The sequence below is a fragment of the Candidatus Babeliales bacterium genome, assembly GCA_016929235.1.
GTDB lineage: Bacteria > Babelota > Babeliae > Babelales > JABCYS01 > JAFGJD01.
In genome coordinates, this window is sequence record JAFGJD010000002.1 from 1 (window position 1) to 55,103 (window position 55,103).

Sequence of the window (55,103 nt, forward strand, 5' to 3'; positions counted from 1 at the left end):
AGTCTAAAATGGTCGCCGCTCTGATAATGCTTTATACACAGTCACACGGTCCATGTATTCCAATGATGATCCAACTGGGACGCCACGCGCTAAACACGTTATCTTCAATCCCTCCGCCCCTTTAAGTTTGTGCGCAATGTACGCAGATGTTGCTTCACCCTCTGGCGTTTGGTTCATTGCTAAAATGATTTCTTTCACATCAGAGGCAATGCGCTTCAGTAACAGATCCACTGTAAGATCATCAACGTCAATACCGTCAAGCGGCGATAGTGCACCACCAAGAATGTGATACATCCCTTTGTATCCACCCGTCTTTTCAATCGCAAGTAATTCTTGCCACGATTCAACAACACAAATCACGGAATGATCCCGTTTGGGCGAAGAACAAAAATAACACGCGTGATTTTGCTCAACCCACGTACAACAGATCGGACAACGACTAATATTTTTCTGTGCCTCACGAATACGATCACAAAACAATTCTATCTGCTGTTCATCCATAGAAAGAAAATGTGTTGCAACACGATACAGGTTCTTAGAAGCAAGATAGGGAACCTGTTGTAGCGTTTTTAGGAGTCGAGAAAGCGATGGAAGATGATCAACCATACGATATCCCTGTTACAAAAATTTTAGTTTCTTAAGTGCGAGCGTACTCACCACCCCAACAAAGGTGCTCAATGCGAGGTATAACACTAAACCCGATGAAAGACTGACCGAAAACGCACCGAATACTAATCCCATCACCAACGCTGAAATACGCGCTTGCCCCCCACCAGCAGGTGCTGGCATCAGCACCATGGAGAGACATGTTGCAATAGGTAGGATGTAATATGGATCAGGTGCAGATAAATCGGGGATCCATAAAAATGGAACTTTATATAAGGCTAATGACGAACGCAAAATAGACGCGAGTGCAAAAAAGATCGGCATCTGGAGTAATGACGGCAAGCAGCCGATCATTGCGCCGAATTGCTCCTGTGCAAGCTTCATTTGTTCTTGTTGAAGTTTTTCAGGATCATTCTTGTATTTGCGTTTAATATGTTCTTCTTTCTTTTTTAAGTTGCCTATTTTCGATGTCGTTTTTTGTTGACTAAAGCTCAACGGAATAAGCAAAAGCCTAAACAAAATGGTAAGTAGCACAATTGCCCAACCAAAGTTATGCGTTCGCGTGTTGAACCATCTCAAAAGCTTCAAAATCGGTTTGGCAATAAAACCAAGCCATCCATAATTCAAAAGAGATTCAAGCCGCTTATCGACGCCAGCAATAGCTTTCTGCTCCTTTGGCCCGAGGTAAAATGAAAGATTCCACGTTGTTTCTTTTGAAATCACTGGGCCTTCTAATATTGGAGCAATACGTTCCGGTTCAACTTTAAAATAACCGCGTTGAGCAAAATTATGAGCATCATGAATCATAGCTGTAGCGAAATATCTACTCGATGCACCAAACAACGTTGGCTGTTTCCATATTTCATCATCAAGCGTTCGCACTGACCGACTTCGTGCGTACTGCATAATCGGCTTATGTAGCTCTTGCACAATGCCACCAATCTGTTCATTACTAGAGTTTTCCGCAAGATAAGGCGAAACAAAGAATAGTCTCGCCTGAACCCCATCTCCATGCGGATCTATCGTTAAGGAAAGATCTAGCTGATGCTTATCTTTGTGGAGCGTAAAGAGCTTCGTAATAGCTCCTCGCTCACTGTGTCCGTGGTACTTGAGTACAACCTTCAGCTCATCTTCATCATGTGAGACAAGTTCATAGTAGAATGGTGTTTCTCTGTCGAGTGCAATTAAAAAAGGACTTTGTTCTTTCTCATAGAGTGTTAGGTCAGGAAGTGTTGCAAGCCATTGCGGATGCTGCGTATTGCCATGCCGAAAATCAGCTTTTCGTAGCGATGCGCCATAGGATGAAAATGTAAATCTTCCATAGCTGGTGATTACATCGGTAAGGGCTTCTTTTTGGGCCTTCCCGTCAGCAAAATCAATTTCCTTATTAACTGTAATTATCTCCTCCTGCTGCTCTGATTCAGGATTCGATGGGCCCATGAACATACTCAGCATCCAGTTAAGCGTGAATGCTGCCGCAGCAATAAATAAGATATCCTTTGTTTTTAAGGAAAAACGCTGAATCAACCATTGTCCTACAAAAAAAAGGCCGACCCACAATAAAATACTTGCTATATTCATTGATGAATACCCTTGCTAACGAGGATTATGAGGAAACTGTGCCCAATGATACCAAAGAAGCCCATAAGATACAATTTACAGAGCCAGTAAGTTTAGGTATAACTCACAAAGACGTTCGTGTTTTGCGTGCTTAGTTACCCATCTGTGCGTCCGGAGTATAAAGAAGAGTTTCAAGTAAAGAAGGGCTAGTATGAGAATGCAAAAACGGCAGTTCCGAATCGGAGAACTTGCAGAGTACTTGGGCGTGGAACGCTTCGTCATTCGTTTTTGGGAAAAAGAATTCAATCTACGGCCAACACGCTCAGAAGGCGGACAACGGTTTTACGAAGAAAGAGATCTCGAACGCATGCAAAAAATTAAGCAGCTTTTGTATGAAGAAGGATTTACCATCGCAGGCGCAAAAAAAGCTTTGAAATCAAAAAAAGACAAGCCTATTGTTGCATCCCAAAAAACAACATTTGATGAAACACTACCCGAAAACGTCACCCATAGACTTAAGACTATTAAGAAAAAATTACTCGCATTAAGACAGCAACTATAAACGGGACTCATGTATAATAAGAAAGCGCACCTTCATTTTGTTGGTATCGGTGGTATTGGTATGAGTGGTATTGCCAAGGTACTACGCTATCAAGGCTATACAATTTCAGGTTGCGACCTGGATATGAAACAAATGAGTATTACCGAACTAAAAGAACTCGGTTGCGCCATCAGCCATGGTCACAATACCGCTATCTGTCAAGATCAATCTATTGATATCTTAGTTTACTCGTCTGCAGTGAAGACAACCAATCCCGAACTTTTGGCAGCACAAACACGAGGCATTCCAACCATTCCTCGCGCACTAATGCTTGCAGAATTAATGAGAACAAAATATTCAGTTGCAATCGCAGGATCACACGGGAAAACCACAACAACATCCATGATCTCGCATGTGCTCATCGAAGCTGGGCTCGATCCTACCATTATTATTGGCGGTCATCTTAAAAACATCTCGGCTCATGCGCGCTTGGGTAAGGGAGATTTTCTTGTTGCCGAAGCAGATGAAAGTGATCGCTCATTACTCAATTTGCAAGCAACCATGGCGGTACTTACTAATATTGATCTAGAACATCTAGAAACGTACACAGATCTTGATGATGTTAAGGCAACATTTACACGTTTTTTAAATAATCTTCCATTTTATGGAAAAGCATTTCTATGCATTGATGACCCGAACATTCAATCAATTCTTCCAATCGCACACCTCAAAACAATCAAATATGGATTCTCTCAGGAACTTGCGGATCTCTTTGCAACTAATGTTATCTTGAATGTGGATCATTCAACGTGTGTAGTAGCTACAAAGCAAGGAGAGCTTGGGCCTATCATCATTCCAATGCCGGGACGTCATAACGTCTTGAATGCCTTAGCAACTTGCGCCTTAGCTCGAGAATTGGGCGTCACCTTCGATATGATCACGCAGGCTCTTGCATCGTTCAAGGGCGTAGAACGGCGATTCAGTTATAAGGGGACATTTGCAGGCGCAGAACTGTTTGATGACTATGGACATCATCCGGTCGAAATAAAAAACACGCTCGAAGTTGCACGAAAACGAACACAAGGAAATTTAACAGTCGTATTCCAACCGCATCGGTACTCACGAACACACAAGCTATGGGAACAGTTCATCGACATGTTCTTAGAAAGTAATATAGATCACCTCATCATCACCGATATTTATGCAGCAAGTGAAGCTCCTATTGCAGAAATTACTGGTGAAAATTTCGTCAAAGCAATACGCCAACGCAATCCAAGATTCACCATTCATTACGCTCCCTACGAAGAGACGTTCCACGAAATCAAAAAAATTCTCACTCAACTCGCTCGTCAAAACGACCTAATTCTGTTACAAGGTGCGGGCAAGATCAATCAACTCGCAGAGGACCTCGGAACCTAATTACGATTTTCCAGGAACTGCTGTAGTCGATGGAGGCGCAACCGATGTTGGAGGAACTGGCCCTTCATCAGATGAGAACGGCGTCGTTACTACTTCTTGCTGTCTTTCAAGTTCTGCATCTTTCGCAGCAAGGTCACGATCCGCAGTATCAAGATCGCTCACAATAGAATCGATAAGCGGTAATTGCCGCAATAATCCGGTATCAATAGACTGCAACTGCATCCTGCTTGAGGAGAGAAGAGCTCCTACATTTGCTAACAATCCAATAGCTAAATTGACAGCATCGATTGCCGGAGCAAGAAATGCACCTGCAACTAGATCACCAAGTGACCCTAAGCCATGTAGCAAATCATATAATGGCTTCACCGCCCATCCATAAATAACATTGTCTTTTGCTTTTTTGAGATCATCCATAAATTTCGCAATGCCAAGATTTCGAATCTGAGAACGCGTACTATCCATTGATTGTTTAACGCTTTGTACAAGAGTAAGCTGTGCGCCCTGCTGATCTTTCAGTAGCTGCAACTGCTGCATACCATCATTCTTTAAACCAGTCTCAGCTTCTTGCAAACCACTTTTTAGCTCCAACAAATTTTGTTTCACTATTGCTATCTGACTTCGCATCTGAGCAATGGCCTGTCTTTGTGTAGCGATGAGAGATGATGGCCCTTCCGATCCGCCAGGACTCATTGCTGCAAAAATCAAGCTTGCTGCTGCACCGCACACCACTATCCACAGTAGATATTTTTTCATCATGGTCACACATCTCCTCGTGCTATATATGAATACCAACAGTTGCTAATGCATCCGCATATGGTTTAATCGCATTTTTCCAACTATTCAGTGTGGATTTTGCTGTATTACAACCCAATACACCGCGATTTTTTGTCTGATCTAAATCTGATAGAATCCGATCCATCGAAGGGATCATGTCTGGGATATGCTTTGTAGTAATTGGATCGATTAGTGCCACGCCTTGATCAATAATAGTAGTTAAATTATCCGATAGCTCCACAATCTTCTCAAGGGTCCTGCTCAAATTAACAGATGTAAAATGCCACTCATACAACTGATGAGCCACATCGACCGTCTCTGGATCTTGCGCATTTGCCTTGACCTCAGCTAACTGAGGTTTTTTGTTTTGAAGAACTAGTAACTGTGCTTCAAGCTTCTCTTTAGCAGGATCAAGTTGAGCTTTCACATTAGAAATACCCGTCTTCGCTTGATCAACTTTCGTTTGAATAGCAGATTTTGTAGCGTTTACAGAAGTAACTGCACTTTCTATCCCTCCAATTATGCCCCCGTACGCAACACCTCCTGTATATGCGATGCTCACTATAAAAAAAAATTTCTTCACAATGTAACTCCCCATAAAAGACACTTCACTTTTCCCTTAGTAGCATATCTAATCAAGCCTAAAAAACACAAGGACCAACCCATATCCATTGCATCCAGATGCTTAGATTGTGTATAGTACAAGAGTAAGGGAAAATGATTGGTTAGGGGAGATTGTCATGAAACGTATAACCGGTATTTTAGCGCTCGTTTTAGCCGCCAACGGCATATACGCTGACCATGGTCACGCGACGGCGGCAGGCTTTGGTGGATTTGCAGCAGGAACTCTTGTAGGAACTGCTATTTCAAACAATCGAGGCTATAGAGACCCAGTTGCAGAGGCTGAAGCTGATGCTATTCGCGAAGAAACACGCCAAGCACGTAAAGAACGGCTCGCTGCAGAACGAGTAGATAAAGACGACAACAAAAGCAGTCTCAGAAAACAAAACGAAGAGTTAAAAGAACAAAATAAGCAACTGCAAGAACAAATCGCAGAACTCACTAAGACAATCCAGGAACTCAATGCTCGTCTAGGGCAAGCCCCAGCACAACAGGGTTCATGGTGGTGGTAAAAGACCATTAAAAATAACGTTCATCCGTAGCATGATGGGTACAATGCACCAGTATCCGTCATGCTTTTTTTGTACCAGAGATGATATGAATAGCCACCTTAGTTCGTAGCCGCTGAATCGTTACCACACACAAAGTATACGGCTTATCAAATACTAATAATGCCTGATCACCCACAAAGGAACCGAGCTCCAGCCATCCCGCACGCTCCATCTCCGACTGATAAAACTCAACCACATCCTGATATGGTAATTTACTTGTATATGATAACTCATGGGTATCAAGGATAGGATCATTGAGGCGTGAGGCCCCAACTAAGGCATCAATTAAGACCGGGACATCAGAAAGCTTTGCTTCCTGAACCGTCACATCACGAATAACAACAGTTTTTTTTTGAGAGCCACACGAACTGATGCTTGCCAGTATCCCTAGATACAACAGCATGCGCAGATACATGGACCCCTCCTTGGCTTGAATTATTCAGCAGCCTGTTCTATTGCCGCTTCAGGAGCCTCTTGTGCAACTTCTACTTGATCTCGTGCCACGATCTTTTCTTTCACACGACCTGCCTTACCAACGCGATCACGAAGGTAGTACAGTTTTGCTCTGCAGACATCACCCTTGCGTTTGAGAGTGATTGAATCGATGACAGGAGAATAAAAAGGATAGATACGCTCTACAGGAACACCGTTTGCTCCGATTTTTCGGACAGTAAACGTAGAGGATGCACCATTATGCTTAATACTGATGACATCGCCTTCAAAAGCCTGGAGTCGTTCTTTATTTCCTTCTTTGATGCGCTGCGATACAACAATGCGATCACCGGCAGCAAACTGAGGGAAATCTCGCTTGTATGCTCCGAGGTCACGAATAGTTTCTTTGGTAAAATGTCCTGCTTTCATGAAGCCTATCCTTTTGAGAATGTCTCTGAAATCTCTACGATTTGCTATCTTGCCTATTTACTATACTGAAAAATTGGTACTCTGCCAATCTCATATCCGCTTGCGATTCCACCCAAGCCAGCGGTCAAAAATAACCGCTACTGCCGAACGCACAGACAAATGATTAAATTCTGTAAAACCCGCTACCGGCAGCAATAGATAGTCACTTGAGGCAACAACCTCCGGTGCCAACCCCCTTCCAGTTCCAAATACAAGGAGAACTGGCCGCTCCTGAGACCAAACATCACCTTGGTCATAGTAGGTAATGAGCGATGGATGATCAACTTCTCGTGCCGATGTTGCTATGATCAGAGGCTTCTTTCCTTCTCTTGCCTCAATCTCCATAAGCACTTCTGATAGATTATTTTTAAGCGCAACCGATGCCAGAGCCTCTGCTCGTTGGGCATTGTAAGTTACTCCCTTACCCTCTTGCCAGAAGTCGAGCAGCGTCTGTGCTATCTGCTGCTGATCCTTTAATGGAGAAACTAAAAAGTATCCATCAAGACCGTATGTCCTTGCTGAACGAGCAATATCATGAATATCCAACGATGTAATCGAGGTTGTCCCCACCCGGTCCTGGTCAACAATCACATCACTATGCATTAATACAGCGTAGTGAGATGGAATGCATGATTTTCCTAAATTCTTTTGATGCTCGGTCATGGGACTAGTACGAAACCAGTCAAAGTGCTCCTTGATCGTCTTATAAGCTGCCTGACTTTCTCGCCATTTTTGAAGCTCAGCATGGTTACCTGAGAGCACCACATCCGGCACCTTTTTACCGCGCCATTCCACTGGTTCAGTGAATTCTGGATAATCAACAAATGGCCCAGAAAATGAATCCTGCTCAACCGATTCTTTACGACCGATTACACCCGGAATATGTCGTAGCAATCCTTCCAAGAACAACATAGCTGGGATATCTCCGCCCATAACCACAAAGTCACCAACCGATATAACTAAGTCGGCATACTCCTGTTCCACGCGAGCATCCATACCCTCATAACGGGAGCTTGCAAGGATAACGTGATCATAGGACTGGATCTTTTTAGCAGTTGCTTCAAGGAGAGGTTGGTCAAGTTTTTTACCCTGTGGCGAAAAGAAAATACGAAACGATTTGCCATGCTTCTTATCCTGTGACGCAATTGCATCCTCTACAACACGAGGCTTAATCAACATGCCTGACCCATGCCCACAGGTAGGAGCATCGATACGCTCCTTTGGCTTTACAAACGAAAAATAGCTCGTGACGTCAAACGAAACGAGCTTCTTTTCTTGAGCTTTTTTAACGAGACTTGTGGCAAGGAATGGACCGAATATCTCTGGGAAAACGGTCAGAATTGATATGTTCATGCACCCTTGGCATATTTCTTTTGGAGCTTCTTGACGGCATCGCTTGCCTGGGCGCCCTTAGCAATCCATTCCTGAATACGATCTTTTTCAAACTTCACAAATGTACCAGTCAACGCTTCATAGGTTCCAAGATTGTCAATGTATTTCCCGTCACGGCTTTGGCGCGAGTCCACAGCCACGATACGATACACAGGTGCCTTTTTCTTACCAAAGCGAGCAAGACGAATTTTTACTGCCATGCAGAGAGATCCTTATATTGATTCAAAAACTAAATTTTAGGGAATCCTTTGTTATTCCTGAAAAGTTTAGCATATTGCTGACTTTGTTCAAATCGAGCAAGCATACGGTCAATATCACTCACCGTCACCCCTGCCTGCCGGGCAACCTCACGCTTACGTGAATTGGTCAATTTTCTATGGTCCATTTGCTCGGCCGGGTCCATCGCTTCAATAATTGCCTTGAAGATCTTCATCTCCTCTTCACCCCGCTTGATGACCTCAGGCGACAATGCATCCTTGGGAAGCCCGGGCATATACTTAAGCACCTTGCTCAAAGAACCCATCTTGGAGATCATATTCATCTGATTTACAAAATCCTTAAGTGTCAGTTTTCCAGACGATGGCTGGTCCAAATGAGGCTGTGGCGGCGTCTCTTGTTTTTTTGTACGTGAAAAAATCTTAGAAAGCTTACTAAGCATTGCATATCCTTGTATCATTATATCGATTGAATCGTCCGTTCAGTATAAGGAACTTTCTATTCATCAGCAACGCGCTATTTTACAGATAAGCCGCAAATGAGTACATTTTCGTAGAAACGGAATAAGACCCCATCGCAAGGTTGATAACCCTATGAGTAAAAAAGCAGAACCGATCAACATTGATAAGCCCAAAGTTCTTCTTGTTGGAATACAAGCTCCTTATAATAAAACAAAGTATATAGATTCATACTTTGCTGAGTTTCTTAATCTTGCAAAAACCAATCAACTGGAATGGGTCGATGTTTATTTCACCAAAATCAGATCCATTGACGCAAGTACCTTCCTTACTAAAGGCAAATTAGAAGAGATCACTAAACTGTGTAATGAGCATAATATAGATCACGTCGTTATCTCAGAACCGCTTACAGCGCAACAGGCACGCAACCTCACAGAATTATTTAGCGCAAAGGTCTTTGATCGCACACAATTAATTCTCGAAATTTTTGAAAAGGCTGCGCTATCCGCCGAAGGGAAAATTCAGGTCGAGATCGCATTTCTCCAGTACCAAAAATCACGACTTGCAGGCCATGGAATCCATATGTCTCAACAGGCTGGTGGGATTGGAACGAGGGGTCTTGGTGAAACCGCTAAAGAGAAAGAATCACGTCATATTGAAGAACATATTTTAAAACTAAAAAAGAAATTGCATCAGCTCGAACTGACAAGAGAAACACAACGCAAACAAAGATTGGCAAACCGAATCCCAAACATCTGCCTAATCGGATATACCAACGCAGGCAAATCAACCATTCTGAATGCGCTCACCAAGAGCCATGTTCTAGCTGAAGACAAGCTCTTTGCAACTCTTGATACCACAACTCGTGAGCTCTTCATCAATGGTGTAAAAAAAGGTGTTATCTCAGATACCGTTGGTTTCATACAACAGCTTCCCACTCGATTGATCGAGGCATTTAAGTCAACGCTCTCAGAACTTCAATATGCAGATCTTCTTCTCCATGTCATTGATCTCTCAGATCTAAATTGGGAATCACATATCAAGATCGTACACGACATACTCAATGACCTTAATGTACATAAAGATATTCTGTACGTCTTTAATAAGGTAGATAAAACAGAAGATCTAGAAGCACTGAAACCGGCTCTCAATCCTTATCGTCCTCAGGTGCTTGTCTCCGCATCAAGCAAGGATGGGCTCGCGGCACTCAAAACATATCTTTCATTTTGGACGCCAGAGCGCTAGTACAACATATGCGACCCCCTTGTTAAAAAGCTGTTTTACTCATAGGCTAAGAGCAAAACAGACGCATCTTCAAGGAGCTTGTCATGCTACACCAAATCATCATTCTCCTCACACCTCTTAAAATATACGCATGGCTTATTACCGCGCTTGCGTTCATGGTTGCTGAGCTTACAACTCCAGGTCTCTTTTTCTTTCTCGCATTCGGCGCCGGATCATGCATTGGTGCACTCTTGACATGGCATGGATCCCCATTCACTACCCAAGCATCAGGTGCGCTCATCAGCTCACTGATCAGTGTATGGATCCTGCGAAAACTGTTTGCGCAACATATCAGTGCCAAGCAGCATGTGCGAACAAATTATGAGGCTCTATCCGGCCAAACTGGAATTGTTACCAAAACAATCCAACCGCATCAAAGTGGATTAGTTAAAACAAAAGGTGAAGTATGGCCAGCAAAATCAGAAACCAACGACTCCATTGCGTCGGAAACCATCGTCTCCGTTTCTCGTATTGTAGGAAATCATATTATTGTTAAGCCATTGCTACTTCTTTTTGCATGTTCTTCGCTAGGCTCATTACAAGGCGTCGTTACAGACTATTTTACTAAACCCGATGGTGAGATAATGACTGATGATGAAGTAATAGAAGCATGCTGCAATCCGTCCTATCACCTGCATCATCCAATAAGTCGCATAGAGCGCCTTGCTGAAGCAGATCGCAACTGGGCGAATCGCCACTACAACGGAGCCACATGCTACTTCTTTACAACTTCAGGTACAAGAGTAAGAGAAGGCGAATTTGATTTTCAAACAACAATGGAAGAAATAGATGCTCCTGGTATTGCTGATACATTATTTTTGAGACCTTTTGATGGATTGTCTAATACGCTATACAGGAATGAGGAGGTAGGCAATATGGTAGCTTCCCAGGATGCTGCGAACTGTATCCCATACATAAAAGCGATATGCGCCATGCGATCAAGAAGTGCAGTATCTCCTACTAATTCTGACGATAGAATTGCCAAAGTGAAGGGAAAGAGTGTCACATTAGCCAAAGATTGCCCAGCAGGGACAGATTACCAAGTAGATGCACATTTGGTAGATTTTTCAAACTGGATTGCGCTTTCTGAACGGTTTAAATTTGCTGCCGCACATGGTTGCATTACACAAAGATTCCAATTCTCCCCCCTGGAGCATAACTACGAGCTAATGAATCCAGAATTATACCCTCGCCTTTCTGCTGAAGACTTTAAGAAGGAAATCTATGCCAAAGTTCTTCATAGACGGATAAAAAGAATTGGAATTACAACTTTGATAGCACTAGCAGCCGCATATGGTTTTAAAAAATTATATACCGCTATATTCACACGCAAGCCAGGGGCTGCTCAAAAACTTGCCGAAAATAAGACTCAATCATCTCATGAACATAAATGTACTTCAGAGGAGCTATTATGATCGTCGAAGGATTCATCATCTTTTTTATATGCCTCGTATTGTTTGTTATGCTCACGATTTCGCGTGCAACCTATCTGGTCCAACAATCTGAGGTCATAGTCGTTGAGCGTCTCGGGAGATTTCATTCTCTATTAACGCCCGGGCTTCATTTTGTCGTACCATTCATTGATCTACCACGTTCAACAATGTGGACCATGATCAAGCCAACATCGGACAATCACTGGTACCGCTATTATAAAAACGTATCGCGCATTGATCTTCGTGAAGCTGTGTACGACTTTCCAAAACAAAACGTAATTACCAAAGATAACGTTACAATGGAAATCAACGCACTGCTCTACTATCAAATCACTGATCCCAAGTGTGCAATGTATGAAGTACAAGATCTTCCTCTTGCTATCGAACAACTTACACAAACAACCTTACGTGACGTGATTGGTTCAATGGACCTTGATGAGACACTATCATCACGGAGCCAAATCAATGAACGACTTCGCATCATCCTTGATGAAGCAACCGATAAATGGGGGGTACGGATCAACCGTGTTGAACTTAAAGATGTAAACCCACCACACGAGATCCGTATTGCGATGGAAAAGCAGATGAAAGCAGAACGCGATCGTCGTGCATTAATTCTTGAAGCTGAAGGCGCAAAGCGCGCCGCCATCCTGGAAGCAGAAGGCTACAAAGAAGCTAAGATCACACACGCCGAAGGTGACGCTCAGGCACGGCTCAATCAGGTCCATGCAGAATCGGAATCACTCAAGGTACTTCGCAATGTTCTTCCCGAAAATGCAGATCCAACTGCATACCTCATCGCATTGAATTATATCAAGGCGTTACCTGAAATGATGAAGGGGAAGGATGACAAGATGATCATTGTTCCGTATGAAGCAAGTTCTTTAGTAGGATCACTTGCAACCATCAAAGAGCTGTTTGATAAAACAAAAAAATAAACATACAGTCATGATATAATAGAGGCCGGAGTGAAACATCCGGCCTTCTTTTTGTACAACTTACGATTCTAATCTACTTTTGCTACAGTAGAAGCTCACATTCTACAAAGGTCTTGTATGTCAGTTTCATTTCACGAGTTTTTTCAAACGCAGCTTAATCAAGCACAACAGAAAGCTGTAAATCATACTAAAGGTTCGCTACTAGTGACTGCTGGAGCAGGCTCTGGGAAAACACGTATTATCACCGCACGTATCGTCAATCTCATTATGAACGAACACATACACCCAACAGCAATTGTTGCGCTAACATTCACTAATAAAGCTGCACGAGAAATGCAAGAACGAATCACTAACTTTCTTGGGAAGCTCCCATTTATGCCATTTATTGGCACGTTCCATTCATATTGTTTGTACCTACTCAAGCGCAATGCAAAGCTTCTTCCATACGAAACATTCTCAATTATGGACGCAGACGACCAACACAAATTGTTGAGCAAATTGATCAAACGATACTCGCTTGGAAAACAAACAACAGCAAGAAAACTCGCCTACCATATTTCAACATATAAAAATTCATCTCATTACGAAGGCAACGATCCACAAACAAAAATCGAACCCCTTGTCAGCCAGGTTTATCAAGCATATGAACACGAAAAAGAACTCAGTAAATGTTTTGACTTTGACGACTTATTACTAGAAACACTCAAACTATTTCGTAAAAATCCGGCACTGAAAAAAGAACATCATACATTCATACGACATATCCTGGTCGACGAATACCAAGACACAAATATTGTGCAACACCAATTGTTAAAACATATGGTCTTGCAAGGAACCAAAAAAATGGCAATCGATTCGTTGTGCGTTGTGGGCGATGAAGATCAATCTATTTATTCATGGCGAGGTGCTACCATAGCTAACATCATGAACTTCAAAATAGATTTTCCCGATGTAACCACAATCACAATTGAACAAAATTATCGCTCGGTACAATCAATTTTACATGTCGCGAATAAAGTTATTGAACATAACGAGCAACGCAATCCAAAAACGCTCTGGTCCGAACGAACTGGACGACAACGTGTATACCGCATTACCTGTGTTTCTGGTTATCAAGAAGCAGAAGCAATTGCACAATGCGCAAAAGCGTTAATAAGAGTCAATAAATTACGATCATCCGCTGTCCTCTATCGAGCGCACCATCAGTCGCGGATTATCGAAGAAGCATTATTGCGCCATACCATCCCATATAAGATCATTGGCGGCATTCAATTTTATGAACGTGCAGAAATCAAAGACTTACTTGCATACCTACGTTTAATCGTTAACCCGTTCGATCGTATTGCAGCATCACGCATTATCAACACACCAGCGCGGGGATTAGGCGATAAGTTTCAAGAACAATTGTTTCAACTATGGACAAAAGATCCATTCAGTACACTCACCGACATTTGTACAAAAATGTGCGAAGAAGATGTAGTAACCGGAATAAAACAACAGAGTGTAAAAGCATTCATACAATGCTTTACTAACATTCAATCGACCGACAGCCCAACCATTGCACTAGAACGAATCATAGAAAAAACTGAATACTTTGCATATCTCAAAAGAAGTTATGAGCCGCAAGATGCACAAGCAAAAAGCGACAACGTTAAGGAACTATTACAAGCAGTACAATATGCAGAAAAACAAGGCACCAAATCTCTGAGTGCATTCCTTGATGAAATCGCACTCATGCAAGAAAAGATGCATGACAAAGATACAGATCATGAGCATATACAACTCATGACACTGCATGCCGCCAAAGGCCTTGAGTTTGATACTGTTATACTCGTAGGCCTTGAAGAAGGACTCTTACCAAGCAGCCGCTCTTTGATGGAAGCACAGAATGCAGAAGAAGAATGTCGCTTGTTTTATGTTGGTATTACACGCGCACGTGAGCGATTATTACTCGCCAAGGCACGATTCCGACATACATTTGGCAGTATGGAACACCAATCTTCATCACGATTCTTAGATCATCTTTCTGATACCCTTGCACCACATGAAGATTTATCCTACGCAAAAGAACCACAAATCGAAGGATTCTTTGCTGAATGGTTGCATGCACCATTACCTGGACCAGAACGTTCCCCAGTAATCACCTTTACCAATACGTTTTCAGAATTCATTCCTGCACATCTCAAACAAGAGACACGCAAAAAAATACATACGACTGGTTGGAAAAAACATGCACCAGTCAAACATCCCAAGTTCGGAGTAGGCATCGTAAAAGAAGTTGAAAAAAAAGGAAACAACAAAACATATATCACTGCTAGCTTCAAAAGTGGTATTAAAAAGATCGACGCTAAATTCTTATTACCACTCTAGCGATGAAGCATTATGCAGCATTAAGCATTTCCAGGATATCGGTCTGGTTATATTCAAACGCATAATCTCTAGCTGTTTTGCCAGCATTATCCGTTGCATCAATATCCGCACCGTTTTCTAATAAAATCCTAACTATCGCTATATTTCCATATAACGATGCAATCATTAACGCAGTAATACCGTCTGCGCGGTCCTTCGTTTTTACATTAGCTCCATTGGCAATCAGTAGTATCGCAATATCATCAAATCCTCGCCAGGCTGCATACATAAGAGGCGTTAATCCCTTATCATTATCTTGTTCATTCAGACGAGCGCCCTTGCTAATAAGCTCTTGAGTAATATCAGCGTGACCTTCAGAACAGGCATACATCAACTGAGTGAGCCCAAATACTTGATCCTTGAACTGTATATCTGCACCCTGAGATAATGCTCCTTGAACCCCAGCAAGATCTCCGTTATAAGCTGCTTCAATGAGTTGAATATTTACATTCTCATCGGCATGCGCTGGCATCTTGTACCAGAACAATATACTCATCAACCCGATTATACTTGCTACCGTTACACTCAACACGGAGCGTTTCATATGCTTCATATCATCCTCTCTAGATCACGCTGCCAATGGGAGATGCACCTCATGCTTACGACCGTCCTTACTCCCTTGTACTGATATTTTCACGGCCAACGGCTTGCCTCTAAACATTAATTTATTTTGATCGGCTATCATAGCGTCGATATCTGCCTGTTCATCAAAAATGAGATCTCTATCAAGGACAATACCATTACTCAACTGCACGTTTCGACCTGGAACAAGATAATATCCCTTGCGTGTTTTGATAATGCGGTATACTTCACCCTGTACCGTTGGATTATCATCCACGTACGGACCTTCCCATTTATCTGGGTATGCCAAGTTCATGGATCCAACTTCCGAACTCACAAACATTTGTACCGTAAGAAAATCTACAAAATTTTCTTGGTGATCGAATCCAAGAATCTTACATGAGTCATCAATTCTTTTGAAAATGGTTTGAAGCTGTTGCATGTCACTAGCAACCAGCTCATCGCTGAAACTTTTTGCATTTGACAAAAGCACTTTTACCGATACCACAAGAATCATGCTAAATAAAACAATAATCAGCAATTGAAAAAGATGCTTGCGTAAAAATTCTAACACTCCGTTCATACTAACTCCCCTGTTTCGTATTACTTAATAAAAAGCTTAGCATGCTCCATAAACGAAAGAGAAGGTTTCACTGATTGCTAAAGCTATCTTTTTGAACATAAGCGCATCATAAGTAGCAACATTGATAAGAGCATATCCCCGTAAGATCCTAGTACAGTAATTTCATGGCATTTTTTACATCATTAAGAGTCGATTCTGCGACAGCTCCAGCCTTCTTGCTTCCATCCTTAATGATCTTCATAACCTGATCAGGATCCTTTGAGAACTCAGATCGTCTCTGACGAATCGGGGCCAAGAACGACTCTAGAACCTCGATAAGATATTTTTTGATCTTCACATCACCAAGGCCACCAGCTTGATACTGATCCTTTAATGCCTTAATTGTCTTCTTGTCTTGAGCAAAGATATCTAGATAGGTAAAAACCATGTTTCCCTCAATCTTTCCTGGATCACTTACTTTGACATGGCCCGGATCGGTGTACATACCCATTACCTTTTTAGCAAGGGCATCGGAACTATCTTTGAGAAAGATCGCATTGCCGAGCGATTTACCCATCTTCTCTTGACCATCAATGCCAGGAAGACGACCAACCTTTGGCACCACGGCTTTAGCCTCTACAAGAACATCTGTTTTATAAAGACGATTAAAGCTTCGAACAATTTCATTCGTTTGCTCAATCATAGGCTTTTGGTCTTCACCAACTGGAACAACGGTTGCTTTAAAAGCAGTAATGTCTGCTGCTTGGCTCACTGGATAGATAAAGAAACCAGCAGGAACACTCTGACCAAATCCTTTTTGCTTAATTTCAGTTTTCACTGTCGGGTTTCGCCCAAGTCGTGCAACGGTTACCAAATTGAGATAGTACATCGTCAATTCTGCAAGTTCTGGGATCTGTGATTGAATCAAAATAGTTGTTTTTGTAGGATCAATACCAACGGCAAGATAATCAAGGGCAACCTCTAGAACATTTTCTCGCACTTTTTCTGGATGTGCATAGTTATCGGTAAGGGCTTGCACGTCAGCAAGCATTACATATTGTTCATATGTATCTTGCATCTTAACACGATTTTCCAAAGATCCGACATAGTGACCTAAATGCAAAGGCCCCGATGGTCTGTCACCGGTAAGAATGATTTCTCTTATCTTCATGAATCTATCCTAGAAACAACTCTGTATCATCTCAAAATACTAGATCTACCATACCGAAATTGGCATAAGATGTCTTGACTTTTGAACGCACCCTACACCATGCTGGCAAAAAAAGGAGTCCTCTCTATGAATCTGATTACCTGGATCCAAAACGCATTTATCAAATACTGGTATCTGATCGGTTGGCGTCATACATTAGAGATCATCTTCTTTTCAGCGTTATTCTATTATCTCTCGGTATGGCTCAAACAAGATAAGAAGAACAACCTGCTTCCCGTGTTTTATGCATATTGCATACTTGCCTTTATTAGTTATGCTCTGGATCTTAGTTCCATATCACAGTTCTTGTTTATGTTTGCTCCCGTCACAATAATGCTATTTATTACGATGCATCAAAATACCTTACAAAAAAACTATGTTACCGCCCGCAATCAAAGTTATGATTTATCGTCTGATTGGGTTGACGAACTCCTTAGAGCAACTCTGAGTGCTGTCAACAATCACACTCCTATCACGTGTTTAATAGAATCTGAAGATGCGCTTGATTCGCTTGTAAATTCAAATATTCACTTTGCAGCACCACTACAAAAAGAACTACTTGATATTGTCATGACAAGCTCTTCTTTCGATTCTGAAAAGATGATCTGGGTAACCAATTTAGGAAATTTAAAAGCAATTAATACATCATGGACAGGAACATTTGATACGGTCTGGGTAGAGAAAGCACTACATACCGACGCCGCATGGAAACAAGATGCACTACTGCTGACAAGTAAAAGCGATGCAACAGTCTGGCATATCGATCCAAAATCGAGAACGTTTACCATTATACGAAACAGCACAGTCTATACTGATATTCCAATCCATGAATTTAAATCCCAGCTGGTCAAGCACTTATACGATAACTCTGTAAAAAAGAATGAAGGAGTCTACCATCATGAACCGGTACAAAAAAATCGCGAACAACAACCTTCCGCTTAAGATTGCATCGCTAACATGTGGTTTTATATTTTGGGTGATCTTTGGCGCACAGCACAATACCACCATGACATTAAATATTCCACTGTGTTTTTACGGGCAACCGGAGGAATATACCGTTGAAGCCCCAGAAAGCATACAGGTTACACTCAGAGGAAAGCGTGCTGATTTATACGATTTAGAAATCGACAATCTTGGATTGCATATCAACAGCGATGAGATGAAAATTGGAGATAATATCGTTATTCCTACCGCAGAAAAACTTTTTCTCCCCCCCCATGTCAAACTTGCACATTGGAATCCTACTAATCCAATAGTATCACTTCACACAACACAGATTTCCTGAAAACACACCTACTTTTCCGAATAAGATGTTGCTGCTACACTGTTCCCACACTTATTATATCTCATCATTTATAAGGAAAAAGTGAATACGTTATTTGGCACTGATGGAATTAGAAATAAAGTCGGATATCATCCATTCACCAGGGACGCACTTGCTGAATTTGGCAACGCCCTTGGTCTCTGGATTACACAAAAATACGGACCGCAAATACCAGTACTCCTAGGATACGACACTCGAAAATCATGTGCATGGGTTAAGGCAGCGCTTCAAAGTGGACTCTTACTCCATCAAATTTCACTCTATGATGCAGATATTCTCCCAACACCGGCAGTCTTTAAAAACTTACGAACAAGCAAAAAATTTAAACTCGGCATAGTCATTTCAGCCTCACATAATCCATATGATGATAACGGAATAAAGATTTTTGATCTCACAACAGGTAAGTTAACTCACGAAGACGAACAAACCATTACCGATCTATTTTATAATGCTATACCACCAGCGTATGATTCATTTGGTACAATAACCACATATCGTGGTGCACAAAAACAGTACATTGATGATATTCTGAAGTATTGCTCACCAACGCTCACAGGAAAAACAATTGTTCTTGATTGCGCCCATGGTGCAACATCGCTTATCGCACCGTATATCTTCACTGCATGCGGAGCTCGAGTCATTGCTCTCAACAATGAGCCAAACGGAACTAATATCAACGCAAACTGCGGAGCCGTACATCCACAAGGGCTACAACAAGCAGTTATTCGCAACAAGGCCGATGTAGGATTTGCATTTGATGGAGATGGCGATCGCGTCATTGCCATCGATCGTTTTGGCAACAAAAAAGATGGTGATGATATTCTTGCGCTTTTGGCAATGCATCCTACATATACTCAAGAAACCACAATTGTAGGAACAGTTATGACCAATCAGGGCCTCGAAGAACACCTAAAAAAACACAATACACAACTTGTTCGCGCAGCTGTTGGAGAAAAACATATCCTAGCCGAAATGCTTCCACATAAATATCTACTAGGTGGTGAACCCTCTGGCCATATTATTTTGCAAGACTATCTTGCAATGAGTGATGGCATTGCTGCAGCATTACGTATTCTGGATGCGATGCATCATACCAACAATTGGGATATGGTTACTTTCACAAAGTTCCCGCAAGTGCTTATCAACGTTCCCATTAAAACAAGACGCGATTTAACCAATCAACCACTTGCAGATCTTATTGCTACCAGTGAAACTGAACTTGGCACAGGCAGAATTCTTGTGCGCTACTCAGGTACAGAGCCTATTATTCGCGTTATGGCCGAAGCACCAAACGCAGAAAGGGCATCTACTATTGCAGAATTATTATCACAAAAACTGGCAAATGAACTTGGCTAAATTGGAACGGTCTGCACTTATGGATAATACAAAGATAAGCAGTTCTTTTATGATATTCAAAACAGAAGCTCCCGCCTACTCAGATGCATGGATGAAATTGGTCCAAGAACTAAGTCAAGCAAATGCCCTTGATCCTAAAACGACAGCTTTGGCATATGTGTCTCTTCTTGCTGTTTTGAACTTGGAAAGTGGTATACCATTTCATGTGGTTGAAGCAAAAAAAACTGGCGCTACGAGGGAAGAAATTATTAGTGCGATCCTTTTAGGTCTTCCTTTAGCTGGTAATCAAGTTATTAAGACTCTGCCAATTGCACTCAAAACATTTGACGAATCATAAATCTGTAATATGGCACGCACACATTCAGCATCACATTATGGTGGTATCATTGTGACATCTTAAAGAACTCAAGATAAAAACGATCCAGTTGCGCTGATGTACCACCGTATTTTAACTGAAAATCGGCATCAACTAATTGTGCATGCGCGTCTTTAAGATGTTCATAAGTATGACGACGCCAGTCCTTATTAATAAACGAGAAGGGTAAGCGATGGGCTATCTTTTTGGCGTCGGCATTATTCTTTTGTTGTTGGAGAAAGACATAGCATGATGCACGCCAGAGCTGCTCACTCCAGAATGCTATCCAAAACTGATCTGGAAACTCATGTGACACATCCTGCCACATCGCTAAAAATTGTTGCTTATTTTTCCCGAAGAAATATTCACTCAACCGAAATAATGAGTGATCTGGTATGAGAATTTTTTCGAGCCACTGTTCAAAAAAATCAGATGATTTTGAGCCTACCACCGCTTGATACTGCATCATGATACACGCCTGGTCAAGCACAAGTGTACCACTAATCCGAAACAACCGGCCTGTAAACGTCTTGTTTTCTCGAGAATTGGGATAGAGCCATGCCCGAAGCTGGTCATAATCTTGCATCGTAACTGATTCTGGAAACAAGAACGCTTCCACAGATTGGGATGCATTTAATTCCTGAGCATCCTTCGTAAAACATATCACAATATGCGGACCGGTATACAATGCAAAGTACTTCTGCCAAAACATTCTCTTTTTAGCATCAAGCGCATCCAGTGATCCACACCAGTAGACAATCGTTTGTCCCAGGAAACTCATATCCAATTTCGAAATGATAGAAGCCGTTTCGGCAGATTCAAGATCAAGACGTTGAACCTGATGCCCACTGATCCTTTTCCAATGTCTCAACATAAGACTAACAAAAACGGGGCAATATTGTTCAGAAGAAAGAACAAGGACCGATGCGTCACTCGCGGATGGTTGATTGAGTTTTTGTACCAGTACATTCATTGTGAACTTCTTTGATAGCGGATAATTCTTTAGCATCTGAATTCATATCGACGTATGCAAAGATATCACGTACGCCCTTAATGGCCAAAATACGCATGGCATCGAAGTGCTCCCAAGAGATTGGCTTTGACTCTGATGTTCCCTGAATCTCAATCACATCACCAGATCGCGTCAACACAAAATTAAAATCAGCGCTAAGCGCCATATCTTCACAACAATCTAAATCGAGATAACAAGTAGCACCTGATACTCCAACCGAGATTGCGGCGATATCATCCTTCAATACATTCTCTTCCAATGCACCCTTAGCAACCAAATTAGTGACAGCATGTCGCAGTGCTAGATATGCACCTGTAATGCTTGCTGTACGCGTACCACCATCAGCTTGCATCACATCACAATCAATAAAAAATGTCCGCTCTCCAAGAAGATCAAGTCTCACGACAGACCGTAATGCTCTCCCAATAATTCGCGAAATTTCCACAGAGCGGCCATTTCGCTTCATTGCACTAGAATCACGCTGTGTACGCACTGGCGTTGCTGCTGGCAGCATAGCATATTCAGCAGTTACCCATCCTTGATTTTTGCCTTTGAGAAACGGAGGAACGGATGTTTGGAGCTTAGCAGAACACAAAATTTTGGTACCCCCAAGCTGGTACAAAACGGAACCATCGGCATACGTATAGACACCGTACCTAATGGAAAGAGGTCGGAGCTGATCGCATGCTCTGCCATCAGCTCTCGCAACACTATGAAACATTATTCAACCAGTTTTAACCTGATACGTCCTGAAACTTCATCATAATCCAAGACCTCAACCGTCACAGCGTCTTCAGGTTGTAACGTCTTAAAGATATCTTGCTGCTTATGACGAGGAATCGTGGAAATATGTACTAAGCCATCTTGGCCAGGAGCTAACTCAACAAAGATACCAAAATCAGCAAATCGCTTAATGATACCAGGGTAATGCCGCCCAACCTCAATGATGCCACCAAGAATCTTAACCCAGCTGACTGCTTGATCAAGTTTTAGGCCTGGCTGACCAAAAATCTTCACCGTACCATCGTCTTCGATATCCACCGAACATGATGTCTTTTCGATGATGTCACGAATCACCGAACCGCCTTTACCAATCACAGCACCAATCTTATCAGTTGGAATCTTGAATGAAACCACCTTTGGCACCATGTCAGAAAGTTCCGGATTCGGCTTAGTCATGACCTTACGCATCTCACCAAGGATATGCTCACGGCCACGTTTTGCCTGTGCTAAAGCACGCTCAAAAACTTCACGGGGCAATCCACCTTTATACTTGATATCCATTTGGATAGCAGTAATACCAGCGTCGGTACCTGTTACCTTAAAATCCATCAATCCAAATGCATCTTCAATACCAGCAATATCAGTCAATGCTTGGAAATCACCCTTAGGGCTTCGAAGAAGTCCCATCGCTATCCCACTGACCATTGCCCTGATAGGAACACCGGCGTGCATTAACGCCATGGTAGAACCACAGGTGGTTGCCATGGATGTTGAGCCATCCGACTCCAACATATCGGCGACCAAGCGAATGGTATACGGGAATTCTTCTTCTGAAGGCAAAACTGCCTTGAGTGCAGACGCGGCCAAAAATCCGTGACCAATTTCACGACGGCCCGGACCACGTTGTGGGCGAACTTCTCCAACCGAAAAGGGAGGGAAATTGTAATGGAGCATAAAATTACGTTCCACCGTATCACCCATCAATTCTTCTACGCGCTGTTCATCTTGGCCACTACCAAGCGTAGCTGTTACTAATGCTTGGGTACGACCACGGGTAAACAATGCAGATCCATGGGTCGCTGGAAGTAATCCAACTTCTACAGAGATCTTACGAACCGCTTCAAAGTCACGACCATCAAGACGCTGCTTCTTTTCAAACATCGCATCTGTCAGGGCCTTACTTAGAGCTTTTTCGAACACATTTTCAAGCACTTTTTTGGATATTTCTGCACCCTCAACTGCTACTTTATGTTCTATTAAGAATTCATCTTTCAATTGAGAGATATACTCTCCACGTTCAATTTTGTCAGCAATAAACGCACCATGCGCTCGTGCTGGTGTAATAAAATCTTGTGCTTTCTTTGTCCACACATTCCAGTCGAAACCGTTCTCTGCTTGTTCTTTCTCAACACCAACAGCTTTCCTGATTTCTTCTTGCCATGAGATCTGTTTTTGTATTACCTCATGGGCTTCAAAGAAAAGATCCACAAGATCAGATTCTGAGATTTCGTGCATATTCCCTTCTACCATGCATAACCCATCTTTGGTTCCTGCAATCAAAATCTTGGAATCAGCAATCAAAGATTGGTCGTATGTTGGGCGTTGAACCCACTTACCATCAACCCGGGCCATTTCTACAAGACCAACCGGCTCCAAGAGAGGAATCTTAGAGATGGTCAATGCAATCGATGTAGCAAGAAATGCAAGGACTGTCGGTGGATTTTCTTTATCGGCTGAGTAGACCGTATTCAAAACCTGGACACTATTAAAGTAATCTTCCGGAAATAAAGGACGAATTGCACGATCAATCAAACGACCGGTCAAGACTTCTTTATCGGTAAATTTACCTTCACGTTTAAAATAACCTCCAGGTATTTTTCCTGCCGATGAAAAATACTCACGATAATCAACGGTAAGCGGTAAAAATCCTGGAAACTCTTGAGCTTTTGCAGAAGTTGCTGTTGCTAAAACAACCGTGCCACCTTGTTTTACCCAGGCAGCCCCATCAGCTTGATTGGCAAACTTACCAATCTCAACTTCAAGACCAAGCTCCTTTAATTCAAATTTTCTATCTTTCATTCTTATAAACCTATATAACGCTCAGAGCGAGTTACAGAGCTTTTTGTCTAATACCCAACTCTTGTACTAATTTATCAAATAACTTTCTATCCTTTTTTTGCAAGTAGCCGAGAAATCTCTTACGACGAGCAACTTTTTGGAGAAGACCACGCTTGGAATCGTAATCTTTAGGAAACAATTTAAAATGCTCCGTTAAGCGATCAATTTCATGGCTCAAACGAATCACTTGTACCTCGACTGAACCGGTGTCATCATCGTGCTTCTTTACTTTACCAAGAAGTGCATCCTGTGCGGTATTCTCTTTGCTTAACATGGCATTTCCATCCTATACAATTATCACCTAATTCCTTATCTTCCATTCTTCTGGTAGGCGCGAGCGGGATTGAACCGCTGACCCCTGCTACGTCAAAGCAGTGCTCTACCACTGAGCTACGCGCCTCCAATCATCTCTACGCTAATCAGATACTGACGGCTCTTGGCGATCTATGATCTCCCGCTCTCTAGCCTCAGCCTCAATGGCCTTCTGCTCGAGCTCAGGAGTATCGTCACCGAGAAACTTCTTCCTGAAGCTATCAATGCCGGTACCCGCTGGTATCATCTTACCAATAATAATGTTTTCTTTTAAGCCGTAGAGATAATCTACCTGCCCAGCTACTGCTGCCGAGGCCAAAATACGAGTAGTTTCCTGGAAGGATGCCGCTGAGAAGAAGCTTTCCGTACCCAAGGATGCCATCGTAATACCCATCAACATTGGTTTTGCCGTTGCAGGTCGTTTGCCCTCAGCCTTCAAGAGTGCATTTACAGTCTTAAAGTGAATCTTATCCACCCTATCACCGATCAAGAAGTCGGTATCACCTGCATCAACAACCCTGACCTTACGGAGCATCTGGCGAACAATCAACTCAACATGACGATCGTTAATATTGATGCCCTGGAGGCTGTAAATTGCCTGAATCTGGTTCACAAGATACTTCTGAACCTTATCTGGACCAAGAATACGCAATATATCATGAAGCACTGGCTGTCCAACCGTCAATTGGTCACCTGCACTTACGCGATCACCATTAACTACGTTTAGCTGCTTGCCACGAGGAATGAGATAGTCATAGGTTTCGGCACCGGAGACAACCGAGATCTTTCTCATGCCACGATGCATACCGCCAAAGACAACTTCACCATCAATATCAGAAAGCATTGCAGGTTCCTTCGGAACGCGAGCTTCAAAAAGCTCTGCAATACGAGGCAAACTACCGGTCACGTCCTTCGTTCTAGACTGTTCACGAGGCATCTTTACTAGGGTATCACCAACATGGACCTTGCTACCGTCTTCTGCAACGAGGTATGCACCCGTTGGGAGATAATAATGCGCAATCGTTTGGCCATATTCATCCAGAACGCTCAGTGCTGGCTGATAGGTATCACCCTTATGGTCAAGGACAATCTTGCTAATCGTTTTGGATCCCTCATCCTGTTTATCCTGAACAGTTACATTATCAACTAAATCAACGTATTTGATCGTTCCAGAATGTTCCGTGATAATCACCTTATTGTGAGCATCCCATTCTGCGATCTTGGTATTTTCCTTAACTTCTTGTTTATCATGTACAAACAAGGTGGAACCATATTCGACGCCGTATTCCTGTAATTCACGACCATCTTTAGAAATAATAGCAACACTTGCCTTACGGCTCATAATGACATTTTTGCCTTCACGATTTTTCACCGTACGTGCACGACGTAATTCGATGATTCCGGCCCCTTTGGCTTCGATCGATGAACGCTCAGCCATACCACTCGCAATACCACCAACGTGGAATGTTCTCATGGTTAACTGCGTTCCTGGCTCACCAATAGATTGTGCCGCAATAATACCAACCGTTGCACCAACATCCACGAGATCACCAGTTGACAAGTCCATACCATAACAATGCGCACATACACCACGCTTTGCCTGACAGCTAAGTACTGATCGTACCAGCACCTTAGATACTGAAGATTCCTTCATCACTTCAACATCTTCACGTGTCATCAGATGACCTTGTTTAAAGAGAAGATCTCCTGTGACAGAATCACGAACATCTGCCGCAAGCACACGACCATACAATCTCAATGCAAGAGGATAAAGGACCTCCCCTGATTCCTTGAGATCTTCAATTTCAACATATCCAAGCGTCTTACAATCCTTGGAGGTTATTACAACGTCCTGCGCAACATCCACCAAACGACGGGTCAGATATCCCGAGTTTGCAGTCTTCAATGCCGTATCAGCCTGACCCTTACGAGCACTGTGTGTCGAAATAAAGTATTCAAACACACTTAATCCGTCCTTGAAGTTGGAGAGAACAGGTGTTTCCATAATTTCACCGGATGGCTTTGCCATCAGACCACGCATACCAACCAGCTGTTTGATCTGGTCACGCGAACCACGAGCTCCAGATTCTAGAAACATGAAGATTGGATTAAATGGCTTCATCTTGCCATCTTTATTTGCAAATGCTATCTCATTCTGTCTGGAGAGATCGTCCATCATATCTTTAGCAACGTCGGCAGTAGCTTGGAACCATGTTCCAATCACCTTGTTGTAACGCTCACCGTTGGTAATCGCACCATCCATGTATAAACGTTCAACTTTATGGACTTCTTGCTCTGCCCGCTCAATAATCTCATTCTTGTGATCAGGAACGAGTAAATCTTCCATGTTAAATGAAATACCACCCTGGGTGGAGTAGAAGAATCCAAGCTTCTTTAACTTATCCAAGAAAACAATGGTCGCTTCACGTCCGAATTGGTAATAGGTATTTTCCACCAATTTAGCCAAGTCAGTCTTACGAACAACCTTATTAACCCATGAGAAGGGAGCCCCCTGTGGCAAAGTGTCATAGAGCAATGCACGACCAACCGTTGTATCAACCATACCTTGCTCTGAAACACGAACCTTGATTTTTGCATGCAATGCAACGGCACCACGCTGGAATGCCGCAATCAGTTCGTCAAGACTAGAGAAGACAAGCCCTTCACCTTTGGATCCATTACGGATCTTAGTTATATAGTGAAGCCCAAGCACCATGTCCTGAGATGGAACCATGACTGGTCGACCATGTGCAGGAGACAGAAGATTCTTAGCCGATAAAATAATCTTTTCAGATTCAAGCTGGGCCTGCTTACTTAGTGGTACATGTACAGCCATCTGATCACCGTCAAAGTCAGCATTGAATGCAGAGCAAACGAGAGGGTGAATCGTAATAGCCTTACCATCTACCAAAACTGGCCTAAATGCCTGAATACCCAAGCGGTGGAGCGTTGGGGCACGGTTAAGTAACACAGTTCGATCTCGAACTACATCCTCCAATACATCCCAGACAACTGGCTCACCATCTTGGACCATTTTCTTAGCAACACGCATATTCGGAGCAAGTTCACGAAGTAAGAGCTCGGCATAAATGTATGACTTAAAGAGCTCAAGCGCCATCAACTTGGGAACACCACACTGATCAATGTGAAGTTCTGGGTCAACCACAATGACAGAACGGCCAGAATAGTCGACACGCTTACCAAGCAAGTTCTGTCTAAAGCGACCCTGCTTACCACGAAGCATTTCACTCAAGGATTTGAGTGGACGACGATTCGTTCCTCGTACAGGCTGTCCACGTCTTCCATTATCAATTAACGCATCAACCGCTTCTTGCAGCATGCGCTTTTCATTTTTAATAATCACCGCCGGAGCTTCAATTTCATACAAACGTTGTAAACGAATGTTTCTATTGAGAACGCGACGATATAACTCGTTCAAGTCAGAGCTTGCAAAGCGCCCCCCTTCAAGTGGTACCAGTGGACGCAAATCTGGCGGCAAAACAGGAAGCACTGAAAGCACCATCCAGTCAGGACTCAAATTTGCTTGTGAAAGCTCTGAGAAAATTTTTATACGACGCATGATCTTGAGACGCGCAGCAACAGATGCTGTCTTCTTGTATTCTTCTTCAAGCATCGTCATCTCAAGATTTAAATCGATCATCGACAAAATTGACTTGATTGATTCCGCTCCACTGTCAGCCTTAAAATCAACATCATCTTCACGAGTCTCAACATAGGTTTCATACTCATTGTTGGTTAACAAGGTTTTACGTGGATATGGAGATTTACCTTGATGAATTACAATGTAACAATCAAAGTAAATCACACGTTCTATATCTTTTACAGGCATATCCAAGATCAAACTGAGATAACTTGGTATACCTTTCAAATACCAGATATGAGCAACGGGAGCAACAAGCTCTATGTGCCCCATACGTTCACGACGAACGCGAGATTGAATCACTTCAACACCGCACTTTTCACAGGTAACACCACGGTGCTTCATGCGTTTATACTTTCCGCAATTACACTCCCAGTCTTTCTGTGGACCAAAGATACGTGCACAGAATAGCCCGTCGCGTTCTGGTTTCAGCGTACGATAATTGATAGTTTCAATCTTCTTAACTTCACCATAGGAAAGCGACTTAATCTTTTCTGGAGAAGCTAAACCAATACGAATAGCGTTAAACTGCGATGCGCCAATATATTCTTTGAAGCGCTCTAGAAACTTATTCACTGATTTCCTCCTTGCCAGTCTTAAACAAGTCGACTTGCAGACCTAAACTTTGAAGCTCTTTAATCAACACATTGAATGATTCTGGCAATCCTGGATCAGGGATATCCTCACCGCGAATAATCGCTTCGTACACTTTATGACGACCACTAACGTCATCAGACTTGTAAGTAAGCATTTCACGAAGAGTATGTGCCGCACCATATGCTTCTAGTGCCCACACTTCCATTTCACCAAATCGCTGTCCACCCTTTTGCGCTTTACCACCAAGTGGCTGCTGAGTAACAAGCGAATATGGTCCATCGGAACGAGCGTGAAGTTTGTCATCAACCATGTGGCTCAATTTCATCATATAAATCGAACCAACCGTTACGGGCTGATCGAATGCCTCGCCGCTACGACCATCATAAATGATTTGTGCACCGGACTCAGGCAATGAAAGACTCTTGAGTAATGGCTGGATATCTCCTTTATATTGCGCACCATCAAAAATAGGTGTCACAAAACGTGCCCCGTCTTGTGCGGTTTGTCGCGCAAGATCCATAACCCCATCCTTACCTTGATCTTTCTCAATCTGGTCAATCAATGCCTGCCCAAAATACCGACCAAGATATGCCTTTACTGAATCATAGCTTGCATCAACAATCTGCTTTTTCATTTCTTCGCCGATGGTACGACCAGCAAATCCAAGTGCTGTTTCAAGGATTTGACCAACGTTCATACGTGATGGCACACCAAGAGGGTTGAGCACAATGTCAACATGAGTACCATCTGCCAAATACGGCATATCTTCACGAGGAACAATAGTTGAGACAACACCCTTGTTACCATGACGACCGGCCAACTTGTCACCGACAGAGATCGGACGCTTCATCGCAACATAAACTTTGACCATCTTGATAACACCTGATGGAAGTGGATCACCTTTTTTGAGATTATTGATGCGCTCTTCCTTCAAGCCATGCAAAATACGGAGTTGGTTATTAAAGGTATCCACAATATGATCAACCTGTTCACCAATCTCCTTAGAACTCGGCTTACATTTTGTAAGTTCATCGAATACACACTGTTCCAGGGCAGTCTTATTAAATACTCCATCTTTGATCAGCTTCTTAGATGATCGCGCTGAAGCTTTTTGACCTACAAGCTCTTGCACAAGTTGGTCGCGCACCATGTTTTCCAAGAAAGTGCAATGATCCTGAAAATCACCTTCTATCTTCTTGGTTTGTTCTGCGACAACTTCACGGTAGCGCTTATCTTTTCGGATACCACTACGAGAGAAGATCTTCACGTCGATCACAGTACCTTCAACCCCAGGCGGCACACGCAATGAAGTATCTCGCACTTCACGAGATTTTTCACCAAAAATAGCACGAAGTAATTTCTCTTCAGGAGAATATTGAATATCGCCCTTGAGAGTTACCTTTCCAACAAGAATATCACCAGGAGCAACACGCGTACCAATGCGTACGATACCGTCTTCATCAAGACCAGCTAATGCTGTCTCACTGACGTTTGGAATATCACGAGTAATTTCTTCAGGGCCAAGCTTAGTATCCCGCGCCTGTACTTCATATTCATCAATATGAACAGAGGTAAGACGATCATGAGCGACAAGGCTCTTACTCAATACGATAGCATCCTCAAAGTTGTACCCATGCCATGGCATGAATGCAACCAGAAGATTGGTACCGAGAGCGAGCTCTCCACGATCCAACGAAGAACCATTGGTCAACACATCTCCTGCTTTGACCACGTCACCTACCTGAATAAGCGGTGTTTGATGAATCCACGTATCGTAGGAAGAACGTTCAAATTTTCTGAGATGATAAATATCAACGCCGTATGCAATCCAGTCATCAACATTATCAAATTCTTTTACATCAGCACGTATAATAATCTTGTTAGCAGATACGTACTCAACAACCCCTGCTCGACGAGCTGTTTGAACAGCACCTGATGCCTTACAAATTTCTGATTCCATACCAGTACCAACAATAGGCACTTCACACTTGATAAGCGGAACCGCCTGACGCTGCATGTTCGAACCCATGAGCGCACGCGATGCGTCATCATGTTCAAGGAATGGAATCAATGCGGTTGCAACAGACACTAATTGTTTTGGCGACAGATCGATATAGTCGACCATATCAGCATCAACCTGCATAAAGTTTCCGTCATGACGAGCAAATACTTTTTTATCACGAATATGCTTTACTTCGTTGTCAGCAGCATCACTTTGTGTGATGTACTTATCTGATTCTTGGAATGCATCCAAAAATTCAACATCATGAAGAATATTACCGTGATCAACCTTACGATATGGAGTTTCGATAAACCCTAGATCGTTCACCATTGCATACGTTGCAAGAGAAGAAATCAAACCAATGGTTTGTCCTTCAGGCGTCTCAATCGGACAAATACGGCCGTAGTGAGACGTATGCACGTCACGAATTTCGTACGTCGCACGATCCTTCATCACACCGCCAGGCCCAAGCGCAGATAAACGACGCTTGTGCGCAATCTCAGATAATGGATTTGTCTGATCCATAAACTGAGACAATTGGCCAGTGCCAAAGAATTCACGAATCACAGCACTCAACGGCTTAACATTGAGAAAATCCTGAGGCATTAACGCACCATGCGCTTCTTGCATTCTGAATTTTTCACGAACAATGCGCTCTATTCGCGCAAATCCGGTATAAAATTGATTGGTTAAAAGTTCACCAACCAAACGTATGCGACGATTTCCTAAGTGATCGATATCATCAAGCTCACCCTCTGCGCGTTCACGCAAACCGACCAAGTAACGAATAGTAGCAATGATATCTTCCATCGTTAACACAGTTGTCGTTTCAGAAATAGAAAGTCCAAGCTTTCTATTCATTCTAATACGACCAACCTTGGTCAAATCATATAAGCGTGAAAGAAATAAGAGATTTTCTAGACGCTCTTGAATTTCCTTAAGCGACGCATTATCCCCAGGCCAAATTTTGGCATGTAGATCTTTCAACGCATCCTCACGCGAATGACAGGAATCATGCGCAAGCGTAAGCGCTAAGGTTGGTTGAAACACATAATCAGACGATGCAATAAGATCAAATGATAATTTTTTGTACGCCCCCATAGACGAAACATGATCCTTGGAGCATACCTGACCCTGTTCTACAATGATCTCACCCGTTTCGGGATCAATCACATCTTTAGCAAACACCTTGTTAATAAGATACGATGTTGGCAAAGTCAACTTTGTAATTTTTGCTTTTTCCAAGCGCTCGAGAACATCTTTAGTAATACGAAGACCAATAAGAGCAGATTCTTTTTCAGGAACCATACCCTTCTCAATTCTCATGCCCAAAAGCTTTTCAGAAATAGACTTGTGAAAACTTCCGTTTGTAAACGTAATATGATCATAGTCATAGAACAACGGAAGCATCTCGTCACGATTGATCCCAAGTGCTTGTAGAAACGTTGTAACAAGAACCTTCTTCTTCTTATCGATACGAACATACAAGTTTTCATTGCTATCAAATTCAAAATCAAGCCACGAACCACGCATTGGAATAATACGCGCAAGATAATATGGCCTACCACGAACGTCTTTTGCTTTCTTGCTTTGCGAGAACACAACTCCGGGAGAACGATGGATTTGGCTCACAACGACACGATCAACGCCGTTAATTAAGAATGTCCCTTGGCTGCCCAACTTATAACGTCCGCGTTCTTCATATAGGTCAGCCATCACCGGAACATCAGCAAAGAATATATCTTGTTCCTTAATGTCGCGTACAACTTTCTCACCAGACGCATCGTCCCATGAAATCAATTGCACACGGATCTTGAGCGGCATAGAAAATGTTTGCTCTGCCGCACGACACTCATCAAGCTCCATAGGAAGCTTCACATGAACACGCGACAAACAGTTTGCACACGTTTTATATTTTGCAGTCTTTTTCTTACACGCCTTACATGTGAGGTTTTTATCAAGACGTGAGCATTCTGACGCTTTGCATGAACTGCAGATCCAAGTATAACGATTTTCAATACCGGTTAACTTCCCGCAGGTACAGGACCAGTTCCCAAGTTCGTAGCTGACATATTCCAATGACATTTTATTGTCATAGTCAATTGGAAAAATATCTCGCAATACCTTCTCAAGCCCAACCGCCTCCCGTTCATTAGGAAGATAATCAAACTGTACAAAATCATTAAACGATTTGGATTGAATCGCAATAAGGTTAGGAACAGGAACAACGTCCTTAATTTTCCCAAACTTTTTTCGAACAACCCCTCGATCTACGCGCACTAAAAACATCCGGATGCTCCTCACAAGGCCCAATAATATTCAAGAATGTTCGATCCAAAGAAAATACAGCAACGCGTACGTATGCTATGAAAGCTCAACTTTAGCACCAGCTGCTTCGAGCGCTTCCTTTATTTTCTTGGCATCTTCTTTTGAAGCAGCTTCAGCAATCACTGTTGGAGCTTCTTCAATAGCCTTCTTAGCGTCCATCATGCTCAATGTGGTTACACTACGAAGTGCCTTGATATTCTTGATCTTTTCAGGTCCAGCTTCTTTAAGAGTAACCTTATATTCGGATTTCTCTTCCTGAGCCGCTTCTTGCGCAGCAGGAGCTGCTGCAGCAGCGATAGGCATAGCTGCTGAAACACCGAACTTTTCTTCTAGTTCTTTGACTAAGCCTGCCAACTCAACGACTGACATCTTGCCAATTTCTTCGATTAGTTTTTCATGTCCGTTCGACATAATGTTCTCCACACAAGTAGTTTAAAAAGTAATTAACAATTAAAAATCTCTTATTCTACCCCTTCACCAGACAAACTCCCAGCAAGCGGAATTTGCGGACCTTGCTCTTCCCAGTCTTCACCGCTGTCGTCACCACCAGACAAATGCCCATCGCTCTCTACCCGGTGTTGCTCCATCGCCGTCGTATACATCGTGTGCTGCCGCCCTCCTCGTGAGCCGCGGCGAAAAACCGGTGAAACAGATGTTTCACCTTGCAATTCCATTTCTGTGCAATCCGTATCCTCTTCACCGACTGAACCCAGGTCTTTTCGCGCAGCCCTTTTCCATGTCAAAGCTGACCACCTGTCAAAATTCCTTTTAGATCGGCGACCCTTCTTATTCTTAGTCATAAATAATACACCAGCAACAGCACATACTCCAACGACAAAAACTGGAGCTGCTAGCGAGTGCTCATTTTCAACAACCACGGTCTCATCAGATTGAGCGACATCAACCTCTTTTGCATAGACAGGAATCCCCCCTGAGAGCACACCAAGCACAACAAAGAACAATGATAGTTTTTTCATAGCACGTACCTTTATCATTGATTACTGATTCTCACCTGATGCACCAGTTGGCTTTTTAGCAATCTGGTCAAGCGCGCGCACAAATGACGACAGCGGCGCCATCAGTACACCACACAACATTGCTAGCAAGACTTCCCGTGAAGGTAGCGTTGCAAGCGCAATAATATCTTGCTTGGAAAGAAACTGACTATCTGTATACCCAGCAACAATTCCCAATTTTTCATTTTCTTTTGCAAACTCGTATAACGACTTTGCGGTTTGTGCAGCTTGATTTGGAGAAAACACAAGCCCAATTTGATCTTTAAAAACCTGATTCAACTCGCTCATAGCATCTAGATCAGCAACCGCACGCTTCATCAAACGCGCTTTTGCAACCTTGAACAGACTTCCCTGTCCACGCAGATTTTTACGAAGTGCTTCAAGCTGATGCACTGAAAGACCTTTATAATCAACAACAAATGAAGATGCACTTTGCTGCAACTGTTGTTTTAGCGAGTCAACGACAACTGATTTTTCTTGACGATTCATCGTGTACCTCTTACCTCAATCACAATTTTACAGCTTCATCAGGGTTAAGTCGTACACCGACACCCATCGTAGAAGAAACGGTAACATTCTTAATAAACTTGCCTTTTGATGTTGCTGGCTTGGATGCAACCAACGCTTTCATGAACGCATGATAGTTATCAACAAGTTGCTGCGCATCAAAGGAAACTTTTCCGATAGAAAAATGAACAATGCCGCTCTTATCGTTCTTAAAAAAGAGCTTACCTTGCTTTAATTCCTTAACTACATCACCAACTTTAAAGGTCACTGTTCCTACCTTTTTGTTTGGTAGAAGACCGCGAGGTCCAAGCAGCTTTGCGAGCTGACCAACCATTCCCATGAGATCTGGAGTCGCTACGGCAAAATCAAAATCCATCCAGCCGCCAGAAATCTTTTGCACAAGATCCTCTGCTCCAACATGGTCGGCTCCTGCCTCTGTTGCTTCTGCAGCATGATCACCCTTGGCAAACACAATCACTCGAACAGCTTTGCCGCGACCATGCGGTAAAACAACGGCACCTCGGACCACCTGATCACCCTTAGAGGGATCGATGCCGAGGTTTACATCTACATCAACAGATTCATCAAAATCTGCGTATGCCAAATCCTTAATTTTCGCGAATCCTTCTTGTGGAGAAGAAATCAGATCACGATTATGTGACCCTACTGCTTTTGTATATTTTTTACCCTGCTTTGCCATAACCGTAACGCCTTCTCTACTTAGACAACTTTGACACCCATGCTGCGTGCTGAACCAGCGACAATTTTCTTTGCCTGCTCAAGATCATGCGCATTCAGGTCAACCATTTTTGCTTTTGCAATCTCTTCAATATCAGCCCAAGTAATTTGACCTACAATCTCTTCATGAGGTCGTGCTGAGCCCTTGGCAATATTAATCTTTTTCTTAATCAGCTCTGATGCTGGAGGCGTTTTAAGCACAAAGTCGAAAGAGCGATCCTTGTAAATAGTTACAATGACAGGTACGGTTTCACCCTTACGGCTTGCCGTCTGTGCATTAAACTTCTTACAGAAATCCATAATGTTAGCTTGGTGCTGCCCCAATGAAGATCCCACCGGCGGAGCAGGAGTTGCCGCACCACCCGGAATAAGCATTTTGACTGTTGCCTTAATCTCTTTTGCCATCGTACCAACCTATCCTTACTGCTTAACGCTTAACTTGATCAAATCGAACTTCCACAGGGGTGAGGCGCCCAAAGATACTGACCATAATAGTCATTCGCTCAGACTCAACATCCACCTTTTCAATCAATCCAACAAAACCCTTGAATGGGCCATCGGCAATCTCAATCTCACTGCCAACATTAAACTCGCTGACATCGGGAGGAGATACAATGACCTCTCCCTTCATCTGCGACGTAATCTTTTCAATTTCCTTCTTACTCAACGCAATTGGCTCCTTGCCACCCAAGAAACGAGAGACCTTAGGAGTCATGGTTACCACCCGTAACGTAGCAGGAGATGTCTCCATCTCTACAAGTAAATATCCAGGGAATAACTGCTGGTCTTTGCTTTCTTCTGTGTCAAAAAATCGCTTCATTTTCGCTGAAGGGATAAGAACCTCTCCAAACACATCTTGAAGCCCCTCTTCGACAATGCGCTTTTCCAAATCTTTTTTAACCTGCTCTTCAAATCCCGCATAGACCTGAACTACATACCACCGTTTCATCTATCTTGCGCCTTATTCTAGCTGATTACCGGATGCCATACCGGGTAAAAACTGCTTCTGCTGTCCTTGAAATAACATAGTCAACCGACCCCAAATAGAGAGAAAATGCCGTGACTACAATCAGTACCACGATTGTCGATCCAACAAGCTCTGTCCATGTTGGCCAAACAACTTTGGCCATTTCTGATCGTACTTCGTTAAAAAACTGCGTCATACTCTTCATAATTTCAAAACCTTCGCATGTCATGGCAGGCCAGGAGGGATTCGAACCCCCAACCATCAGATTTGGAGTCTGCTGCTCTACCATTCGAGCTACTGGCCTACAATACTACTTAGACTCCTTGTGCATTTGATGTTTTTTGCAACGCCGGCAATGCTTACGCACCTGCAATGAGCCCACCGATCGCGACTTAGCCACGACCTGTGAATAATTACGTTCCTTACATTCACTGCATACCAAATGGGAAATTACTCGATTTTTTGCCATGAGAAACCTAAATTACGCCTTGAGACCACTTAAGCTGTAATGGAGCCCGCGACCGGACTTGAACCGGTGACCTCTCCCTTACCAAGGAAGTGCTCTACCAACTGAGCTACGTGGGCGCCCCTTTTCATATATTTTCGTTATGAATCATAGATTAAAGCAAAAACACAAAAATACAACTCGCGACAATCCATTCATTTATGGAGCTGGCGACTGGACTTGAACCAGTGACCTGCTGATTACAAATCAGCTGCTCTACCAACTGAGCTACGCCAGCCTCACGAGCTTGTGTCATACGTTTTTTTGGAGCGGGAGACGGGGATCGAACCCGCAACCTACAGCTTGGAAGGCTGCCACTCTACCAGTTGAGCTACTCCCGCCTATACAACCGACCAGTTATTCTGGTGGCGAGAGCAGGATTCGAACCTGCGAAGACATTAGCCAACGGATTTACAGTCCGTCCCCTTTGACCGCTCGGGAATCTCGCCTGGATGTCAATTTTTTTCAGTATATGGCCTTCGCCAATAAAACGCCAACTTATATTAGGTGGTTTTTTTCATGTTTTCAACCAAATTTTACTGCTCCCGTTTTGGAACCATCTCTTCCGCCGTAATGTTGAGTTACTGAGACCCATTTTCTATACTGGCCACAACTTTGATTTTGAATATAAGGAAATTATGAAGCACTTTAGGCTTGTAGTCCTCGTTTTGGCCTCATGTAATCTCATGGCCTCAAAGACATCTATCTATTCTTCCATCGCAAGTCAGTATCTCACTATACTCACAGGCGATAGCCTCAATGGACCACAAGTAATTGCCAGCGGCTCAGATCCCGAATTGGAGCATCTGTCAGAAGCTGAAAAATCATTGGCAGCATTTAAAATCCTGAGCACAACTGCCCCCGTATATTTACCAGGTACGGCAATCATCGATCCAAGTACCTGGGAAAATCTAGAGCTATTCATGAACGCCAATTTACTTGGAACGGTAAAACGAACTAGAACAAAGCTAGGAGAACTGACATTAGCGAAAATGCTTGCTGAACCAACGATTAATGTCAGAGAGCTACATAGGCGGCAACGAATCATCAAGGCGCTCAGTGATAACGAAGCCCTCTTCCGCATTATCGACGACGCACTTGCCACAATTCAAGAATGTGAGGACACTCTACTTTCGTTCTGGAAAGAGGAAAGTGGTTTTAACAGAGAAACATTCAGTCGATTCTATTTTGCTGACTGGTTTTCAGGCTCAGCAACCATGAACAAAACATCAAGCCTCCTCAACTCTCTGCGGCGAGGCGAGGACTTTGCAATGGTACTTACCTTACCGCTCGCATTAATGTACATCCGCTATCAACTCAACAACAATATTTTTAAAACGCTCTCTGACAATTTTACAGTTCTAAAACAAGACACAGTCGCGGGAAGAGTAATCAAGCGTGTTGCAACTGATGAACAAATTGCTCACTGGTTCCCAGGCGACGAATTACGATCCGATCGACTATTTCATGTACCTGGGGAGCTCAAGTTTAACTCCCTTTGCAACTTCTCGTATCGGGCTGGAGATTTTGCAGCCGGTATCATCAATGTTCTGCTCTCTGGCTACCAGATTGCCACCTATTTCGCTCTATCACATCGATCACATCATTATCTATATGCCAAGCTCAAGGGACTGGCATCATCAATCACAAGTATCCACACAATGCATGATGTCATCAAAGTTCACCAGGATTCTCTTAGGGATCTCTATGAATGCCAAGTGCTTACGAACCTATTCGATCATCCAGAGACCACAAGTGACGATTTGCAAATGCTGTTGGAACATCTTGAAAGCATGACTTTCAAGCGTTCATTCTCGTATTTTTCTGATTTTGGGAAAATTCTGGCAGCTAATAAACTGATCGATTCTGCAAAATACGAACTAACACCTGCATTGGAAACTATAGGCACTATTGATGCATTCATGTCACTTGCACGATTACTTAGAGAATTTGAATCACAACGAGTTCATTATTGTTTTGCAGAGTTCGTCAATAGTAAGAATCCGTACATTAATCTCCAGAATTTTTGGAATCCCATGATCTCATCAAAAATGGTTGTGCCCAATTCAATCGAACTCGGCCACGTTATTGGAGGACACAATATCATTCTGACCGGACAAAACACCGGTGGAAAATCTACTATACTCAAGGGGATTACTCTCTGCACAATTCTTGCACAAACATGTGGAATTGTTCCCGCAGACACCTGTATCTTAACCCCCTTCGCAAGTATTAATACATATATGAACATTACCGACAAGGTACAGGAAGGACTTTCACTCTTTGCAGCAGAAGTTCATCGTGCTAAATCATTATTAGAAAAAATTACGCGTCTTGGCCCCGATGAAAAAAGTTTTTCGATGATCGATGAAGCATTCAAAGGAACTGGTGGCGAAGCACAAGAGCTTTCTTACTGGTATGCACAAAAGTTGGGAACATTTCCAAATAGCATATGCATGAACGCAACCCATTATCCGAAGCTCACAGTACTCGAAGATGAACTACCAGGAATATATCAAAACTACAAAGTCGAAGTAAAAATTTTGGCAGACGGAACTCTTATGCGGCCATACAAACTTGAACGCGGTGAAACGTTACACAACATTGCACAACACATTCTTCATGAACAAGGTCTTTTATAACGCTACCATATACTCTATAGATCGTTGATCTTGAGAAACATAGTCAAGCGTTACATGACACGCATTATGATGTACCAGTGGCATAATAACTTCGGGCCATTCAATAAACGACCAGCTATCCGGTTGATATAAATATTCATCAAAACCCTGTTCAATAAACCCGTTATACGATTGCAAGCGATATAAATCAAAATGATGTATCACTGCATCATCTTTGGTTATGTAGGTATTGACATAGGTAAACGTAGGACTTGAGATAACACCTTCGACACCCATTACTTTCAGCATCTGCCGTACTAAGGTTGTTTTTCCTGAACCCAACGGTCCTGTAAACGTATAGACCCTGCATTTATTTTTGAGTTGCACTAGCTCACGCACTATGATATCCAGATCTTCTAGTGAAAATGTACGAACTGCCATCATAATTTTTTTAACACCTTCATAATACGTTTTTCATATTTCGATTGTGTAGTACGAGCACGCGTGCGGCGTAACCCTACCTCTTCGTGCTTAAGAGGAATATTCCGACTCATCTCTTCCATCAATTCATCAATCTCATGTTCTGCATGTTCGTTGAGTTTACGCAATGTCGCATCTCGCTGATGCGCATTTTTTTTGTATTCCTTTTCCCCAAGTACATGAGCAAATGCCGAAGCATCAACTGCAATCACATTATGATAATATGCTGCTTCAATCAATTCATTATCTGATGAAATCAGAACACACTCACGGTCTTTCGTTTCATGCAATAGTTTTTTAATAAGGTCGTCTGCAGATTTATGATAGCCAGCATGCACCACCCTCACACGGGTTCCGTAATACTCCTGACTTAGATGTTGTGTCAACCCGCCATCAAATACGACGCTGATAGTATGTTCTTTGCGACGGGCATACGATACCAATGCCGCAATAAGGCCACTTTTCTTCTTCTCGGAGCTTTCTTGCGCCCCAAGCATAGTCTTTAGGAGGTTATAGCCATCAATAATAAGGTACATGATTTATCCTCTCGCACCCATCACTGTACAAAAGAAACACCCAGTTAGAAAACATTTTTACTCAAGAGTGTTTACTTAAACATACCTGATCACTATGATACGTAACATCAGAAGAACCTGAAGAGGATCCAGCATGTCGCAGTTGATTCAGATGCGCCAACGACTCAAAGCAGTCGAAACAATCAGAAAAATAACACATGCTATGCAACTTGTGTCCATGTCGACACATCTTCAATTCAGAAACCGGAAACAACAAGCTCGGCTGTATCATGACGAACTGCAAGCCCTGCTCCTTACCTCAATATTTCGGGTTCCTACATGGACAAACCATATTCTGATGCCATCGGCATCAACCAAACCGAAAACATTACTTATTCTTGTGGGGTCTCAGAAAGGGCTCTGTGGAACATTTAATACGGGACTCTTAAATGATTTTGATCAACTCTTGTCTGAAAATAATTTGTACCATGCTGATGCGATCATCATCGGAAAAAAAATGATAGAACATATTAACGCTCGAAGAAAAACCCTACCCCTCAATATTATTGCACAACACGACGCATTTACTGCATCGACAATATCCGCGTTAATTACCTACATCATTGGTATAATTGAACAAACACAAGAGCCATATACACTCGTACAATTGTACACAAATCACGCTATAACCTTTTTTTTACAGGAACATCGCCTATCTACATTAATTCCGTTTCAACAGTCTGAAGAAGTTGCCCCTTCGCAAGAAGATGAAATGCCATACTGGCACCAGGAACCAAACGACGTGCTCGATGCGCTTGCGCTTCAATATCTTAAAGCTTCGATAAATAATATTTTCGTACAATCGCTTCTATCGGAACAGGCGGCACGATTCGTTTCCATGGACAGCGCAACACGTAACGCACGATCATTGCTTGATACTATGCGGTTACAGTACAATAAATTACGTCAGGCAAAAATAACCAAAGAATTAATTGAATTAACGAGCAGTTTTTAGAATAATACGCGCACCAAGTTGCTCTAATTTTTTATCAAGTTGTTGATACCCACGCTTCCAGTGATGTACCCCAGTAACGATTGTTTTTCCGACTGCAACAAGACCTGCTAAAACTAGGGCACATGAACCCCGAATATCACCCGCGATAACATGTGTACCATACAGCTCATCAACACCATGAACTTCAGCTCGATCACCATTGACAGAAATCAGTGCGCCCATTTTCTGAAGCTCAGGAACATGAAGAAATCGATTCTCAAATACTGTTTCATGAATTGAACTCGTTCCCTCTGCCAAACATTGTGCAACCATCATTGGGGCTTGTAAATCGGTTGGAAATCCTGGATATGGGGACGTCTTGAATGAAACAGCCCGTGGATTTTCGACTGCTCGAATGCTAATACCCCTTCCAGGAGTAACCTCAGCAATCTCATGGCCCATCTCCTGAAGCTTAAAAAGAAATACATCCAACAAATTAAATGAAACATTAGGAATAGTTACTTCACCCCCTGTAATTGCAGCAGCAAGAAGTAATGATCCAGCTTCAAGCCGATCCACCACAATTTCATGATCGATAGGACGCAAGGCCGCAACTCCTTCAATCTCTATGCATGCGGGAGCCTTAATTTCAATGCACGCCCCCATTTTTTTGAGAACTGCAATCAAATCTAGTACTTCCGGCTCCAATGCCGCGTTGACAATTTTAGTCACGCCAGGCGTGAGCACAGCAGCCATCATGAGGTTCTCTGTCGCACCAACACTCGGATACTCCAAAATCAAACGTTGCGCCTGCAATTGCTTCACCGTTGCCAAAAGCATATCTCCATTGCTTTTATATCGTACCCCCATCTTTTCAAAGTTTTTGATGTGGTAATCGATTGGCCGTTTACCAATTCCACAGCCACCCGGCAATGCGATATCTGCTCGTGAAAAGCGCGCAAGAAGTGGACCCATCACCAAAACAGATGCGCGCATCTTTTTCATGATATCAGCCTTGACTCTATGCTTCGAAATAGTTGAGGTATCAACACATGCAGTATTTTGTTGTGGATAAAATTGCACATCAGCGCCCAAATCACGTAATAGCGCTATCATCTGGAGAACATCTTCTGAGTTCGGAATATTAGTAAGAGTCGATTTACCCTCAGTTAGAATCAGAGACGCCATAATCACTAACACTGCGTTTTTGGCCCCAACTACATCGACTTCTCCGCGCAGTTTCAACGATTGTCCAATAACTATAGACGGAAACAAGTCATCAGATATCTCTGTCACAGATGGCGCTGATTCCTGAGAAGGGTCAGTATCAATGATAAGGGTTTTTTCCATGAAGGGCTCTCTTATATTTATTTTATAGTGATAAGCGTATCATGCGAGACTCTCGTAAGTATAGGATCTAAATTGCATCTCAGCATACCGAATACTGTTCTTGAGTTATTTTACGACTTTTTCACTGTACATGACAGGAAACTTTGCATGACAAATTCAACGGATTATTTAAGGATGAACCATATTGTAACGACAAAAAAAAGAATAGCCAAAAAAGAAACAATCCAATTGAAAAAATAGTTCGAGATCTTTATTATGGTGTCTGAATTTATTTAAAATTTTTCTGGTGAGGAGTCCACGAATATGCGCACTGAGGCGAGCAAAAAAGGGAGATTAGAGGTTATTTGCGGATCAATGTTTTCCGGAAAATCGGAAGAGCTGATTCTACGTCTTCGCCGCGCACAATTTGCCAAGCAGAACGCCGTTGTTTTTAAGCATAGTCTCGATGATCGTGTCGCCCGCTCTTATATTACAACCCATAACGGTAGTAAGTTTGAAGCCATTCCCATAGAGCATCCATCTACTATCCTTTCCGTTGTGGATAAAGATACTGAAGTCATAGCAATAGATGAAGTACAATTCTTCAACAATGATATCATTAATATTGTGTGTCAGATGGTAGATGAGGGAAGGCGCGTTATTGTTGCAGGACTTGATCTTGATTTTCGCGGCGTCCCATTTGGACCTATCCCAACACTCATGGCTGTTGCAGATCAGACGACCAAGCTCAAGGCTATTTGCATGGTCTGCGGGAAAGATGCACATTTCTCCCAACGACTCATCAATGGTGAACCTGCCAATTATGAAGATCCTATTGTGATTATCGGCGCAGAAAATTGTTATCAAGCTCGCTGTAGAAGTTGTCACCAAATCAACCGGATTCATATATTTTGAGCAAGACTAAACTCAATTATAAATGTACCAACTGTGATTATCGTCCTCCTCGTTGGGTAGGATGCTGTCCTGAATGCAGCGAGTGGAATAGTGTTGTCGAATTTCAAGCAACACAACAACCCGGTATTGGCAAAAAGATCAGTACCACCGCATTAACTATGGTCCCATTGACAGAAATCAAAACAAACTCTCATAGACGCTTACTGTCAGGCATCCAAGAATGGGATCGGGTCCTCGGTGATGGTATTATGCCAAATTCATTTCTCATTCTAACAGGTGATCCAGGCATAGGAAAATCAACACTTCTTTTACAGGTTGCTCACGCAATTTCACAGCATCACCGTGTCTTTTACTTTTCATCAGAAGAATCGCTTGAACAGGTTAAAGTTCGTGCAGAGCGATTGGGATGTGCATCAGAAAATCTTTTATTTTCAGATCAGGCACGTCTGGAAGCCATTGTTGCTACGGTTGAAACGGACCAACCAGACCTGGTTGTCGTAGATTCAATTCAAAACTGCTATGCCTCAGAAGTACAAACCCTACCGGGTAGTATCGGCCAGTTGCGTGAAACATCTTTCCAGCTCATGAGGCTGGCTAAAGAGCACAATGTTGCCATCATTGTCAGTGGCCACATTACTAAAGATGGCAACATAGCTGGACCAAAAATGCTCGAGCACATGGTTGATGGAGTCTTTTATCTTCAGGGCGAAGATCGATGGCAAACCCGCGTGTTGCGCTCGGTCAAAAATCGATTCGGAAGTATTAACGAACTGGGTTTTTTTGAGATGGAAACTTCTGGACTCAAAGAAGTTTCCAACATCAATGAGGAACTCCTCAATGCTACCAATAATTCTCCTGGTGCTTCATTGATCAGCTATCTCGAAGGCTCACGGCCCCTCCTTCTCGAGCTTCAGGCCCTCACAATTGCATCTAAATATCCATCACCCCAGCGCGTCGTAACCAACCTTGACTATAAACGCCTTGTTCTCATTGCCGCAATTTTAGAAAAGTATCTCAAAATCAGATTTAGTGCGCATGATATTTTTTTCAAAGTAAGTGGTGGTTTTACGATTAAAGACAGTTCATCAGATCTTGGAATTGCCCTCGCATTATTATCCAGTTACTTTCAAAAATCTCTTCCAGAAAAATCAATCGCTTTAGGGGAAATTAGTCTCACCGGACATATTAAGCCAGTCAATCTCATTACACGTCATCTCAATGAGGCAACAACATACGGGATCAAAGTTATATTCATTTCTCATAACCAGTCGCTTCCAAAAACAAGAATCAAGGTGAAACGACTCCACAATGTCTTCGAACTCATGGAATTGTTTATTGAAGCCGAAGATCATTCGGTACCAAAGGCAGAATGATCATAGTATACTACTATGGATTTTATCTATTCCAGAAGGACTGTTTCATATGAACATTACCAAAACAAAGCTTTTTTGGATCCTGGCCACGTTAGTTTCACTCACTGGCATTGCTTTTACCATTAAATATTTTAAGCGTGCCTTTCCTATAGCAAATGTTGAGGTCTCAGTTGATAGAGCCGATGCACTAGAAAAAGCCCGATACCACGCTACTTCGTATGGCATAGGCCCTGACACTTATGCTGCTGCCGCTTCCTTTGAAAACGACCGTAACGTACAAAACTATATCGAACTTGAGGCTGGCGGTAGTGAAGCCTTTAATGAGGTAATCAAGGGATCCTTGTATGCACCATTTACATGGCATGTGCGCCATTTTAATGAAGGTAGTGCTCATGAATGTACTTTCTATTTCAAACCAGATGGAACTCCTTATGGTTTTGTAGAAAAACTTCCCGAAGAAACCTCCCTGCCGTCACTCGCAGCCCACACAGCACAAAAGAAAGCTGAGGCTCTAGCACAACAATGGAATATCGATCTTGCACTGTTTGAGAGTATTGAGACGGCAAAAGACGAAAAGCCCAACGGTCGTGTCGATTACACCTTTGTGTATGAGCAGCAACACGTATCAATAGGCGAAGGAAAATACCGGCTCACACTTTCAGTTTCGGGTAATAAGGTAACCGGAATACAGCACACTATTAAAATCCCTGAATCATTCTTCCTGCGCTATGAAGAAATGCGTTCGGCTAATACAACGCTCGCAACTGCAGCAAGCCTATTAATGTATCTTTTATATCTCATTTTGGGCTGCTTCATTGGGCTTTTTATATTAATGCGCAAGCGCTACGTTTTGTGGAAACAACCATTGATTTGGACGGGAATCATGGCAACGCTTTCACTAGCAAAAATATTTAATGAAATTCCACTACATTGGATGTTCTATGATACCGCCGTATCCAAAGTACAATTTCTTGTCACAACACTGATTGGATCATTCATATCTATGCTATTCAGTGCTCTAATATTTCTCCTTTCTGCAGCCGCAGCAGAAAGTCTTACACGGATGGCATTTGGCAATCAGATACAACTATGGAAGTTATGGAAACCATCAATCGGCAACACTGTTTCTGTGCTTGGAAGAACCATTGGTGGATATCTCATTGTCGGTCTTCACCTTGCCTTCATCGTTTTAATGTATCTTTTTTCTCGTTCTATTTTGGGCTGGTGGGTGCCTTCAGATACTATGATCGACCCTAATATTCTTGCAACGTATATACCATGGCTACCATCAGTAACCGACGCACTACACGCAGGGTTTTGGGAAGAATGTTTGTTTCGGGCAGTTCCTTTGGCAGGAGCAGCACTGCTTGGCCGCAAATTTAAAAAAGAACGCTTATTCATTGTCATTGGCTTCATAATCCAAATTCTGATCTTTGGTGCTGCTCACGCCAATTATGCAACGCAACCATTTTACGGTCGCTTAGTAGAGCTGATTATTCCAAGTACTATTTTTGGTGCTGTGTACCTAATGTTCGGATTATTACCATCGATTCTATCACATTTTGTATTTGACCTAATTCTCATGTCACAACCTCTTTTTGCTTCAGCATCCTCGGGATCAATTGTCGATAAATTTTTCGTGATAGCGTGTGGAAGCATACCCCTTTTTGTTGTGGCCTATCGCTGGTGGCAAGCAGGAAACTGGCATTCAATTTCACATACAGCATACAACAAAGCATGGCAGCCATCACAAGCCCACAATCATGCTGTACACGCCACGCATACATTTACCCAACTATCACCAACTCGTGCAACGAAGCAGAAACTATGCGGCATTGCTATCTTTGCAACGCTTACGTGGGCCATTGTAACACCGTGGAAACAAAATGCTCCCACAATGTCCATTTCTAGAAGTACAGCAATAACACGTGCAACCGAGGCGCTTGCACATTCAGACATTAAACTGGAACATCCATGGCAACCACTTGCCCAAATTGTCGGCGTGGTGGGAACACCAGGGCGGTTTGTATGGCAAGAAACTAATACTCAAACATATGAACGACTTGTACAACAGCATTACTTAGACGAGCCAACATGGTTGATACGGTTTGTTCGATTTACTGGTTCCGTTGATGACCGTAGAGAGGAATACCATATCTTTGTCGATGGTATAGGATCCGTCCTACGAGTTAGACATGTAGTGCCAGAATCATTCAAAGGAGAATCTCTCAGTGAGACGCAAGCTCGAACAAAAGTTCATAAGGCTCTTAAAGATATTCTCAATAAAGACATAGAATCGCTTAAGGAGATTTCAGCCATTCCAACAAAACTTCCAGAACGCACCGACTGGCAGTTTACCTTCTCTGACAAAACAATATTCGAACATGGTGGAGGAGAAGCCCGCATCTCCGTGACAGTAAGCGGCAATATCGTGTCAGATATTGCACGACATATTCATGTGCCAGAAGCGTGGGAACGTAATGACCGAAGTACAATGAATTTACTTCAAAACATCTCAGGCCTTAGTTCAACCTTACTTAGACTAATGTTTATTGTGATAACACTCTTTATTCTCATGAACAGCCTATTTGCCGGTGGATTCTTCCTAAAAAGTCTAGGCATATTATTTTCCTTATGGTGCATCAATAGCATCAATGCATGGCAATCAGTCCTCTTTGCTATTTCGCCCATCAGACCTTTTGGGCAACAGGTAGGATCCATAGCAGGAAGTATGATTATTATGTTATTGCTTGAGGGTGCATGTCTCGCATTATTGGTAGCATTCGTCCAAAAGCACAGCAAAAAAACCTATGTATATAACCGCAGTCTGCTTGCAGCAGGCGCTGGTGCTGTTGGTGGTATGATCTTTGCAACACTTCGGCACTTCACACAAATAGAACCGACATGGGCAATGTATAGCGCATGGTCACAGTATGCCCCTGCATTAGGAACGGCATTGTCATTAATTGCAGCTTTTATTCGCTCAAGTATTTTATTTATGAGTCTCCTTACAATGCTAAACTACCTCAGAACAAAACGTCCAATCTCAGATATCGCACTTCTTCTGATTTGGCTTATAATCGGTTTGTTACTTGTTGCTAATTTTGGCATTACCAGCGTTCTTGGTTGGATAATTGCAGGTCTCGCGCTTGGCTACACACTCAATATCACCTACCGATTTATATGGAGTTTTGATCCAGCACTAGGCATCTTTGTTATTGCCACAACGACTATATTATCCGCGCTACAAGCTGCCATTTTGTCAGCTTATCCAGTAGCAACTATTGGTAATATTGTCGCGACTTGTTTGATTTATGCACTTGCAACTAGAGGCTATCTCTTATTGCATAGAAATCATCATGACTAATAAACAGCTCCAAGAAATTCCTGGGGTTGGACCAAGTATTGCGCAAGACCTTTGGGATCTTGGCATACGCAAGATTGGTGACTTGCGCCTCCGCAACCCAGAGCAGATGTACAAAGAATTATGCGCTCTGCGTGGAATGCATATCGATCGTTGTGTTTTGTATGTTTTTCGATGTGCTGTATATTATGCGTCACATGATAAACACACCCCAGCATTACTTAAATGGTGGAATTGGAAAGACTAAAGATTGTCACTTTCGTTGATACGTTTTGTTTTTGCAAGTACATTTTCTGCGTAACGTTTCCTATCAGAACCCGTCCCCCTTGCACTAGTCATGAGCCTGCGCCTCTCGTTCTCTTCTCGTGTATCAGCATAATCTAGATCGCGAGCAGCTAACGCACGAGATTGCCCTCGTAAGGCATGAAAGGCTGTAAGAAATTTTGCAATCGATGGCTCATCAGCTAAAACAACGACATTTTCCCAACTGGCCTTTTCAGCTTGCCCAGTAAAATTAAAGGAGCCCGTCCAACATAGAGGCCTGTTTGCTCTTTCATTTTCACCAAAAAGAAAGAATTTGTTATGCATAACAACAAAATTACACTCTCCATCTTTCTTGCGCTCACGTGTTTCATTGAAAACAGTTGCTCTCCTGACCTGACATCCATGATTCACCAGATAGAGCAGCGCGCGAGGACAAGGAGCTGCGGGATTATCTCTTCTATAGCGCTGGTCAACAACAAGATGTACCGGAACATCTCTTCCTTGTGCCTCTGCAAGCGCGCGTGCAACTCTACCAAAGTTGAATTCAAAAACAGCCCCAGAAACTGATTCCCGTTCTTCTCTCACCAACGCACAAAATAGATCTGCTATGCCCGTCTCATTCAGCACGCCACCATATGGAGAAGAAACAACCGCAAGCGGGTAAACCCGTTGCCCTTCACCAGACGCCTCACCATCATCCCGAATAGCAAGTGCATCGATTTCTTGAGCCGCCGCAGCTACGTCAGGATCATCCATGCCATACGAAACAGATACCAAAAGTAATGATGAAACAATTATAAATAATGGTAAAAAATATTTCTTCATAAATTGAACTATCCTAGCATTGTGTGAAACGACCGCGCTATGGTAGTATAGTTTGCACTTGAAGTCACGCCATTTTATCTCGGAATAGTATGAACACAAAATACCGCAATAGAATCATCATTCTTGTTCTTTTAATATCCGCTTTCGGATTACTACATTATTTTGGCTTTACTTCGTATCTTTCAACGACATATTTGAAAGAGTTTGCAGAGAATGCTCGTGAGTTTGCTAGTGACAATTATATGTCATCTGTCCTTTCATTCATTGGCTTATTGACACTCTTGCTAGCATTTTCGATACCTGCTGGCATTCTAGTTCCAATCATCGGAGGGTTTTTGTTTGGCTGGATTCCGGGAGCTTTCTATTCCGTTATTGGAGCCACGCTTGGAGCAACGTGCTCGTTTCTTATGGCTCGCTATTTTATTGGCGATTACATTCACGAACGCTATACAAAACGGCTTGAAAAATTCAATACTGAGTTGAATAACTATGGCTACCTGTATCTAATAGGTTTGCACTTTTTTCCCGTAACTCCATTTTTCATTCTCAATATTTTAGCTGGTGCAACAAACATTTCCGCCAAGACCTTTATGTGGACAACTCTGGTAGGAGTCACGCCAGCGTACCTGATTTATAGCTATATTGGACAACAATTGATTTCTATAGAAAACTTCACTGCCATGGTTTCTACTAAAATTATTGCCGCATTTATTGTTCTCAAAATCCTTTCGCTCACCACACTGCTTCTTGGAAGATTTGGCATACGGAGACACTCATAAAATACCAGTCGATAACCTAGATTGAATGTTCATTACAATATGGTACCATGTCTTTGGTATAGTTTGTTTTTTTCTTTAATTATGGGATTTTATCTATGCACAATAAACTACACATCTTACTTCTTGCCAGTTTTACTATGACATCGCTTAATACATTAGCCATGGACGGTGCCGCCCAAAAACTAAAAGAGGGGGGCGCTGCCGTACTAGATGCAGCTGAGGCCGCTGATGGAAGCATGCAGATCAATACTACCGGCTTTAGAACAGTACAAATCATTGGCACGGTCATGTTGGCTTCAGGTATTTTTGGACAAGCAATAAAAGCATTTGAACACGACACTGGGCTCAAGCTTTCCTCATGGGCTCCTATTAAGCACATTGAAGCACTCCTTGGTAGTATTTTCATCGGATATATTGCAAGCGATCTTGCAGATGATGGTAAAGTAAATTCACCTATTTCTAGTGTTCAAGACAGAGATGGGCATATCACATGGCGATCATTGTTGGGCTTTTTCACTCGCAAGGCTCTCTGGACAATCCCTGCATACGCTGGATGGATTGGCGTAGATCAGGCAGTAAAACGTCCGGCTACAAATGAACGTAAATAAAGAGTTGCAACTCTGAGCAATGAGCAGTATATACAAAAGTGATTACCTGTTGTTATTGTCTTTCTCATAAAAATGGAGAAAAAATAATATCATGTACAAGATCCAAAGACTCTTTTGTACAGCAACACTAACGATTGTATCGGCTGCTCTTTGTTCCAATTCGGTTGATAGTATTTCACATGTCCCTCATTCACAACAGCCTCAAGAATCATTTTTGAAATTAGGCGAGCATATTATTGCAGAATTTCGCTACTGCAATAACCTGAATGCATTTGAAGAAATTGAAGAAGTCTTACACAATGCTGCCATAGCCGCAAACGCAACCATTCTTGGCATCGAAAAACATAAATTTTCACCATGTGGCATGTCAGGCATTGTACTTCTTCAAGAGTCACATATTTCCATTCATACATGGCCTGAATACGATTATGTTGCAATTGATATCTTCACTTGTGGAGAACATGTACACACTGATAAAGCACTCGCAGTATTGAAAGAATTCTTTGAGCCCAAAGAAGTAATCTCAGCCAAACTTAATCGTGGCTTTACAAAATAGTAAGGCCCTCGTCATTCGAAGATCATCTTCCCTTTGCTATTCCCATTGGCCATAGTCGAGACGGCGACTAATAAACTGACCAAAGAACTCTGCTGGCTCTACTGATGGATAGCGTTCAGAAAACGTTTCCAGGGGACTTTTGCCTGATTTAGTATCTCTACAACAAACCATCCGCCAAGCATCTTCTGTTGGAAGATCGAGCAACCTACCCAAGACATCTGTATTTCCCTCAACAATCGCCTGGTTAAGCTGGTCACTTGTCACACAGAATTCTTCTCGAAACGGCCTGAATTCTGGATCCTTCATCAGAATTGTCATAAAATCAGTGGCTGCGAGAGGTAGGAACAAACCCCCTAAAAAGCCGTAGACAAAAGACTTTATCTTCATATCGATGCCTTTCCTCATGATGCTGTCTTTCCGGACATAGTTTACATAAAGTAAATTGATTTCTTTTAAGCCACCTAAGTTGTATCACAAATAGAATTGCTTCTCAAAAGGGGCCCAACCTATAAACTCTCTTCCCTGGGATATAAACAAAAAAGGCCCCATTTAAGGGGCCTTTATATTGAACAAAAGCTTTTTATTTATCTTTTTTTACCGTCTTGTCCATGATGTAGCCATATCATCACTATTAGGATCATCCAGAAGCGCTCGCATCATTGCATGAGCAAAAGGAGCATCTGGATCAAGAACGGCATAGTAACCGCCAGTACCACACTGCAATCGAGAGTGTAAGTTTCGAAGGTCCCTCAATCTTGCTTTATCAGGAGTACCATCAGCATGCTCAAACCCAGCACTTCTCAAGACCTCATGTTCTTCCCATTTCAGCCCTGCATGAACTTGTCTATCATAGCAGTTAGTAGTGCGGCCGCCACCATATTGTGCATAAGAATTACAATGACGTTCTGTACGAGTTTCCCTTTGTCCACCAAAAACCTTTACTAGTGCGCGTCCAGCTAATTCAAGCTGCGCGGAACTTAGCCGTATGCTACCAAGAGTACCCGTCGACTTATACTCATACTTCAATGAGTCTCTGTAACGTGCATACTCTTGTGCAGTATGATCTGCTCTGTCTACAAGTCCAGCTTGGAAGGCAGCACACGATTCTGCCCATCGTGCATCATCGCTATCATCGAGCCAGCCCCGCGCCATAGCGCGTTCGACAAAGGAAGACTCTCCTAACGCCTCAGGAGCAACCCCATGACATGCCCACACGGCAAGAGCCGCTTCGCGCCCTACATCCTCATAACGACGATCCGCTTGCCCACCTACTGCAAGCAGAGCAAGTGATGCCCACATCGCAAAGGCCTTATTCAACCACGCGGGCATTGCCCACAACATGCGGGAAGAAAGCAATAAAAACAAACCGCCCAAGACCTGGGCGAAACGTGTACGTTTCATATAAAATCCCTTCCGTATAAAAAAACATACTACGATGTTGGATCATAGCAAAGAGATATAAAAAATGAAACAAAAAACTAGATCAACATACCGTCGTATTTTGGGATACTGCATGTTCATATTGCTGTGCAATATCTCGCGCGATATAAAACCAGGCTGCCGCTAAAAGAAGACCAACACTGCTTGCACATGTAAGGAAAAGAGACAGACCCGCAAGCGGCCCGAATAGCTGTATCAAAGGAAATTTCAATGCGGTTATTGTTGATGCCATTGCCTTGGAACCGCGACCGGCAAAGACTTCAATCCATGCTTGTGTTTTCCGTCGAGCATCTTTAGTCGTTGGGATATATAATTGTTTTACCGAAGGTTGATTCAACGAATAGTTGAATGCCTTAAAACACAATACTACACCAAATGATACTGCCATAATCGGCTTGCTCCACCAGACAATTATTCCAATACCAGAAAGAATTGGCATTAACATAAGTGATGCTTTGATACCAAGTTTACGCTGTATACTACTAACACCAAATAATAACGAACACGTAGAAAGTATTCCTACCGCTACGGCAAACTGTGCTAAGTATTCTGATCGCAGAGCCTCAATCGGAAATGCATTTTTGACCTGAACTTTAAAATATAGATCCACCAATGTTGTAATAGTTTCATACAAACCCGCAATCAACAAAATCCTAAGCAAATAACGATGCTGTATCAAAAGTTGAAGACCCTCAAAAAATCCAGGGCGACCCTGTGTCGTTTTTGCCGGATGAAATTCAGATGCTGGTGTTGTCTTCATAAAGAACCACATTAAAACACCTATACATGCAATAAGGATTGCTATAATGACAACAATAGGTGCACTATTTTGAAATCCTAATCGACGGGCTCGTAAGAACCATGGTCCAATGATATTCCCAAATTGAGCACATAGAAAAATCAAAGGGAACCCACGCTTACCAGACTCTGGTGTAGATACCTCGGCAGCAATTGCCCAAAATAAAGGAACAAACATTGTCCCAGCGCTTTCAACAAAAACATACCATAACCACCCAATAATACGTGTTGGACTTTCAACCGTATTAGGTATCCCATATATAGGATCGTTTAAAAAGTACGCAAAGCACAAAGAACTCAGTGCATAGATAACGGTCAACATGTAGAATGCACGATGGAGAGTCATGTTTTCTACAATTTTTCCGTAAATCGTTAAAACACAAAGTAACACAAAGAGAGAAAATATTTTTGCAAACCCCGTATACTCGGCCCCGACAATCGATCCAAAGATCCCATCTTTAAGCGCAAGCATTGCCCAATAAGTAGCAATCAAACATCCGAATATAACGCCAAGGAACGAATACTTTCTGAACTCAGCTTGGCTTTCAAATCGACCAAAAATTGATGCTAAAAACAAATCCACTCCTCATGCCTAGGTTTCCTAGACATAGTATAGCTTAGAATAAACATTAGGATTGTCCAAAAAAAACCCCGAAGTTTTACCTTCGAGGTTTTATAATTAGATCCTGGCAGTACCTACTCTTCCAGCCCGTCACCAGGCAAGTACAATCGGCGTTGCAGACTTAACTACCGTATTCGGAATGGGAACGGGTATTTCCCTACAACTATTCCCACCAGGAAACTTATATATCAATTTTTCCTGTGTTCGAAATATTCGTAACGTAATAATAAACTTGAGTTTTTATCTCTTTTTACAAAGACATTTAGCGTGATTAAAACATTCGACCTATTAGTACCAGTTAGCTCAATACATTACTGCACTTACACACCTGGCCTATCAACCTTGTAGTCTTCAAGGGGTCTTATCATCAGCCGAAGCTGATTCGGGGTATCTCATCTTGAGTCGGGCTTCCCACTTAGATGCTTTCAGCGGTTATCCCTTATAAACTTAGCTACCCAGCGCTGCTCTTGGTGAACAACTGGAACACTAGAGGTTTACCCATTCCGGTCCTCTCGTACTAGGAACAGACTCTCTCAAATACCCTACGCCCACGACGGATAAGGACCGAACTGTCTTGCGACGTTCTGAACCCAGCTCGCGTACCGCTTTAATTGGCGAACAGCCAAACCCTTGGGACCTTCTCCAGCCCCAGGATGCGATGAGC

53 protein-coding genes, 6 tRNA genes and 2 rRNA genes are annotated in these 55,103 nt (G+C 42.6%); 20 read left to right on the forward strand and 41 right to left on the reverse strand.

Annotated elements, in window-relative coordinates; translation table 11 throughout:
- Nucleotides 1–3 precede the first annotated feature (3 nt).
- Both recR and yidC read right to left on the reverse strand, forming a co-directional pair.
- Nucleotides 4–606: a recombination protein RecR gene (recR, locus tag JW872_00185; GenBank protein ID MBN1549065.1), complete on the reverse strand. Its 603-nt coding sequence runs from the start codon at nt 604–606 to the stop codon at nt 4–6.
- Nucleotides 607–618: 12 nt separating this feature from the next.
- Nucleotides 619–2,187, reverse strand: coding sequence for a membrane protein insertase YidC (yidC, locus tag JW872_00190; GenBank protein ID MBN1549066.1), 1,569 nt, complete (start codon nt 2,185–2,187; stop codon nt 619–621).
- 190 nt (nt 2,188–2,377) lie between these two features.
- Between yidC and JW872_00195 the strand changes: the two genes are divergently transcribed.
- Both JW872_00195 and JW872_00200 read left to right on the forward strand, forming a co-directional pair.
- On the forward strand, nt 2,378–2,728 hold the full coding sequence (locus JW872_00195) for a MerR family transcriptional regulator (GenBank protein MBN1549067.1): 351 nt from the start codon (nt 2,378–2,380) through the stop codon (nt 2,726–2,728).
- A 9-nt stretch (nt 2,729–2,737) separates the two neighbouring features.
- On the forward strand, nt 2,738–4,126 hold the full coding sequence (locus JW872_00200; GenBank protein ID MBN1549068.1) for a UDP-N-acetylmuramate--L-alanine ligase: 1,389 nt from the start codon (nt 2,738–2,740) through the stop codon (nt 4,124–4,126).
- Here the strand turns inward: JW872_00200 and JW872_00205 are convergent, their stop codons facing one another.
- Both JW872_00205 and JW872_00210 read right to left on the reverse strand, forming a co-directional pair.
- Entirely contained in the window at nt 4,127–4,882 is a 756-nt protein-coding gene (locus JW872_00205; GenBank protein ID MBN1549069.1) for a hypothetical protein, read from the reverse strand.
- Between the two features lie 19 nt (nt 4,883–4,901).
- Nucleotides 4,902–5,483 carry a hypothetical protein gene (locus tag JW872_00210; GenBank protein ID MBN1549070.1) on the reverse strand — a complete coding sequence of 194 codons (582 nt, stop codon included), beginning with the start codon at nt 5,481–5,483 and terminating at the stop codon, nt 4,902–4,904.
- A 157-nt stretch (nt 5,484–5,640) separates the two neighbouring features.
- Here JW872_00210 and JW872_00215 point away from each other — a divergent pair, with 157 nt between their 5' ends.
- Nucleotides 5,641–6,033 (forward strand): hypothetical protein, encoded by a 393-nt coding sequence (locus tag JW872_00215; protein MBN1549071.1) that lies wholly within the window; start codon nt 5,641–5,643, stop codon nt 6,031–6,033.
- Between the two features lie 58 nt (nt 6,034–6,091).
- Here the strand turns inward: JW872_00215 and JW872_00220 are convergent, their stop codons facing one another.
- From JW872_00220 to JW872_00240, 5 genes are all read right to left on the reverse strand, one after another.
- Nucleotides 6,092–6,487 (reverse strand): hypothetical protein, encoded by a 396-nt coding sequence (locus tag JW872_00220; GenBank protein ID MBN1549072.1) that lies wholly within the window; start codon nt 6,485–6,487, stop codon nt 6,092–6,094.
- A 20-nt stretch (nt 6,488–6,507) separates the two neighbouring features.
- The gene (gene rplS, locus JW872_00225) at nt 6,508–6,933 is read right to left on the reverse strand and encodes a 50S ribosomal protein L19 (protein MBN1549073.1); all 426 of its coding nucleotides are present in this window, start codon (nt 6,931–6,933) and stop codon (nt 6,508–6,510) included.
- Nucleotides 6,934–7,023: 90 nt separating this feature from the next.
- Nucleotides 7,024–8,325 (reverse strand): tRNA (guanosine(37)-N1)-methyltransferase TrmD, encoded by a 1,302-nt coding sequence (trmD, locus tag JW872_00230; protein MBN1549074.1) that lies wholly within the window; start codon nt 8,323–8,325, stop codon nt 7,024–7,026.
- Nucleotides 8,322–8,564, reverse strand: coding sequence for a 30S ribosomal protein S16 (rpsP, locus tag JW872_00235; GenBank protein MBN1549075.1), 243 nt, complete (start codon nt 8,562–8,564; stop codon nt 8,322–8,324). The genes trmD and rpsP overlap by 4 nt, the downstream gene beginning before the upstream one ends.
- A gap of 29 nt (nt 8,565–8,593) precedes the next feature.
- Nucleotides 8,594–9,022 (reverse strand): hypothetical protein, encoded by a 429-nt coding sequence (locus JW872_00240; protein ID MBN1549076.1) that lies wholly within the window; start codon nt 9,020–9,022, stop codon nt 8,594–8,596.
- A 151-nt stretch (nt 9,023–9,173) separates the two neighbouring features.
- Between JW872_00240 and hflX the strand changes: the two genes are divergently transcribed.
- The 4 genes from hflX to JW872_00260 all read left to right on the forward strand — a co-directional run bounded on the left by hflX (nt 9,174) and on the right by JW872_00260 (nt 15,063).
- Nucleotides 9,174–10,283 (forward strand): GTPase HflX, encoded by a 1,110-nt coding sequence (gene hflX / locus JW872_00245; protein MBN1549077.1) that lies wholly within the window; start codon nt 9,174–9,176, stop codon nt 10,281–10,283.
- Nucleotides 10,284–10,366: 83 nt separating this feature from the next.
- The gene (locus tag JW872_00250) at nt 10,367–11,737 is read left to right on the forward strand and encodes an NfeD family protein (GenBank protein ID MBN1549078.1); all 1,371 of its coding nucleotides are present in this window, start codon (nt 10,367–10,369) and stop codon (nt 11,735–11,737) included.
- Nucleotides 11,734–12,693 carry an SPFH/Band 7/PHB domain protein gene (locus tag JW872_00255; protein ID MBN1549079.1) on the forward strand — a complete coding sequence of 320 codons (960 nt, stop codon included), beginning with the start codon at nt 11,734–11,736 and terminating at the stop codon, nt 12,691–12,693. The genes JW872_00250 and JW872_00255 overlap by 4 nt, the downstream gene beginning before the upstream one ends.
- Nucleotides 12,694–12,810: 117 nt before the next feature.
- Nucleotides 12,811–15,063 carry a UvrD-helicase domain-containing protein gene (locus JW872_00260; GenBank protein ID MBN1549080.1) on the forward strand — a complete coding sequence of 751 codons (2,253 nt, stop codon included), beginning with the start codon at nt 12,811–12,813 and terminating at the stop codon, nt 15,061–15,063.
- 10 nt (nt 15,064–15,073) lie between these two features.
- Here JW872_00260 and JW872_00265 read toward each other — a convergent pair whose 3' ends face one another.
- The 3 genes from JW872_00265 to trpS form a co-directional block, all read right to left on the reverse strand.
- Nucleotides 15,074–15,655 (reverse strand): ankyrin repeat domain-containing protein, encoded by a 582-nt coding sequence (locus tag JW872_00265; protein MBN1549081.1) that lies wholly within the window; start codon nt 15,653–15,655, stop codon nt 15,074–15,076.
- A 15-nt stretch (nt 15,656–15,670) separates the two neighbouring features.
- Nucleotides 15,671–16,246 (reverse strand): hypothetical protein, encoded by a 576-nt coding sequence (locus tag JW872_00270; protein ID MBN1549082.1) that lies wholly within the window; start codon nt 16,244–16,246, stop codon nt 15,671–15,673.
- A gap of 148 nt (nt 16,247–16,394) precedes the next feature.
- Nucleotides 16,395–17,396, reverse strand: coding sequence for a tryptophan--tRNA ligase (trpS, locus tag JW872_00275; protein MBN1549083.1), 1,002 nt, complete (start codon nt 17,394–17,396; stop codon nt 16,395–16,397).
- 126 nt (nt 17,397–17,522) lie between these two features.
- On the opposite strand from trpS, the gene JW872_00280 reads away from it, so the two are divergent.
- From JW872_00280 to JW872_00295, 4 genes are all read left to right on the forward strand, one after another.
- Complete coding sequence (locus tag JW872_00280) at nt 17,523–18,377, forward strand: hypothetical protein (protein MBN1549084.1); 855 nt, start codon at nt 17,523–17,525, stop codon at nt 18,375–18,377.
- Entirely contained in the window at nt 18,334–18,720 is a 387-nt protein-coding gene (locus JW872_00285; protein ID MBN1549085.1) for a hypothetical protein, read from the forward strand. The genes JW872_00280 and JW872_00285 overlap by 44 nt, the downstream gene beginning before the upstream one ends.
- 81 nt (nt 18,721–18,801) lie before the next feature.
- A complete protein-coding gene (locus JW872_00290) occupies nt 18,802–20,115 on the forward strand; it encodes a hypothetical protein (protein MBN1549086.1) in 1,314 nt (437 codons plus the stop codon).
- A 19-nt stretch (nt 20,116–20,134) separates the two neighbouring features.
- Nucleotides 20,135–20,452, forward strand: coding sequence for a carboxymuconolactone decarboxylase family protein (locus JW872_00295; protein ID MBN1549087.1), 318 nt, complete (start codon nt 20,135–20,137; stop codon nt 20,450–20,452).
- Between the two features lie 46 nt (nt 20,453–20,498).
- On the opposite strand, the gene JW872_00300 is transcribed toward JW872_00295, so the two are convergent.
- The 20 genes from JW872_00300 to JW872_00395 form a co-directional block, all read right to left on the reverse strand.
- Entirely contained in the window at nt 20,499–21,443 is a 945-nt protein-coding gene (locus JW872_00300; GenBank protein ID MBN1549088.1) for a hypothetical protein, read from the reverse strand.
- Nucleotides 21,400–22,203: a ribonuclease PH gene (rph, locus tag JW872_00305; GenBank protein ID MBN1549089.1), complete on the reverse strand. Its 804-nt coding sequence runs from the start codon at nt 22,201–22,203 to the stop codon at nt 21,400–21,402. The genes JW872_00300 and rph overlap by 44 nt, the downstream gene beginning before the upstream one ends.
- Nucleotides 22,203–24,284, reverse strand: coding sequence for a polyribonucleotide nucleotidyltransferase (gene pnp / locus JW872_00310; protein MBN1549090.1), 2,082 nt, complete (start codon nt 24,282–24,284; stop codon nt 22,203–22,205). Before pnp ends, rph begins: the two co-directional genes overlap by 1 nt.
- A gap of 31 nt (nt 24,285–24,315) precedes the next feature.
- Complete coding sequence (gene rpsO, locus JW872_00315; protein MBN1549091.1) at nt 24,316–24,597, reverse strand: 30S ribosomal protein S15; 282 nt, start codon at nt 24,595–24,597, stop codon at nt 24,316–24,318.
- 51 nt (nt 24,598–24,648) lie between these two features.
- Nucleotides 24,649–24,723 (reverse strand) — tRNA-Val (locus tag JW872_00320).
- A gap of 15 nt (nt 24,724–24,738) precedes the next feature.
- Nucleotides 24,739–28,872, reverse strand: a complete 4,134-nt coding sequence (rpoC, locus tag JW872_00325) for a DNA-directed RNA polymerase subunit beta' (GenBank protein MBN1549092.1) — start codon at nt 28,870–28,872, stop codon at nt 24,739–24,741.
- Nucleotides 28,865–33,184 (reverse strand): DNA-directed RNA polymerase subunit beta, encoded by a 4,320-nt coding sequence (rpoB, locus tag JW872_00330; protein MBN1549093.1) that lies wholly within the window; start codon nt 33,182–33,184, stop codon nt 28,865–28,867. The genes rpoC and rpoB overlap by 8 nt, the downstream gene beginning before the upstream one ends.
- Before the next feature lie 75 nt (nt 33,185–33,259).
- Nucleotides 33,260–33,634: a 50S ribosomal protein L7/L12 gene (gene rplL / locus JW872_00335; protein MBN1549094.1), complete on the reverse strand. Its 375-nt coding sequence runs from the start codon at nt 33,632–33,634 to the stop codon at nt 33,260–33,262.
- 50 nt (nt 33,635–33,684) lie between these two features.
- The gene (locus JW872_00340; protein ID MBN1549095.1) at nt 33,685–34,200 is read right to left on the reverse strand and encodes a hypothetical protein; all 516 of its coding nucleotides are present in this window, start codon (nt 34,198–34,200) and stop codon (nt 33,685–33,687) included.
- Nucleotides 34,201–34,221: 21 nt separating this feature from the next.
- Entirely contained in the window at nt 34,222–34,728 is a 507-nt protein-coding gene (locus JW872_00345) for a 50S ribosomal protein L10 (GenBank protein MBN1549096.1), read from the reverse strand.
- 19 nt (nt 34,729–34,747) lie between these two features.
- Complete coding sequence (locus tag JW872_00350) at nt 34,748–35,446, reverse strand: 50S ribosomal protein L1 (protein MBN1549097.1); 699 nt, start codon at nt 35,444–35,446, stop codon at nt 34,748–34,750.
- Nucleotides 35,447–35,466: 20 nt separating this feature from the next.
- Nucleotides 35,467–35,889: a 50S ribosomal protein L11 gene (gene rplK / locus JW872_00355; GenBank protein MBN1549098.1), complete on the reverse strand. Its 423-nt coding sequence runs from the start codon at nt 35,887–35,889 to the stop codon at nt 35,467–35,469.
- Nucleotides 35,890–35,911: 22 nt separating this feature from the next.
- Nucleotides 35,912–36,433: a transcription termination/antitermination factor NusG gene (gene nusG, locus JW872_00360; protein MBN1549099.1), complete on the reverse strand. Its 522-nt coding sequence runs from the start codon at nt 36,431–36,433 to the stop codon at nt 35,912–35,914.
- Nucleotides 36,434–36,458: 25 nt separating this feature from the next.
- Complete coding sequence (secE, locus tag JW872_00365) at nt 36,459–36,656, reverse strand: preprotein translocase subunit SecE (protein MBN1549100.1); 198 nt, start codon at nt 36,654–36,656, stop codon at nt 36,459–36,461.
- Between the two features lie 23 nt (nt 36,657–36,679).
- Nucleotides 36,680–36,755: transfer RNA gene (locus tag JW872_00370), tRNA-Trp, on the reverse strand.
- Nucleotides 36,756–36,761: 6 nt separating this feature from the next.
- Complete coding sequence (rpmG, locus tag JW872_00375; protein ID MBN1549101.1) at nt 36,762–36,920, reverse strand: 50S ribosomal protein L33; 159 nt, start codon at nt 36,918–36,920, stop codon at nt 36,762–36,764.
- A gap of 40 nt (nt 36,921–36,960) precedes the next feature.
- Nucleotides 36,961–37,036 (reverse strand) — tRNA-Thr (locus JW872_00380).
- 82 nt (nt 37,037–37,118) lie between these two features.
- Nucleotides 37,119–37,194, reverse strand: a tRNA-Thr gene (locus JW872_00385).
- Nucleotides 37,195–37,221: 27 nt separating this feature from the next.
- A tRNA-Gly gene (locus JW872_00390) sits at nt 37,222–37,297 on the reverse strand.
- Between the two features lie 22 nt (nt 37,298–37,319).
- Nucleotides 37,320–37,405 (reverse strand) — tRNA-Tyr (locus JW872_00395).
- Between the two features lie 189 nt (nt 37,406–37,594).
- On the opposite strand from JW872_00395, the gene JW872_00400 reads away from it, so the two are divergent.
- Nucleotides 37,595–39,598, forward strand: a complete 2,004-nt coding sequence (locus JW872_00400; protein MBN1549102.1) for a hypothetical protein — start codon at nt 37,595–37,597, stop codon at nt 39,596–39,598.
- On the opposite strand, the gene tsaE is transcribed toward JW872_00400, so the two are convergent.
- Together tsaE and JW872_00410 are read right to left on the reverse strand one after the other, a co-directional pair.
- Complete coding sequence (gene tsaE, locus JW872_00405) at nt 39,593–40,021, reverse strand: tRNA (adenosine(37)-N6)-threonylcarbamoyltransferase complex ATPase subunit type 1 TsaE (GenBank protein MBN1549103.1); 429 nt, start codon at nt 40,019–40,021, stop codon at nt 39,593–39,595. The two genes, JW872_00400 and tsaE, sit on opposite strands and share 6 nt — an antisense overlap.
- On the reverse strand, nt 40,018–40,593 hold the full coding sequence (locus JW872_00410; protein ID MBN1549104.1) for an NYN domain-containing protein: 576 nt from the start codon (nt 40,591–40,593) through the stop codon (nt 40,018–40,020). The genes tsaE and JW872_00410 overlap by 4 nt, the downstream gene beginning before the upstream one ends.
- A 133-nt stretch (nt 40,594–40,726) precedes the next feature.
- On the opposite strand from JW872_00410, the gene JW872_00415 reads away from it, so the two are divergent.
- A complete protein-coding gene (locus JW872_00415) occupies nt 40,727–41,587 on the forward strand; it encodes a F0F1 ATP synthase subunit gamma (GenBank protein ID MBN1549105.1) in 861 nt (286 codons plus the stop codon).
- Here the strand turns inward: JW872_00415 and murA are convergent.
- Complete coding sequence (gene murA, locus JW872_00420; GenBank protein MBN1549106.1) at nt 41,570–42,916, reverse strand: UDP-N-acetylglucosamine 1-carboxyvinyltransferase; 1,347 nt, start codon at nt 42,914–42,916, stop codon at nt 41,570–41,572. The genes JW872_00415 and murA overlap by 18 nt on opposite strands.
- Before the next feature lie 303 nt (nt 42,917–43,219).
- On the opposite strand from murA, the gene JW872_00425 reads away from it, so the two are divergent.
- Genes JW872_00425 through JW872_00440 form a run of 4 tightly spaced genes read left to right on the forward strand, consistent with a single transcriptional unit; the run spans nt 43,220 to nt 48,794 of the window.
- A complete protein-coding gene (locus JW872_00425) occupies nt 43,220–43,810 on the forward strand; it encodes a thymidine kinase (protein ID MBN1549107.1) in 591 nt (196 codons plus the stop codon).
- Nucleotides 43,807–45,183, forward strand: coding sequence for a DNA repair protein RadA (gene radA / locus JW872_00430; protein MBN1549108.1), 1,377 nt, complete (start codon nt 43,807–43,809; stop codon nt 45,181–45,183). Before JW872_00425 ends, radA begins: the two co-directional genes overlap by 4 nt.
- A gap of 49 nt (nt 45,184–45,232) precedes the next feature.
- Complete coding sequence (locus JW872_00435) at nt 45,233–48,550, forward strand: hypothetical protein (protein MBN1549109.1); 3,318 nt, start codon at nt 45,233–45,235, stop codon at nt 48,548–48,550.
- Nucleotides 48,543–48,794 carry a helix-hairpin-helix domain-containing protein gene (locus JW872_00440; GenBank protein MBN1549110.1) on the forward strand — a complete coding sequence of 84 codons (252 nt, stop codon included), beginning with the start codon at nt 48,543–48,545 and terminating at the stop codon, nt 48,792–48,794. The genes JW872_00435 and JW872_00440 overlap by 8 nt, the downstream gene beginning before the upstream one ends.
- Here JW872_00440 and JW872_00445 read toward each other — a convergent pair.
- The gene (locus tag JW872_00445; GenBank protein ID MBN1549111.1) at nt 48,791–49,636 is read right to left on the reverse strand and encodes a hypothetical protein; all 846 of its coding nucleotides are present in this window, start codon (nt 49,634–49,636) and stop codon (nt 48,791–48,793) included. The genes JW872_00440 and JW872_00445 overlap by 4 nt on opposite strands.
- Nucleotides 49,637–49,725: 89 nt before the next feature.
- Here JW872_00445 and JW872_00450 point away from each other — a divergent pair, with 89 nt between their 5' ends.
- The 3 genes from JW872_00450 (at nt 49,726) to speD (ending at nt 51,579) form a co-directional block, all read left to right on the forward strand.
- Nucleotides 49,726–50,415, forward strand: a complete 690-nt coding sequence (locus JW872_00450; GenBank protein MBN1549112.1) for a TVP38/TMEM64 family protein — start codon at nt 49,726–49,728, stop codon at nt 50,413–50,415.
- 95 nt (nt 50,416–50,510) lie between these two features.
- Nucleotides 50,511–51,023 carry a hypothetical protein gene (locus JW872_00455; GenBank protein MBN1549113.1) on the forward strand — a complete coding sequence of 171 codons (513 nt, stop codon included), beginning with the start codon at nt 50,511–50,513 and terminating at the stop codon, nt 51,021–51,023.
- A 91-nt stretch (nt 51,024–51,114) separates the two neighbouring features.
- Nucleotides 51,115–51,579: an adenosylmethionine decarboxylase gene (gene speD, locus JW872_00460; protein ID MBN1549114.1), complete on the forward strand. Its 465-nt coding sequence runs from the start codon at nt 51,115–51,117 to the stop codon at nt 51,577–51,579.
- Nucleotides 51,580–51,615: 36 nt separating this feature from the next.
- Here speD and JW872_00465 read toward each other — a convergent pair whose 3' ends face one another.
- The 5 genes from JW872_00465 to JW872_00485 form a co-directional block, all read right to left on the reverse strand.
- Nucleotides 51,616–51,966, reverse strand: a complete 351-nt coding sequence (locus JW872_00465) for a hypothetical protein (GenBank protein ID MBN1549115.1) — start codon at nt 51,964–51,966, stop codon at nt 51,616–51,618.
- A gap of 207 nt (nt 51,967–52,173) precedes the next feature.
- Nucleotides 52,174–52,980, reverse strand: coding sequence for a hypothetical protein (locus JW872_00470; protein MBN1549116.1), 807 nt, complete (start codon nt 52,978–52,980; stop codon nt 52,174–52,176).
- An 82-nt stretch (nt 52,981–53,062) separates the two neighbouring features.
- The gene (locus JW872_00475) at nt 53,063–54,394 is read right to left on the reverse strand and encodes a hypothetical protein (protein ID MBN1549117.1); all 1,332 of its coding nucleotides are present in this window, start codon (nt 54,392–54,394) and stop codon (nt 53,063–53,065) included.
- A 107-nt stretch (nt 54,395–54,501) separates the two neighbouring features.
- Nucleotides 54,502–54,616, reverse strand: a 5S ribosomal RNA gene (rrf, locus tag JW872_00480).
- Nucleotides 54,617–54,706: 90 nt separating this feature from the next.
- Nucleotides 54,707–55,103: ribosomal RNA gene (locus JW872_00485) — 23S ribosomal RNA — on the reverse strand; the annotation flags it as partial.

Coding starts and splice junctions, on each gene's coding strand:
- recR (MBN1549065.1), bottom strand. CDS start 606: ATGGTTGATCATCTTCCATCGCTTTCTCGACTCCTAAAAACGCTACAA.
- yidC (MBN1549066.1), bottom strand. CDS start 2,187: ATGAATATAGCAAGTATTTTATTGTGGGTCGGCCTTTTTTTTGTAGGA.
- JW872_00195 (MBN1549067.1), top strand. CDS start 2,378: ATGAGAATGCAAAAACGGCAGTTCCGAATCGGAGAACTTGCAGAGTAC.
- JW872_00200 (MBN1549068.1), top strand. CDS start 2,738: ATGTATAATAAGAAAGCGCACCTTCATTTTGTTGGTATCGGTGGTATT.
- JW872_00205 (MBN1549069.1), bottom strand. CDS start 4,882: ATGATGAAAAAATATCTACTGTGGATAGTGGTGTGCGGTGCAGCAGCA.
- JW872_00215 (MBN1549071.1), top strand. CDS start 5,641: ATGAAACGTATAACCGGTATTTTAGCGCTCGTTTTAGCCGCCAACGGC.
- JW872_00220 (MBN1549072.1), bottom strand. CDS start 6,487: ATGTATCTGCGCATGCTGTTGTATCTAGGGATACTGGCAAGCATCAGT.
- rplS (MBN1549073.1), bottom strand. CDS start 6,933: ATGAAAGCAGGACATTTTACCAAAGAAACTATTCGTGACCTCGGAGCA.
- trmD (MBN1549074.1), bottom strand. CDS start 8,325: ATGAACATATCAATTCTGACCGTTTTCCCAGAGATATTCGGTCCATTC.
- rpsP (MBN1549075.1), bottom strand. CDS start 8,564: ATGGCAGTAAAAATTCGTCTTGCTCGCTTTGGTAAGAAAAAGGCACCT.
- JW872_00240 (MBN1549076.1), bottom strand. CDS start 9,022: ATGCTTAGTAAGCTTTCTAAGATTTTTTCACGTACAAAAAAACAAGAG.
- hflX (MBN1549077.1), top strand. CDS start 9,174: ATGAGTAAAAAAGCAGAACCGATCAACATTGATAAGCCCAAAGTTCTT.
- JW872_00250 (MBN1549078.1), top strand. CDS start 10,367: ATGCTACACCAAATCATCATTCTCCTCACACCTCTTAAAATATACGCA.
- JW872_00255 (MBN1549079.1), top strand. CDS start 11,734: ATGATCGTCGAAGGATTCATCATCTTTTTTATATGCCTCGTATTGTTT.
- JW872_00260 (MBN1549080.1), top strand. CDS start 12,811: ATGTCAGTTTCATTTCACGAGTTTTTTCAAACGCAGCTTAATCAAGCA.
- JW872_00265 (MBN1549081.1), bottom strand. CDS start 15,655: ATGAAGCATATGAAACGCTCCGTGTTGAGTGTAACGGTAGCAAGTATA.
- JW872_00270 (MBN1549082.1), bottom strand. CDS start 16,246: ATGAACGGAGTGTTAGAATTTTTACGCAAGCATCTTTTTCAATTGCTG.
- trpS (MBN1549083.1), bottom strand. CDS start 17,396: ATGAAGATAAGAGAAATCATTCTTACCGGTGACAGACCATCGGGGCCT.
- JW872_00280 (MBN1549084.1), top strand. CDS start 17,523: ATGAATCTGATTACCTGGATCCAAAACGCATTTATCAAATACTGGTAT.
- JW872_00285 (MBN1549085.1), top strand. CDS start 18,334: ATGAACCGGTACAAAAAAATCGCGAACAACAACCTTCCGCTTAAGATT.
- JW872_00295 (MBN1549087.1), top strand. CDS start 20,135: ATGGATAATACAAAGATAAGCAGTTCTTTTATGATATTCAAAACAGAA.
- JW872_00300 (MBN1549088.1), bottom strand. CDS start 21,443: ATGAATGTACTGGTACAAAAACTCAATCAACCATCCGCGAGTGACGCA.
- rph (MBN1549089.1), bottom strand. CDS start 22,203: ATGTTTCATAGTGTTGCGAGAGCTGATGGCAGAGCATGCGATCAGCTC.
- pnp (MBN1549090.1), bottom strand. CDS start 24,284: ATGAAAGATAGAAAATTTGAATTAAAGGAGCTTGGTCTTGAAGTTGAG.
- rpsO (MBN1549091.1), bottom strand. CDS start 24,597: ATGTTAAGCAAAGAGAATACCGCACAGGATGCACTTCTTGGTAAAGTA.
- rpoB (MBN1549093.1), bottom strand. CDS start 33,184: ATGTTTTTAGTGCGCGTAGATCGAGGGGTTGTTCGAAAAAAGTTTGGG.
- rplL (MBN1549094.1), bottom strand. CDS start 33,634: ATGTCGAACGGACATGAAAAACTAATCGAAGAAATTGGCAAGATGTCA.
- JW872_00340 (MBN1549095.1), bottom strand. CDS start 34,200: ATGAAAAAACTATCATTGTTCTTTGTTGTGCTTGGTGTGCTCTCAGGG.
- JW872_00345 (MBN1549096.1), bottom strand. CDS start 34,728: ATGAATCGTCAAGAAAAATCAGTTGTCGTTGACTCGCTAAAACAACAG.
- JW872_00350 (MBN1549097.1), bottom strand. CDS start 35,446: ATGGCAAAGCAGGGTAAAAAATATACAAAAGCAGTAGGGTCACATAAT.
- rplK (MBN1549098.1), bottom strand. CDS start 35,889: ATGGCAAAAGAGATTAAGGCAACAGTCAAAATGCTTATTCCGGGTGGT.
- nusG (MBN1549099.1), bottom strand. CDS start 36,433: ATGAAACGGTGGTATGTAGTTCAGGTCTATGCGGGATTTGAAGAGCAG.
- secE (MBN1549100.1), bottom strand. CDS start 36,656: ATGAAGAGTATGACGCAGTTTTTTAACGAAGTACGATCAGAAATGGCC.
- rpmG (MBN1549101.1), bottom strand. CDS start 36,920: ATGGCAAAAAATCGAGTAATTTCCCATTTGGTATGCAGTGAATGTAAG.
- JW872_00400 (MBN1549102.1), top strand. CDS start 37,595: ATGAAGCACTTTAGGCTTGTAGTCCTCGTTTTGGCCTCATGTAATCTC.
- tsaE (MBN1549103.1), bottom strand. CDS start 40,021: ATGATGGCAGTTCGTACATTTTCACTAGAAGATCTGGATATCATAGTG.
- JW872_00410 (MBN1549104.1), bottom strand. CDS start 40,593: ATGTACCTTATTATTGATGGCTATAACCTCCTAAAGACTATGCTTGGG.
- JW872_00415 (MBN1549105.1), top strand. CDS start 40,727: ATGTCGCAGTTGATTCAGATGCGCCAACGACTCAAAGCAGTCGAAACA.
- murA (MBN1549106.1), bottom strand. CDS start 42,916: ATGGAAAAAACCCTTATCATTGATACTGACCCTTCTCAGGAATCAGCG.
- JW872_00425 (MBN1549107.1), top strand. CDS start 43,220: ATGCGCACTGAGGCGAGCAAAAAAGGGAGATTAGAGGTTATTTGCGGA.
- JW872_00435 (MBN1549109.1), top strand. CDS start 45,233: ATGAACATTACCAAAACAAAGCTTTTTTGGATCCTGGCCACGTTAGTT.
- JW872_00440 (MBN1549110.1), top strand. CDS start 48,543: ATGACTAATAAACAGCTCCAAGAAATTCCTGGGGTTGGACCAAGTATT.
- JW872_00445 (MBN1549111.1), bottom strand. CDS start 49,636: ATGAAGAAATATTTTTTACCATTATTTATAATTGTTTCATCATTACTT.
- JW872_00450 (MBN1549112.1), top strand. CDS start 49,726: ATGAACACAAAATACCGCAATAGAATCATCATTCTTGTTCTTTTAATA.
- JW872_00455 (MBN1549113.1), top strand. CDS start 50,511: ATGCACAATAAACTACACATCTTACTTCTTGCCAGTTTTACTATGACA.
- speD (MBN1549114.1), top strand. CDS start 51,115: ATGTACAAGATCCAAAGACTCTTTTGTACAGCAACACTAACGATTGTA.
- JW872_00465 (MBN1549115.1), bottom strand. CDS start 51,966: ATGAAGATAAAGTCTTTTGTCTACGGCTTTTTAGGGGGTTTGTTCCTA.
- JW872_00470 (MBN1549116.1), bottom strand. CDS start 52,980: ATGAAACGTACACGTTTCGCCCAGGTCTTGGGCGGTTTGTTTTTATTG.